Annotated in this window: 73 protein-coding genes, 1 tRNA gene and 1 CRISPR repeat array (1 of these 75 running past the window's edge); of the genes, 69 read left to right on the top strand and 5 right to left on the bottom strand. The window is 45.6% G+C overall.

What is annotated here, in order from left to right; genetic code table 11:
* The 5 genes in view from glcD to murQ are tightly spaced (at most 17 nt apart) and all read left to right on the top strand, a layout consistent with a single transcriptional unit that may run on beyond the window.
* Positions 1 to 100: the 3' end of a glycolate oxidase subunit GlcD gene (gene glcD, locus FN782_RS15300; protein WP_142506679.1), read on the top strand. The gene continues 1,310 nt to the left of window position 1, outside the view; the window shows 100 of its 1,410 coding nt (coding positions 1,311–1,410); the start codon falls outside the window, past its left edge; its stop codon occupies positions 98 to 100.
* Positions 97 to 1,452, top strand: a complete 1,356-nt coding sequence (locus FN782_RS15295) for a (Fe-S)-binding protein (RefSeq protein WP_142506665.1) — start codon at positions 97 to 99, stop codon at positions 1,450 to 1,452. The genes glcD and FN782_RS15295 overlap by 4 nt, the downstream gene beginning before the upstream one ends.
* Positions 1,445 to 2,827, top strand: coding sequence for a PTS transporter subunit EIIC (locus tag FN782_RS15290; RefSeq protein WP_142506664.1), 1,383 nt, complete (start codon positions 1,445 to 1,447; stop codon positions 2,825 to 2,827). The genes FN782_RS15295 and FN782_RS15290 overlap by 8 nt, the downstream gene beginning before the upstream one ends.
* Positions 2,828 to 2,840: 13 nt before the next feature.
* On the top strand, positions 2,841 to 3,893 hold the full coding sequence (locus FN782_RS15285; RefSeq protein WP_142506663.1) for a MupG family TIM beta-alpha barrel fold protein: 1,053 nt from the start codon (positions 2,841 to 2,843) through the stop codon (positions 3,891 to 3,893).
* Positions 3,894 to 3,910: 17 nt separating this feature from the next.
* The gene (gene murQ, locus FN782_RS15280) at positions 3,911 to 4,816 is read left to right on the top strand and encodes an N-acetylmuramic acid 6-phosphate etherase (RefSeq protein WP_142506662.1); all 906 of its coding nucleotides are present in this window, start codon (positions 3,911 to 3,913) and stop codon (positions 4,814 to 4,816) included.
* A 76-nt stretch (positions 4,817 to 4,892) separates the two neighbouring features.
* On the opposite strand, the gene FN782_RS15275 is transcribed toward murQ, so the two are convergent.
* Together FN782_RS15275 and FN782_RS15270 are read right to left on the bottom strand one after the other, a co-directional pair.
* A complete protein-coding gene (locus tag FN782_RS15275) occupies positions 4,893 to 5,330 on the bottom strand; it encodes a peptidylprolyl isomerase (protein ID WP_142506661.1) in 438 nt (145 codons plus the stop codon).
* Between the two features lie 118 nt (positions 5,331 to 5,448).
* A complete protein-coding gene (locus FN782_RS15270; protein WP_142506660.1) occupies positions 5,449 to 5,997 on the bottom strand; it encodes a GNAT family N-acetyltransferase in 549 nt (182 codons plus the stop codon).
* Between the two features lie 203 nt (positions 5,998 to 6,200).
* On the opposite strand from FN782_RS15270, the gene FN782_RS15265 reads away from it, so the two are divergent.
* The 14 genes from FN782_RS15265 to FN782_RS15200 all read left to right on the top strand — a co-directional run bounded on the left by FN782_RS15265 (position 6,201) and on the right by FN782_RS15200 (position 17,089).
* Entirely contained in the window at positions 6,201 to 6,956 is a 756-nt protein-coding gene (locus FN782_RS15265) for a sirohydrochlorin chelatase (RefSeq protein WP_185956361.1), read from the top strand.
* 81 nt (positions 6,957 to 7,037) lie between these two features.
* Positions 7,038 to 7,310 carry a hypothetical protein gene (locus FN782_RS15260; protein ID WP_246064985.1) on the top strand — a complete coding sequence of 91 codons (273 nt, stop codon included), beginning with the start codon at positions 7,038 to 7,040 and terminating at the stop codon, positions 7,308 to 7,310.
* Positions 7,311 to 7,466: 156 nt separating this feature from the next.
* On the top strand, positions 7,467 to 8,075 hold the full coding sequence (locus tag FN782_RS15255; protein WP_142506658.1) for a TetR/AcrR family transcriptional regulator: 609 nt from the start codon (positions 7,467 to 7,469) through the stop codon (positions 8,073 to 8,075).
* A gap of 7 nt (positions 8,076 to 8,082) precedes the next feature.
* Positions 8,083 to 8,991 carry a 1,2-phenylacetyl-CoA epoxidase subunit PaaA gene (gene paaA / locus FN782_RS15250; protein ID WP_246064988.1) on the top strand — a complete coding sequence of 303 codons (909 nt, stop codon included), beginning with the start codon at positions 8,083 to 8,085 and terminating at the stop codon, positions 8,989 to 8,991.
* A gap of 24 nt (positions 8,992 to 9,015) precedes the next feature.
* Positions 9,016 to 9,393 carry a phenylacetic acid degradation protein gene (locus FN782_RS15245; protein ID WP_142506657.1) on the top strand — a complete coding sequence of 126 codons (378 nt, stop codon included), beginning with the start codon at positions 9,016 to 9,018 and terminating at the stop codon, positions 9,391 to 9,393.
* Positions 9,390 to 10,181, top strand: coding sequence for a 1,2-phenylacetyl-CoA epoxidase subunit PaaC (gene paaC / locus FN782_RS15240; protein WP_142506656.1), 792 nt, complete (start codon positions 9,390 to 9,392; stop codon positions 10,179 to 10,181). The genes FN782_RS15245 and paaC overlap by 4 nt, the downstream gene beginning before the upstream one ends.
* Before the next feature lie 36 nt (positions 10,182 to 10,217).
* Positions 10,218 to 10,652, top strand: coding sequence for a 1,2-phenylacetyl-CoA epoxidase subunit PaaD (gene paaD / locus FN782_RS15235; RefSeq protein ID WP_142506676.1), 435 nt, complete (start codon positions 10,218 to 10,220; stop codon positions 10,650 to 10,652).
* A gap of 58 nt (positions 10,653 to 10,710) precedes the next feature.
* A complete protein-coding gene (locus FN782_RS15230; protein WP_142506675.1) occupies positions 10,711 to 12,000 on the top strand; it encodes a phenylacetate--CoA ligase family protein in 1,290 nt (429 codons plus the stop codon).
* A gap of 42 nt (positions 12,001 to 12,042) precedes the next feature.
* On the top strand, positions 12,043 to 12,354 hold the full coding sequence (locus FN782_RS15225; protein WP_142506655.1) for an EthD family reductase: 312 nt from the start codon (positions 12,043 to 12,045) through the stop codon (positions 12,352 to 12,354).
* A gap of 3 nt (positions 12,355 to 12,357) precedes the next feature.
* The gene (locus tag FN782_RS15220) at positions 12,358 to 13,215 is read left to right on the top strand and encodes a 3-hydroxyacyl-CoA dehydrogenase family protein (protein WP_142506654.1); all 858 of its coding nucleotides are present in this window, start codon (positions 12,358 to 12,360) and stop codon (positions 13,213 to 13,215) included.
* On the top strand, positions 13,205 to 13,954 hold the full coding sequence (locus tag FN782_RS15215) for a 3-hydroxyacyl-CoA dehydrogenase family protein (RefSeq protein WP_142506653.1): 750 nt from the start codon (positions 13,205 to 13,207) through the stop codon (positions 13,952 to 13,954). Before FN782_RS15220 ends, FN782_RS15215 begins: the two co-directional genes overlap by 11 nt.
* Complete coding sequence (locus FN782_RS15210; protein WP_142506652.1) at positions 13,951 to 15,159, top strand: thiolase family protein; 1,209 nt, start codon at positions 13,951 to 13,953, stop codon at positions 15,157 to 15,159. The genes FN782_RS15215 and FN782_RS15210 overlap by 4 nt, the downstream gene beginning before the upstream one ends.
* A gap of 25 nt (positions 15,160 to 15,184) precedes the next feature.
* Positions 15,185 to 16,690, top strand: coding sequence for an aldehyde dehydrogenase family protein (locus FN782_RS15205; protein WP_142506651.1), 1,506 nt, complete (start codon positions 15,185 to 15,187; stop codon positions 16,688 to 16,690).
* Positions 16,691 to 16,693: 3 nt separating this feature from the next.
* Positions 16,694 to 17,089, top strand: a complete 396-nt coding sequence (locus FN782_RS15200; RefSeq protein ID WP_142506650.1) for a thioesterase family protein — start codon at positions 16,694 to 16,696, stop codon at positions 17,087 to 17,089.
* A 52-nt stretch (positions 17,090 to 17,141) separates the two neighbouring features.
* On the opposite strand, the gene FN782_RS15195 is transcribed toward FN782_RS15200, so the two are convergent.
* Entirely contained in the window at positions 17,142 to 17,501 is a 360-nt protein-coding gene (locus FN782_RS15195) for a hydrolase (RefSeq protein ID WP_142506649.1), read from the bottom strand.
* A 161-nt stretch (positions 17,502 to 17,662) separates the two neighbouring features.
* Here FN782_RS15195 and FN782_RS15190 point away from each other — a divergent pair.
* From FN782_RS15190 to FN782_RS15140, 11 genes are all read left to right on the top strand, one after another.
* A tRNA-Leu gene (locus FN782_RS15190) sits at positions 17,663 to 17,747 on the top strand.
* Positions 17,748 to 17,896: 149 nt separating this feature from the next.
* Entirely contained in the window at positions 17,897 to 18,865 is a 969-nt protein-coding gene (locus tag FN782_RS15185; protein WP_142506648.1) for a tyrosine-type recombinase/integrase, read from the top strand.
* 170 nt (positions 18,866 to 19,035) lie between these two features.
* A complete protein-coding gene (locus tag FN782_RS15180; protein WP_142506647.1) occupies positions 19,036 to 19,872 on the top strand; it encodes a helix-turn-helix domain-containing protein in 837 nt (278 codons plus the stop codon).
* The gene (locus FN782_RS15175) at positions 19,865 to 21,058 is read left to right on the top strand and encodes a hypothetical protein (RefSeq protein ID WP_142506646.1); all 1,194 of its coding nucleotides are present in this window, start codon (positions 19,865 to 19,867) and stop codon (positions 21,056 to 21,058) included. Before FN782_RS15180 ends, FN782_RS15175 begins: the two co-directional genes overlap by 8 nt.
* Positions 21,059 to 21,186: 128 nt before the next feature.
* Entirely contained in the window at positions 21,187 to 21,552 is a 366-nt protein-coding gene (locus tag FN782_RS15170; protein WP_142506645.1) for a helix-turn-helix domain-containing protein, read from the top strand.
* Positions 21,553 to 21,903: 351 nt separating this feature from the next.
* On the top strand, positions 21,904 to 22,299 hold the full coding sequence (locus FN782_RS15165) for a hypothetical protein (RefSeq protein WP_142506644.1): 396 nt from the start codon (positions 21,904 to 21,906) through the stop codon (positions 22,297 to 22,299).
* 22 nt (positions 22,300 to 22,321) lie between these two features.
* Positions 22,322 to 22,912, top strand: coding sequence for a hypothetical protein (locus FN782_RS15160; RefSeq protein ID WP_142506643.1), 591 nt, complete (start codon positions 22,322 to 22,324; stop codon positions 22,910 to 22,912).
* Entirely contained in the window at positions 22,909 to 23,727 is an 819-nt protein-coding gene (locus FN782_RS15155; RefSeq protein ID WP_142506642.1) for a P-loop NTPase family protein, read from the top strand. The genes FN782_RS15160 and FN782_RS15155 overlap by 4 nt, the downstream gene beginning before the upstream one ends.
* A gap of 13 nt (positions 23,728 to 23,740) precedes the next feature.
* Complete coding sequence (locus tag FN782_RS15150) at positions 23,741 to 24,448, top strand: hypothetical protein (RefSeq protein WP_142506641.1); 708 nt, start codon at positions 23,741 to 23,743, stop codon at positions 24,446 to 24,448.
* Between the two features lie 13 nt (positions 24,449 to 24,461).
* On the top strand, positions 24,462 to 25,844 hold the full coding sequence (locus FN782_RS15145; RefSeq protein ID WP_142506640.1) for an AAA family ATPase: 1,383 nt from the start codon (positions 24,462 to 24,464) through the stop codon (positions 25,842 to 25,844).
* 86 nt (positions 25,845 to 25,930) lie between these two features.
* Positions 25,931 to 26,992: a toprim domain-containing protein gene (locus FN782_RS15140; protein WP_142506639.1), complete on the top strand. Its 1,062-nt coding sequence runs from the start codon at positions 25,931 to 25,933 to the stop codon at positions 26,990 to 26,992.
* Between the two features lie 134 nt (positions 26,993 to 27,126).
* Here the strand turns inward: FN782_RS15140 and FN782_RS15135 are convergent, their stop codons facing one another.
* A complete protein-coding gene (locus tag FN782_RS15135) occupies positions 27,127 to 27,321 on the bottom strand; it encodes a helix-turn-helix domain-containing protein (protein ID WP_142506638.1) in 195 nt (64 codons plus the stop codon).
* A gap of 339 nt (positions 27,322 to 27,660) precedes the next feature.
* On the opposite strand from FN782_RS15135, the gene FN782_RS15130 reads away from it, so the two are divergent.
* The 38 genes from FN782_RS15130 (at position 27,661) to FN782_RS14980 (ending at position 53,310) form a co-directional block, all read left to right on the top strand.
* Positions 27,661 to 28,416 (top strand): hypothetical protein, encoded by a 756-nt coding sequence (locus FN782_RS15130; RefSeq protein WP_142506637.1) that lies wholly within the window; start codon positions 27,661 to 27,663, stop codon positions 28,414 to 28,416.
* A 220-nt stretch (positions 28,417 to 28,636) separates the two neighbouring features.
* Positions 28,637 to 29,194 (top strand): hypothetical protein, encoded by a 558-nt coding sequence (locus FN782_RS15125; RefSeq protein WP_142506636.1) that lies wholly within the window; start codon positions 28,637 to 28,639, stop codon positions 29,192 to 29,194.
* 154 nt (positions 29,195 to 29,348) lie between these two features.
* On the top strand, positions 29,349 to 30,137 hold the full coding sequence (locus FN782_RS15120; RefSeq protein WP_142506635.1) for a single-stranded DNA-binding protein: 789 nt from the start codon (positions 29,349 to 29,351) through the stop codon (positions 30,135 to 30,137).
* Between the two features lie 36 nt (positions 30,138 to 30,173).
* On the top strand, positions 30,174 to 30,323 hold the full coding sequence (locus tag FN782_RS17010; RefSeq protein ID WP_185956359.1) for a hypothetical protein: 150 nt from the start codon (positions 30,174 to 30,176) through the stop codon (positions 30,321 to 30,323).
* A gap of 36 nt (positions 30,324 to 30,359) precedes the next feature.
* Positions 30,360 to 32,510 (top strand): DNA polymerase, encoded by a 2,151-nt coding sequence (locus FN782_RS15115; RefSeq protein ID WP_142506634.1) that lies wholly within the window; start codon positions 30,360 to 30,362, stop codon positions 32,508 to 32,510.
* Entirely contained in the window at positions 32,503 to 32,838 is a 336-nt protein-coding gene (locus FN782_RS15110) for a hypothetical protein (RefSeq protein ID WP_142506633.1), read from the top strand. Before FN782_RS15115 ends, FN782_RS15110 begins: the two co-directional genes overlap by 8 nt.
* 28 nt (positions 32,839 to 32,866) lie before the next feature.
* Positions 32,867 to 33,337 carry a DNA methyltransferase gene (locus tag FN782_RS17560; protein ID WP_142506632.1) on the top strand — a complete coding sequence of 157 codons (471 nt, stop codon included), beginning with the start codon at positions 32,867 to 32,869 and terminating at the stop codon, positions 33,335 to 33,337.
* Positions 33,297 to 34,391: a hypothetical protein gene (locus FN782_RS15100; protein ID WP_246064984.1), complete on the top strand. Its 1,095-nt coding sequence runs from the start codon at positions 33,297 to 33,299 to the stop codon at positions 34,389 to 34,391. The genes FN782_RS17560 and FN782_RS15100 overlap by 41 nt, the downstream gene beginning before the upstream one ends.
* Positions 34,388 to 34,585, top strand: coding sequence for a hypothetical protein (locus FN782_RS17005; protein WP_185956358.1), 198 nt, complete (start codon positions 34,388 to 34,390; stop codon positions 34,583 to 34,585). The genes FN782_RS15100 and FN782_RS17005 overlap by 4 nt, the downstream gene beginning before the upstream one ends.
* Positions 34,578 to 35,069, top strand: coding sequence for a crossover junction endodeoxyribonuclease RuvC (locus FN782_RS15095; RefSeq protein ID WP_185956357.1), 492 nt, complete (start codon positions 34,578 to 34,580; stop codon positions 35,067 to 35,069). Before FN782_RS17005 ends, FN782_RS15095 begins: the two co-directional genes overlap by 8 nt.
* 51 nt (positions 35,070 to 35,120) lie before the next feature.
* Positions 35,121 to 35,507, top strand: a complete 387-nt coding sequence (locus FN782_RS17200; protein WP_246064983.1) for an adenine nucleotide alpha hydrolase family protein — start codon at positions 35,121 to 35,123, stop codon at positions 35,505 to 35,507.
* Positions 35,508 to 35,546: 39 nt separating this feature from the next.
* On the top strand, positions 35,547 to 35,942 hold the full coding sequence (locus FN782_RS17195; RefSeq protein ID WP_246064982.1) for a hypothetical protein: 396 nt from the start codon (positions 35,547 to 35,549) through the stop codon (positions 35,940 to 35,942).
* Positions 35,943 to 36,124: 182 nt separating this feature from the next.
* Entirely contained in the window at positions 36,125 to 36,502 is a 378-nt protein-coding gene (gene nrdI / locus FN782_RS15085; RefSeq protein ID WP_342778410.1) for a class Ib ribonucleoside-diphosphate reductase assembly flavoprotein NrdI, read from the top strand.
* Positions 36,480 to 38,558, top strand: coding sequence for a class 1b ribonucleoside-diphosphate reductase subunit alpha (gene nrdE / locus FN782_RS15080; RefSeq protein ID WP_142506630.1), 2,079 nt, complete (start codon positions 36,480 to 36,482; stop codon positions 38,556 to 38,558). Before nrdI ends, nrdE begins: the two co-directional genes overlap by 23 nt.
* Before the next feature lie 12 nt (positions 38,559 to 38,570).
* A complete protein-coding gene (gene nrdF, locus FN782_RS15075) occupies positions 38,571 to 39,536 on the top strand; it encodes a class 1b ribonucleoside-diphosphate reductase subunit beta (RefSeq protein WP_142506629.1) in 966 nt (321 codons plus the stop codon).
* Between the two features lie 13 nt (positions 39,537 to 39,549).
* Positions 39,550 to 39,852, top strand: coding sequence for a hypothetical protein (locus FN782_RS15070; RefSeq protein WP_142506628.1), 303 nt, complete (start codon positions 39,550 to 39,552; stop codon positions 39,850 to 39,852).
* Positions 39,853 to 39,906: 54 nt separating this feature from the next.
* Positions 39,907 to 40,359 (top strand): hypothetical protein, encoded by a 453-nt coding sequence (locus tag FN782_RS15065; protein WP_185956356.1) that lies wholly within the window; start codon positions 39,907 to 39,909, stop codon positions 40,357 to 40,359.
* Between the two features lie 402 nt (positions 40,360 to 40,761).
* Positions 40,762 to 41,373, top strand: a complete 612-nt coding sequence (locus FN782_RS15060) for a dUTP diphosphatase (RefSeq protein ID WP_246064981.1) — start codon at positions 40,762 to 40,764, stop codon at positions 41,371 to 41,373.
* Positions 41,374 to 41,476: 103 nt separating this feature from the next.
* Positions 41,477 to 41,779 (top strand): hypothetical protein, encoded by a 303-nt coding sequence (locus tag FN782_RS15055; RefSeq protein WP_142506626.1) that lies wholly within the window; start codon positions 41,477 to 41,479, stop codon positions 41,777 to 41,779.
* Between the two features lie 2 nt (positions 41,780 to 41,781).
* Positions 41,782 to 42,117 carry a hypothetical protein gene (locus FN782_RS15050; protein ID WP_142506625.1) on the top strand — a complete coding sequence of 112 codons (336 nt, stop codon included), beginning with the start codon at positions 41,782 to 41,784 and terminating at the stop codon, positions 42,115 to 42,117.
* A 77-nt stretch (positions 42,118 to 42,194) separates the two neighbouring features.
* On the top strand, positions 42,195 to 42,740 hold the full coding sequence (gene dut / locus FN782_RS15045) for a dUTP diphosphatase (RefSeq protein ID WP_246064987.1): 546 nt from the start codon (positions 42,195 to 42,197) through the stop codon (positions 42,738 to 42,740).
* A 4-nt stretch (positions 42,741 to 42,744) separates the two neighbouring features.
* Positions 42,745 to 42,951, top strand: coding sequence for a hypothetical protein (locus tag FN782_RS15040; RefSeq protein WP_142506624.1), 207 nt, complete (start codon positions 42,745 to 42,747; stop codon positions 42,949 to 42,951).
* Positions 42,952 to 43,240: 289 nt separating this feature from the next.
* A complete protein-coding gene (locus FN782_RS15035; protein ID WP_142506623.1) occupies positions 43,241 to 43,708 on the top strand; it encodes a hypothetical protein in 468 nt (155 codons plus the stop codon).
* A gap of 4 nt (positions 43,709 to 43,712) precedes the next feature.
* The gene (locus tag FN782_RS17330; protein WP_281285972.1) at positions 43,713 to 43,838 is read left to right on the top strand and encodes a hypothetical protein; all 126 of its coding nucleotides are present in this window, start codon (positions 43,713 to 43,715) and stop codon (positions 43,836 to 43,838) included.
* Positions 43,839 to 43,926: 88 nt separating this feature from the next.
* Positions 43,927 to 44,175, top strand: a complete 249-nt coding sequence (locus FN782_RS15030) for a hypothetical protein (protein WP_142506622.1) — start codon at positions 43,927 to 43,929, stop codon at positions 44,173 to 44,175.
* A gap of 98 nt (positions 44,176 to 44,273) precedes the next feature.
* Positions 44,274 to 44,432, top strand: a complete 159-nt coding sequence (locus tag FN782_RS17000) for a hypothetical protein (RefSeq protein WP_185956355.1) — start codon at positions 44,274 to 44,276, stop codon at positions 44,430 to 44,432.
* 107 nt (positions 44,433 to 44,539) lie between these two features.
* Entirely contained in the window at positions 44,540 to 45,307 is a 768-nt protein-coding gene (gene thyX, locus FN782_RS15025) for an FAD-dependent thymidylate synthase (protein WP_142506621.1), read from the top strand.
* A gap of 215 nt (positions 45,308 to 45,522) precedes the next feature.
* On the top strand, positions 45,523 to 46,065 hold the full coding sequence (locus tag FN782_RS15020) for an AAA family ATPase (protein ID WP_142506620.1): 543 nt from the start codon (positions 45,523 to 45,525) through the stop codon (positions 46,063 to 46,065).
* 3 nt (positions 46,066 to 46,068) lie between these two features.
* Positions 46,069 to 46,347: a hypothetical protein gene (locus FN782_RS15015; protein WP_142506619.1), complete on the top strand. Its 279-nt coding sequence runs from the start codon at positions 46,069 to 46,071 to the stop codon at positions 46,345 to 46,347.
* Between the two features lie 724 nt (positions 46,348 to 47,071).
* The gene (locus FN782_RS15010) at positions 47,072 to 47,365 is read left to right on the top strand and encodes a hypothetical protein (RefSeq protein WP_142506618.1); all 294 of its coding nucleotides are present in this window, start codon (positions 47,072 to 47,074) and stop codon (positions 47,363 to 47,365) included.
* 417 nt (positions 47,366 to 47,782) lie between these two features.
* Positions 47,783 to 47,947, top strand: coding sequence for a hypothetical protein (locus FN782_RS16995; RefSeq protein WP_185956354.1), 165 nt, complete (start codon positions 47,783 to 47,785; stop codon positions 47,945 to 47,947).
* Between the two features lie 103 nt (positions 47,948 to 48,050).
* Positions 48,051 to 48,464, top strand: coding sequence for a hypothetical protein (locus FN782_RS16990; RefSeq protein WP_221930194.1), 414 nt, complete (start codon positions 48,051 to 48,053; stop codon positions 48,462 to 48,464).
* 265 nt (positions 48,465 to 48,729) lie between these two features.
* A complete protein-coding gene (locus FN782_RS15005; protein WP_185956352.1) occupies positions 48,730 to 49,833 on the top strand; it encodes a DNA cytosine methyltransferase in 1,104 nt (367 codons plus the stop codon).
* Positions 49,830 to 50,015 carry a hypothetical protein gene (locus FN782_RS15000; RefSeq protein ID WP_142506616.1) on the top strand — a complete coding sequence of 62 codons (186 nt, stop codon included), beginning with the start codon at positions 49,830 to 49,832 and terminating at the stop codon, positions 50,013 to 50,015. Before FN782_RS15005 ends, FN782_RS15000 begins: the two co-directional genes overlap by 4 nt.
* Before the next feature lie 229 nt (positions 50,016 to 50,244).
* The gene (locus FN782_RS14995; protein ID WP_142506615.1) at positions 50,245 to 51,432 is read left to right on the top strand and encodes an HsdM family class I SAM-dependent methyltransferase; all 1,188 of its coding nucleotides are present in this window, start codon (positions 50,245 to 50,247) and stop codon (positions 51,430 to 51,432) included.
* 289 nt (positions 51,433 to 51,721) lie between these two features.
* Complete coding sequence (locus tag FN782_RS14990) at positions 51,722 to 52,123, top strand: ECF-type sigma factor (protein WP_142506614.1); 402 nt, start codon at positions 51,722 to 51,724, stop codon at positions 52,121 to 52,123.
* The gene (locus tag FN782_RS14985; protein ID WP_142506613.1) at positions 52,116 to 52,844 is read left to right on the top strand and encodes a DNA-methyltransferase; all 729 of its coding nucleotides are present in this window, start codon (positions 52,116 to 52,118) and stop codon (positions 52,842 to 52,844) included. Before FN782_RS14990 ends, FN782_RS14985 begins: the two co-directional genes overlap by 8 nt.
* The gene (locus FN782_RS14980; RefSeq protein WP_142506612.1) at positions 52,834 to 53,310 is read left to right on the top strand and encodes a hypothetical protein; all 477 of its coding nucleotides are present in this window, start codon (positions 52,834 to 52,836) and stop codon (positions 53,308 to 53,310) included. Before FN782_RS14985 ends, FN782_RS14980 begins: the two co-directional genes overlap by 11 nt.
* Positions 53,311 to 53,584: 274 nt before the next feature.
* Here the strand turns inward: FN782_RS14980 and FN782_RS16985 are convergent, their stop codons facing one another.
* On the bottom strand, positions 53,585 to 53,761 hold the full coding sequence (locus FN782_RS16985) for a hypothetical protein (protein ID WP_185956351.1): 177 nt from the start codon (positions 53,759 to 53,761) through the stop codon (positions 53,585 to 53,587).
* A 91-nt stretch (positions 53,762 to 53,852) separates the two neighbouring features.
* On the opposite strand from FN782_RS16985, the gene FN782_RS14975 reads away from it, so the two are divergent.
* Positions 53,853 to 54,971 (top strand): RNA-guided endonuclease InsQ/TnpB family protein, encoded by a 1,119-nt coding sequence (locus FN782_RS14975; RefSeq protein WP_142506670.1) that lies wholly within the window; start codon positions 53,853 to 53,855, stop codon positions 54,969 to 54,971.
* 810 nt (positions 54,972 to 55,781) lie between these two features.
* Positions 55,782 to 56,273: direct repeats of the CRISPR family, unit length 30 nt; unit sequence GTTTCAATTCCTCATAGGTACGATACAAAC.
* Between the last annotated feature and the right edge of the window lie 123 nt (positions 56,274 to 56,396).

The raw sequence follows: 56,396 nt of genomic DNA, 5'->3' as shown, positions 1-56,396 counted from the left end.
TGTGATGCAATCCATCAAACGGGCTTTAGATCCAAAGAATATTATGAATCCTGGGAAAATTTTTCAATCCAACCCTGATGGTGAGATGATTGCGGAATGATGAAGCAAACTGAAGAAGTGAAACAAGCATTTGAACAACGGATGGATCATACGGAGTTAATGAACTGCATGCGTTGCGGTTTTTGCTTGCCTTCCTGCCCGACGTATGTAGAGACCGGTGACAATGAAGCCGCATCACCACGTGGAAGGATTGCGCTGATGAAGGGGGTGGTGGACGGTCTTATTGAACCGGATGAAGAGGTGGAAAAACAGTTAAACCTTTGCCTTGGCTGTCGGGCTTGCGAACCAGTGTGTCCCTCCGGTGTACAATACGGTCATTTGCTGGAGGAAGCAAGGGATATCCTTGAACAGCACAAGCAACGGCCATTGCATGAACGTGCGTTGCGCCGGGTGGTGTTTCATTGGTTATTTCCGAATCATAAACGCATTCGTCAAACGGTCTCTCTGTTGTATCTGTATCAAAAAACGGGGTTAAAAACATGGGTGCAGAAGATGAAGATCAATCAATGGTTACCCAAACATTTGGATGAAATGCAATCGATTTTGCCCAATGTCCCATCTCCGGCAGAAATGAAGCATCGTCCGGCATTTTTGGGGGCCAAGCAACCTGTTCGGAAACGGGTGGCGTTTTTCTCCGGCTGTTTAATGGATACCCTGTTTATGTCCACAAACGATGCCACCTTAACGTTATTGCAGCTTGCTGGATGCGAGGTGGTGATCCCAAAAACACAAGGCTGTTGTGGAGCATTACACGGGCATAGCGGTGAAAAAGAAAAAGCCAAAGAACTGGCAAAACGGAATATTGCCGCCTTTGAATCATTGGATGTGGATGCGATTGTAACCAATGCCGGCGGGTGTGGTGCTTTTTTGACAGAGTATCAGAATCTGTTTCAGGATGAACCAAAATGGCGTAAACGAGCGGAGCAATTCACCGGGAAAATCAAGGACTTCAGTGAAATACTTGTGGAATGTGGCTTTCACAAAGCGGTTCCACTCTCCATGCCTGAACAGATGGTCACCTATCAGGAATCCTGTCACCTGAGAAATGTAATGCGGATCTCCCAGGCTCCGCGACTGTTGTTAGAGTCGATAGATCATGTGAATGTACAGGAGTTGCCGGAAAACCAGTACTGTTGTGGTTCGGCAGGAATCTATAACATTGTGCAGCCGGAGCTGTCGATGAAGATTCTGGACCGAAAGATGAAACAGGTCCAATCCCTTCAACCCAGTCTCATGGTTACTGCTAATCCTGGCTGTCTTCTTCAGATGCGTTTGGGTGTCAAACAAGCTGGGCTGGAATGTGATATAAGGGTGGAACATTTGGCGGATGTGTTGTTGGAAAGTGTTCCACAAGAAATGAAGAACCATGGAAGGGGCGGTGAAAATGGGTAATGAAAAACAATTGGCTGAGCATTTGATGAAACACTTGGGTGGAAGTCGCAATATTCAGAGCTTGACCCACTGTATGACCCGTTTGCGCATTCAAACGGCTGATGCCGATCAGGTCGAATTAAAAGCGATTAAGAATTTGGATGGCGTAATGGGGGTTGTGGAAGATGAAACCCTACAAATCATCCTCGGCCCCGGAACAGTTACAAAGGTTTGCAACCATCTATCGGAAATGATGGACAGGGAGATAGGGAAAAATGATACAGATGGCCAGGAAGATGATCCATTTGCCGGCTTGGCACAACAAACCAAACAGGACTTAAAACAAAAAAATTCCACCCCGTTTAAAATGTTTTTGCGACGGATTGCCAGCATTTTTATCCCGTTGATTCCAGCGATTGTCGCTTCCGGTTTGATAGCCGGAATAACGAATATCATTGTCCGGTTGGGGGTTGATGAAAAGGCAACGATCATCACCATTTTAAGTACGATTGGTTGGGGGCTATTCACTTATTTAGGTGTGTTTGTCGGGATTAACACAGCGAAAGAATTTGGGGGTACACCCGCCTTGGGAGGGGCTGCTGGAATCTTGATCATCAATCCATCCATTGAGAATATTTCATTGTTCGGAGAGCAACTATCACCGGGAACCGGTGGTCTGATCGGAGTGATGTTGGCCGCTGTATTTATTGCTTGGATGGAAAAGCAAGTGAGAAAAATCGTGCCCACTTCTTTGGATATCATTGTGACACCTACGATTTCTCTTTTAATCACAGGGTTTGTCACCTATTTGGTTTTACAGCCGATCGGTGGCTGGATTTCTCAATGGATTACGGATGGATTGACCAGTCTGTTGGACATGGGTGGAGCCGTTGCGGGTGCCGTTTTAGCCGGAACGTTCTTGCCATTAGTAGTGACGGGTTTGCATCAAGGGTTAACCCCGATCCATATGGAGTTGATCAACTCAACAGGGGTTGATGCATTGTTGCCCATTTTGGCTATGGGTGGTTGCGGTCAGGTGGGTGCAGCCTTTGCCATTTATCTGAAAACAAAAGATCAAAAGCTGAAAAAAGTAATCAAAGGCGGCTTACCTGTCGGAATATTAGGAATTGGCGAACCGCTGATCTATGGTGTGACTCTGCCATTGGGGCGACCGTTTTTAACGGCTTGTTTGGGTGCAGCAGTGGGGGGAGTTGTGCAGGCGATTTTCGATGTGGCGACGATTGCGATCGGGGTTTCCGGACTACCCCTGACATTTTTGGTGTTGGCGGATCAAATCGTTTATTATTTGTTTGGTTTGGCATTAGCATATTTGTTTGGATTTTTGTTTACTTATTGGTTTGGATTTAGGGAAGAGATGACAAAAGCATTTAAATAAAGGATGACGATCGATGTTGGGTCTTTCCGTTTATCTAAATGAACCCCTTCATTTGGATGATTTAAAACAGCGATTGAGTCAAACAAAAAACCCGTCCATTTTTACCTCCTTGCATCTGGGTGGTGAAGAACCGGAGGTTGAAATCCATCGTTTGCAACAATTGAATGAAGTTCTCCAGGAGTCCGGAGCAGAACTGATTGCTGATATTTCGGATGAAGGGTTGAAAAGGTTGAACATATCAGGAGATCCCGTGTCCTTTTTTGAAAAAAGCGGCGTCACCTGTTTACGTTTGGATTTTGGCTTTATGGATCAGGAAATCGTTCAACTGTCTCAACGTATCAAGCTTGCTGTCAATGCAAGTACCACGGATCAACATCAGTTGGAGAAATGGAAGAATCAGGGGGTTCATTTTGAGAATCTGATCGCGATGCATAACTTTTATCCGCGTCCGGAAACCGGATTACGGATGGATTTCCTTGAAAAAATCAATCAGGTCTTTCAAACGGCTGGTATCAGGACGGCTGCATTTATACCGGGAGATACACGACGGAGAGGTCCCGTTTATGCCGGGTTGCCTACCGTGGAAGAACATCGCGCCGTTTCTCCGGCCAAAGCCTATCTGGAATTGAAAACCTACGGTGGAGTGGATGATGTATATGTCGGCGATCCCGGCCTCTCCGATGCACAATGGATGACCATTCAAAGCATCAGCGATGGAATCATTCCATTGCGAGTGGACTGGGCGGATGAAGATTACCGAGAAGTGATCAAAGGTCGACCCTTCACCAACCGCTTTGATGATGCCAGAGATGTGATACGGGCGCAAGAATCGCGACAAGAGAAGGTATTTTCCGAAGATCTATTAACACAGCGGAAAATCGATGAACGACTGGTTGGAACGATTACGGTTGACAACATGGATTACGGGCGTTATGCGGGTGAGTTACAGATCGCCCGCAATGATTTGCCTGCTGATTCCAGGGTTAATGTCGCCGGACGTGTGTCTGCAGGGGATCGGTATCTCATTTCCCATATTGGACCGGGCCAAATATTTGTTTTGAATTGAGAAGGAGGGATGGTTGGTTGGACTTTCATCGAGTGGACACAGAAAAACGGAACCCGTTGTCTGAACATATTGATCAACTGTCAACAGCCGATATTGTAAAAATCATCAACCAAGAAGACCAACAGGTGGCCTTGGCTGTACAAAAAGAACTGCCACATATAACCAAAGCGGTCGATGCGATTGTGGAAGCATTTCAGAAAGGACGCAGATTGGTATATGTCGGTGCGGGAACGAGTGGACGGTTGGGTGTCCTGGATGCTTCTGAATGCCCGCCGACATATGGTGTTTCTTCGGAGCAGGTGGTTGGGTTGATTGCGGGTGGGGATCATGCTTTACGCTATGCGGTTGAGGGAGCCGAAGATCATGAAGAACAAGGGGTGTCGGATTTAAAAGCCATCGATTTCCATCCGGAGGACGTTTTGGTCGGGATTGCTGCCAGTGGGCACACACCATATGTGATCGGTGCGCTAAAGTATGCCGGAGGTCTGAAAGCCACCACGATCTCCCTTGTCTGCACCCGTCAATCCCGAATGGAGGGGATTTCGGATATCACCATAGCACCTCTTGTCGGTCCTGAAGTGGTAACGGGATCGACACGTATGAAAGCGGGAACCGCACAGAAAATGGTTTTAAATATGCTAACCACTGCTTCAATGATAAAAATCGGCAAAGTTTACGGGAATTTAATGGTGGATCTGCAACCGACCAATGTCAAATTAAAACATCGTGCCGTTCATATCATTCAACAGGCGACAGGTGTTGAAAAAGCACTGGCTGAACAGGCTTTAAGTGAGCAAAACGGTGATACCAAAGCGGCTATATTGCAAATATTAACCGGCATCAGAGGCAGGGATGCCCAGATATTGTTGGATGAACACAGGGGGCATCTCCGTTCAGCAATTGAAGCAGCTGGCAAGAGATAGCCCGCTCCAGTTCTTCTCCTTAAAATGAAAAAACCCGGAGGAAAACGTTCCTGCGGGTTTTTTCATACATCAATTCTTACTCTTCCCATACCCGGACTTCTTTCATCCGATCTCCGTTTTTCAACTTTCGGGCAACTTCCAACCCCTTGGTGACTTGCCCAAATACGGTGTGGACTCCATCCAAGTGGGGCTGGGACTCATGAACAATAAAAAATTGGCATGACCCGGTATCTTTGCCGGCATGTGCCATGGATAGGGTGCCTGGCTCGTGTTTGTGCGGATTGTTCTCCGTTTCACAGGGAATGGTGTATCCTGCATTTCCAGTACCGTTTCCGACAGGACAACCTCCTTGACTGACAAATCCGGGAATCACCCGGTGAAAGGTAAGTCCGTCATAGAAGCCCTCACTGGCCAATTTCCGGAAGTTGGCTACTGTGTTAGGTGCTGCTTCGGGAAAAAACTGAATGTGTATCGTTTCGCCATTCTCCATTTCAATGCTTCCTTTAATCGCCATCTAGCATGCCTCCTTCAGTCGATTTTCCCATTGTACCATAAGAAATGGGTCGTGATGATAGCGAAAATGGGAATACGTTTCTGAATAGGAAAACCCCCCATCCAAAGGGGGGTTGTATTTATGACAAAACCGGTTGTTTCAGTTCAAGCACTTCATCCGGATCCGCCTGAATGCGTCCATAGTGTTGCTCGGAACGAAAGTTGTGAATGTGATGACAAGCTTTTGACATCATATGATAAATTTTTGCCTGGGGAACGGGTTTGGGAGTCCAGTAGTGAATATTCAGGGAGAATGTCTCCCCATTGTCTGCTTCCCGTTCGTAGTGGATTTGATCCGCTACTTGAAAGCCGTTTTTCCTGTAAAAATGAATTCGTTTCTGTGTATCCGCCACTTGGGGGTCGGCGGGTTCCACCTCCAGCAGGATCGGCTTTCTTTTTTCTTTAAGATTCCGAATGACTTTGCTTCCCACCCCGCTTCCCCGTCTCTTCTGATTGACCAGCAGGTAATCCACAAAGACGAAGGAAGAGAACTCACCATACAAGAGCAAATAATCTTCCGTTTCCTCTTTGTGGTACATGTCCTGATCCTGGATGAGGTCACGCAGGTGACTGTACTTTTTCATTTCTTCCTTGGGAAAATAATCGTTCAAACGATTATACCAATCCACAAAATGTCCTCCTGTCCATTTTTTTGCGGTGATGATCACCGCGAAGAACACATTATTACTTTAACATACTTTGTGGGTTTTCCAGAATAAAGCGGATTCATCCTTTTAAAATAAAGGAATATTGGGGGTTGACAAATGTTTTGTTTCAAAAGGTTTGACTCCATTCAACAGGTGATGTACTGATGAGAGGAGGAGGTGGTCGGGTGGCATCCGGAAAAGAAGGGGTTTTGGTGTTGGCCCATGGCTCTCCAAACCCAGAGTGGAACCGATTGGTGGAAAATGCGGTCAGGCAGGTAAAGACGAAATTGCCGATTACCGTCGGCTATTTGGAGTCGGTCACAGGGCAAAGCATCTCTGACGGGATATATTTTTTGGAAAAAAAAGGGGTGGAAAGAATCTTAACTGTTCCTCTTTTTGTCTCTTCCGGCAGCACTCATTTGGAAGAAATCCAGTATGCATTGGGGATCAAACGATTCAGCCGAATCAGAACGAATCTTCAACGCATTCGCCCTCAGGCGGATATTGTCTGGTGTAAAGCGATGGACGCTCATCCGTTCATGGTTCGGATTTTGGAAGATCGTGTACGGGCACTTTTGCCAAATCCGGAGAAAGAGAATCTATTGTTGGTCGCTCATGGCAGTGAAAAACCCGGCTTCAGAGACGTATGGGAAAAAGGTTTGCAGCAGTTGGCGGACCATTTGCACCAGCGCTTTCCTTTTCAGGAGGTGGAGATCTCCATGTTGCAGGTTGGGGATGTTCGAGAGAAAGCAAAAACATTGAGCCACTTGGGTCGTTTGCTGGTTCTTCCCGTTTTTTTGGGACGGGGCTATTTTACAGATGTTCGGATTCGCCAGGAATTAGAGGGGGTCTCCGGTGTCTCTTATGGAGAGACCTATCTTCCCCACCCACTTGTGAGCCGTTGGGTGGAAGAAATGGTGGAACGGTGGAGGAACGTTTGATAATTTGGGCGGTTGGGTCAAGCTCAATCGGATAAGCTGGGCATAGGTATAGGGATAAGTGCAATATAAGGAGGGAAGAGAATGTTTCTTTCACAGATGCAAATGCCTTACCCATATCCCTATGACCGTTACCCGACGAGACCGGGGGTAGACCCTCAAATGATGAAAGAGACCACATTGCGGACAGTGGAGCCATTTGTGAAGTATGGACTGGAAGAAGCCAAAAAAACGTCCTATGAACACGCAATGAGAGAAATTGCGGCAATGAGCTTTTTGGTCGGGCGGGGATATGATCCTCAAAACGCCTATCGGACGGTGGAATCATGGGAAGTGGAAGAAGGCAGGTTTTATTAAACCCTTCAAATGTAACGACAAAAGCGGACACCGAGAGTGTCCGCTTTTGTCGTTATGCAGGTTGAAATAATCTGATCATTGACAACATTCATCGTTTTGGTTATCATAAAACCAAGCAAGCGCTTGTTTTTCAATTGGTAAAAGGAGACGCGAACGATGTCGGATGGACGAAGAGAACAAATTCTAAAAAAAGCAAGTGAGCTGTTTCGAACAAAAGGCTACCATGGGACGACAATCCGAGATATATCTGAAGCGAGCGGCATTCTTTCCGGGAGTTTATACACCCATATTAAAACCAAAGAAGACCTTCTATTTGAAATTACGGACCGGGGGGCGGAATTGTTTCTGCGTTCCCTTCGTCCGGTGGTGGAAAGTGATGAAGATCCGGTCATGAAGCTGCGCCAGGCAATCGTGGCTCACATTCTGGTTATTACCGACAATCTGGAGGCCGCGACAGTCTTTTTTCACGAATGGAAAGCGCTTACAAAAAAACGTCGATCGATCATTCAAGAAAAACGGGATGCGTATGAGGGCATGTGGGAGCGCATTCTCGCTGAGGGGGAGGAAACGGGTTCGTTCCATCCGATCGATTTGAAGTTTGCCCGTCTCTTTCTGTTGTCTGCGATCAATGGAGTCTATCAATGGTATGACCCGAAAGGGGAGTTATCACCGGAAGAGATTGGGGATCGGTTTACTGCCATTTTGCTGTCGGGTTTTGCTGGAGGGAAAGGAGAGAAGTCGAGTGATCACCGATCAACGACATGAACAGTTTATGGAACGGATTCAGCGTGGCGAAAAAATTGAAGCGACAGACTGGATGCCGGATGAGTACCGCAAGCTGCTCCTGAAGTTGATTCACATGCATGCTGTAAGTGAAATTATGGGAGCGTTTCCGGAGAAGGAATGGGTTCCGAAAGCGCCTACACTCAAACGAAAACTGGCCATTATGGCGAAGGTACAGGATGAGGTGGGACATGGACAGCTTTTGTTGAGAGTGGCGGAGGATCTAGCAGCACCCCTAGGCAAAACGAGAGAAGATTTAATGGAAGATTTGATTGAGGGGCGAGTCAAATTTCATAATGTCTTTCATATGGAATCGCCCACTTGGGCGGATGCCGGAGTGATCGGTTGGTTGGTGGACGGAGCGGCCATTATTAATCAGGCTGCACTGTTAAGCACCTCTTACGGTCCCTATGCCAGGGTGTTGAAGCGAATCTGCGCTGAAGAGAGCTTTCATATGCAACATGGAGAAAATATTATTTTGGCTCTTGCCGGGGGGTCAAAAGAGCAACGCCGGATGTTGCAAGAGGCGGTCAATCGTTGGTGGGAATCTCTTATCTTTTTTTTCGGACCGGTGGAAGTTACGGATGCAGCCCGACGGATGATCGATTACAGGATTCGAACAAAAACCAATGAAGAACTTCGGCAGCAGTTTTTAAAGAAATACGTGCCGAGGATTCATTCACTGGGGTTGACCATTCCAGACCCAAACCTCCGTTATGATGAAGAGTCAGAAAAGTGGATCTTTACGGAGCCGGATTGGAAGAAGTTTGGAGAAATTGTTCGCTACAATCAAGGACCCAAATCTCAGGAGCGACTCAAACTGCGTCGGTTTGCACATGAGGATCAACGGTGGGTGCGGGAGGCCATGGTGCGCTCCCAAAAGATGCAAGTGGTTTAAAGAAATGAAGGAGTGGAGTGAAACATGGAACGGGATCACCGCGTGGAATATGACGTCTTTGAAGTTTTTATTCAAAAAACCCAGGCAGATCACCATGTTCATGTGGGGAGTGTGGTGGCTCCCTCGCCTGATGTGGCGTTGACCACTGCCAGAGAAAATTTTCTGCGGCGGGAGAAAGCGGTTAACCTCTGGGTCGTTCCCAAGGAGGCGATTGTTGCCACATCTTATGATATCCCAGGCTGGTTTGCCAGGGAAATGGATCGAAAATACCGGGAAGTGGGGGGATATTCGGAAAATGCACGACTGTGGAAGATGTACCGGGAAAAGGCGATGAAGTTGGAGGATATTGTTCGGGATCTGAATCGAAAGCCTGGATATGCGGATGGAGTGAATCGCCGATGATGCAGACTGCGGAACAGATCGTTCAGGAACCCCGCTTGCGCCATGCTTTGACAGAGCTGTTGTATCAATTGGCCGATGATGAGCTGTGTCTGGGCCACCGGGACTCTGAGTGGCTTGGGCTGGCACCGGATATCGAAGGGGATGTTGCCTTTAGTTCCATTGCCCAGGATGAAGTGGGTCATGCTGTTTTTTATTTGGAACGCTTGCATGAACTGGGGGAAGCAAAGCCGGATCAGCTTGCGTTTTTCCGGGGGCCTGGAGAACGAAGGAATGCAATTCTTCTTGAGCAGCCGAATGGGGATTGGGCCCGCACTATTGTACGTCATTTTTTATATGACATTTTTGATGACATTCGTATGGAAGCGCTTTTACAATCCTCATTTCACTCCCTTGCCCAAGGCGTGGTCAAAATTCGGAGGGAAGAGCATTATCACCTTCTCCATCACAAGATGTGGTTTACCCGATTGGCCCAGGCTGGCGGAGAAGCCCGACAACGAATGGAACAGGCGGTTTCAGAAGTATGGATGGAGGTGGGAGGTCTCTTTTCACTCGGCGAGGTGGAAGAGGAAATGCTCCACTACGGTTTGATCGCTTGCGGGTCGGAGGGATTGGCCCAACGGTGGGCAGAGCGAATGAGGCCCTTGTTTGATGAAGCCGGATTGAACTGGCCGGGGATGCCTGTAAAGCCGAAACGGGACGGGCGAAAGGGAGAGCATACCAAAGATTTGGAACGGTTGATCCAAACGATGTCCGAAGTGGTAGGCAGTGATCCTGACGCTCAGTGGTAAGGGGGGACCAACGTGAAAACAATTCGTGATCCAGTGATGGAGGCTCTTCAAACGGTGATGGATCCGGAAATTCCTGATGTCAGTATTGTTGAACTGGGTATGGTGAATCGGGTAACAATGAATGAAGGGCATGTTCGGGTGGAGTTGACGCCAACCTTTGTCGGTTGCCCGGCTTTGGATATGATCGCCCAGAATGTGAAAGACCGATTGATTCAAGAGGAGAGAGTGAATCGGGTGGAAGTGGCATTCGTCATGTCTCCTCCCTGGACCAGTGATCGGATCACTCCAGAAGGGAGGGAAAAGCTGAAGAATTTTGGAATTGCGCCACCGAGCGAAGACCGGGTTTCCGATTGCCCATACTGTGGAGCGAAAGAAGGGGAGGTGGTAAATTTATTCGGTCCCACGGCTTGTCGGTCAGTCTTTTATTGTCGCAATTGTCGCCAACCTTTTGAAGGAATGAAAACCGTATAGTTCCACTTATTATTCAATCAGAGGAGGCGCTCTCTTGTTTCAACCAGATTTAGAAAAGATGCCTCGTCCGGAACTGGAAGCACTTCAGACAAAACGACTGAAACGGATGGTGGAACGGATATACAGTTTGGTGCCATTTTATCGGCGAAAATTGGATGCGGCAGGAATCAAACCCCAGGATATTCTGGGGATGGAGGACCTTTTAAAGCTTCCGTTTACCCGGAAGAGCGATCTTCGGGAGCAATATCCATTTCGGATGTTTGCCGTGGAACAGGAAGAAGTCGCCCGGATTCATGGTTCTTCCGGTACCAGTGGAAAGCCGACAGTGGTGGGTTATACCCGGAAAGACATTCAACGCTGGGCGGAGCTTTGCGCCCGATCCATTGTGATGGCCGGAGGCCGACCGGGCGATGTGTTTCACAATGCATACGGTTATGGATTGTTTACGGGTGGTCTTGGATTACACTATGGAGCGGAGCGATTAGGGGCAACCGTTGTTCCGGTCTCCGGTGGCAACCGTTCCCGTCAAGTCACTTTAATCCAGGATTTCCTGCCGAGAGGAATCGGTGGAACCCCGTCGTTTATCCTCAGTTTGGCAGAAATGATGGAAGATATGGGATTGAAACCTTGGACCACTTCATTGGAGTACGGAATATTTGGTGCAGAGCCGTGGTCTGAGGAGATGAGGCAGACGTTGGAGGAAAAGTGGGGCATCGATGCCTTGGATATCTACGGTTTGTCTGAGGTGATCGGTCCGGGTGTTGCCATGGAGTGTCGGGAAGCCAAGGATGGGCTTCACATTGCGGAAGATCATTTTCTCCCTGAAGTGATCCATCCCCAGACAGGGGAACCTTTACCGGATGGCGAGTATGGGGAGTTGGTCTTTACCTCGCTCACCAAAGAAGCGTTGCCGATTCTTCGCTACCGAACGGGAGATATCACTGCACTTCACCGGGAAGTCTGCCGTTGTGGTCGTACACATACCCGGATGTCCCGAATCAAGGGACGGATTGATGATATGTTGATTATTCGAGGTGTAAATGTGTTCCCCTCGGAGTTGGAAGCGGTGCTGTTAAATTTTGAGGAGTTGGCTCCTCATTATCAATTGGTTGTGACACGTGAAAAGTCGATTGATCAATTGACCCTGGAGGTGGAGGTTTCCGAAGCATGGTTTCGGTCGATTGAGAGCTCCTTTGGTCAAGGTAATGAACGGGTTGTGCAATTATGTAAACGTTTGCAATCCGTTGTAAAGGACACATTGTATGTGACCACAAAAGTGATTTTAAAGGAGCCCAAATCCCTCCCGCGAAGTGAAGGCAAGGCCGTTCGTGTGATAGATCAACGGTAATTTGTATCCATATGATCAATTAAACGAAAAGGGGAATGAATCATGGTGAAATTGATTGCATTATACCGTCATCCGGAAAATCGGGAATCTTTTGATGAACATTATCAGAATGTACATACACCGCTGGTGGAAAAAATGCCAGGGTTGAAGAAGCTGGAAGTAACCCGGATTGTGGGTGCCCCCATGGGAGGAGAGGCCAAATTTTATTTGGAGGCAGCCATGTATTTTGAAGACAGGAAGGCTTTGGATGATGCGATGAACTCCCCGGAAGGGCGTGCTTCGGCCAAGGATCTAATGGGCTTTGCCGGTCCGCTGGTTACGATGATGATCGGTGAAGTGACACGGGAGGAATAAAAAATGGACCGAAACCTTCCGGCAGGTGTGTTGGGGGCCGGGACGATGGGAAGCGGGATTGCCCAGGTTCTGGCTTACAGCGGTTATGATGTACAGCTATGGGATCTGTCGAAAGAACAGCTTGACCAAGGAATGGAGCGGATTCAGAAACGGTTGGATCGGTTAAGAGAAAAAGGGCGCTTGTCTCAGGCAGAAATGGATCAAATCCGTTCCCGAATCCATCTGACCCCTCAACTGGAAGATCTGGCTCCCTGTGAGTGGGTGATTGAAGCGGTAGTGGAGCGACTGGATATTAAGAGAGATCTCTTGTTCCAATTGGAGAAAATCGTGGGGAAACAGACCGTGTTGGCAACCAACACCTCTTCGTTGTCTGTTACATCCATCGCTTCATCAACCAATCATCCAGAACGTGTACTGGGTCTTCACTTTTTTAATCCTGCCCCAGTGATGCCTTTGGTGGAAGTGGTTTCCGGAATGCGGACGGACGTGGAAACGGTCCAGTGTGCGGTTCAATTTGTTCGCACCCTGGGGAAAGATCCCGTGAAAGTGGCTGATTTTCCGGGATTTCTTGTCAATCGGATCGCTCGCCCCTTCCATTTGGAAGGGTATCGATTGGTCGGGGAACACGTGGCAGATCGAGCACAAGTGGATCGTATCCTGCGTTCGGCGGGATTTAAGATGGGTCCATTTGAATTACAGGATATGATTGGGATTGATGTGAACTATGCCGCTTCTGTATCCGTTTATGAGGGTTTTTTCCACGAACCTCGTTACCGCCCGCATATCAAACAGCGACTGATGGTGGAAAGCGGTTCTTTGGGGCAGAAGACGGGAAGGGGGCATTATTCCCGTGAAGAATAAGGTACTGCTTGTGGGTGAGGGTCCTATCGTTTCGGATACGATGACCTTCTTTCAGGAAAAGGGTGTAGAGGTTGTCACACTGGAACAGGCAGATAATGCGGAATCGGACATTACCGCTGTTGTTGATGTGATTACCGGTTCTGTCGATCACAAGCGGGAGGGTTTGATTCAGGCAGTCAAAATGGTACCTGTCGATTGCCCGGTATTTACCTCTGCCCTGTATGCGGGAGCTACACGGGTTGCTTCTTGGTTGGAGAACCCGGAACGGGTGGCCGGATTTTCCCCGCTTCTCCTTTCCTCGATGGACCGCGTGGAAATCTCCCGTCCTCTCCAGGCTGAAGAGAGTTTGCTATGGGAGCAGCGCGTTTGTTGGTGGAAACAGTGGGGAAAGCAGGTGGAAATTTTGGGAGATGAACCAGGGCTGGTTTTCCCCCGTACCATCGCCTTGATGGTGAATGAAGCAGCCTATGCACTCAGGGAACAGATTGCAACCGCAGAAGATATCGATCTGGCGATGAAAAAAGGAACCAACCACCCTCATGGCCCCTTGGAATGGGCGGATCGGATCGGAGTGGATCAGGTGGTTTGGATTTTGAAAGGGCTTCTGGAGGAAACGGGAGATCCTCGCTATCGTCCGGCACCGCTTCTGCGACAGATGGTTTATGCCGGACGGTTGGGTCGAAGTGTTGGACAGGGTTTTTACCGGTATCAAAGAGAGGAAAAGGAGCCGAAACCGTGAGAGAAGCAGTCATTGTGGATGCGATTCGAACCCCGATCGGTCGGTATCGGGGCGGGTTAAGCAAGATTCGCCCCGACGATTTGGCAGCCCATGTCATCCGTTCGCTGTTGAAACGGAATCCTGAAGTGGATGCCGCTTCGGTGGAGGATGTCATCATGGGGTGTGCCAACCAAGCCGGAGAGGATAATCGGAATGTGGCCCGAATGGCTCTCCTGTTGGCCGGTTTGCCCCAGGAAGTGGCCGGAAGCACCGTCAACCGTCTTTGCGGTTCGGGGTTGGAGGCAGTAAATCAAGCGGTTGCCTCTCTGATGATGGGGGCTGGGGATCTATTTATCGCAGGTGGAGTGGAAAGCATGTCCAGGGCACCGCTTGTCATGTTAAAGCCGGAAGAAGGGTTGCCACGAGGCAATCAAACGATGGTGGATACGACGTTGGGATGGCGTTTTGTCAACCCGGAGATGGCGAAGCGGCACTCCCCGATTTCCATGGGGGAGACTGCAGAGAATGTAGCCGAACAGTATCAAATCTCCCGGAAGGAACAGGACCGTTTTGCCTTGGAGAGCCAACAAAAAGCTAGTGCAGCATGGGAGAATGGGACGTTTCATGATGAAGTGATTCCCGTTACTGTCCCTCCCCAACGAAGGGAACCGTCAAAGATCGTGAATAAGGATGAACACTTTCGTCCGGACACCACACTGGAAAAACTGGCCACACTCTCTCCAGTTTTTCGAAAAGGGGGAACGGTGACTGCGGGGAATGCCGCGGGAATCAATGATGGTGCAGCAGCCCTGTTGCTGATGGAACATCGAAAGGCAAAAGCGTTGGGGATTCAGCCAATGGCGCGTGTAGTATCCTTTGCTATCGCCGGATGTAACCCCGATACCATGGGGTTGGGTCCTATTTTTGCCACGCGAAAACTTCTGAACAGGACGGGTTTTTCGATTGATGCGATGGACCGGGTGGAGTTAAATGAGGCGTTTGCTGCACAATCACTGGCCTGTATTCAGGAGCTGGGGTTAGACCCTGAACGGGTGAATGTAAATGGTGGTGCCATTGCTCTCGGTCATCCACTGGGAGCAAGTGGTGCCCGGATCTTGACCACACTGGTCCATGAACTGAAACGGTGTGGAGGACGGTATGGACTGGCCACCATGTGTATCGGGGTAGGACAGGGAATTGCCACTATGGTGGAGCGATTGGATTAAATCATTTCTTAAAAGGGGAATCGGTATGTTAAAAGAACAGATGGACATCGCTTTGTTAAAAGAGGAATATCATTTGCTGATCAATGGGGAGTATGTAAAAGGCTCCACAAACGAATGGTTTGATACCTACAATCCGGCGACAGGAGAGCCGATTTCTCAAGTGGCCAAAGCAACCAAAGCGGATGTGGACCGGGCGGTGGCCGCGGCCAGAGAGGCGCTGGAGAAAAGTAAATGGGCCAAATGGCCTGCCGCCCGCAGAGGACAAATTTTACACCGGGTGGCCTCATTGATGCGGGAACGAATGAAAGAGCTCGTCAAGCTGGAAGTGTTAAACAGCGGAAAGACGCTCTCTGCTGCTCAAGGACAGGTTCACCAGGCGATCGAGGATTTTGAACTGTATGCCGGGGCGGTTCATACCTTAGCAGGGGAAACAAAACCCGTTCCCAACGGATTTCTTAATTACACGCGGGAGGAACCCGTCGGAGTCTGTGCCCAGATTGTTCCCTGGAACTATCCTTTGATGATGGCCGCCTGGAAAATTGCCCCTGCTTTGGCTGCCGGTTGTACAGTGGTGTTAAAGCCTGCTTCTCTGACACCCTTAACCGCTTATGCTCTGGCGGATCTTTGCCACGAAGCAGGAGTGCCCGCCGGGGTCCTCAATGTGGTCACAGGAAGTGGCTCCGAAGTGGGATCATATCTGGTGAAACATGCCGGAGTGGATAAAGTCGCCTTCACCGGTGAGACAGGTACCGGAAAAGATATTATGAAGAGAGCCTCGGAAACCCTGAAACGAGTCACCTTGGAACTGGGTGGGAAATCTCCCGCATTGGTATTGGAGGATGCGGATCTGGAAGCCGCAGTGGATGGGTCCATCTTTGGGATTTACTACAATACGGGAATGTCTTGTGAAGCCCGTTCCCGCCTGTTTGTTCATGAATCCATCTATGATAAATTTGTCCATCAATTTGTGGAAAAAACAAAAAAGCTGAAACTGGGTGAACCCTTTAGTAAAGAGAGCCATGTAGGAGCGGTGGTTTCAGCTGACCAGTGGGAGACGATTGATTCCTATGTCAAACTGGCTCAGGAAGAAGGGGCCCGTGTTCTATACGGTGGTGGAAGGCCGGAAGGAGAAGCATTTCAACGAGGATATTGGTATCAACCCACGGTATTGGTGGATGTAACCAATGAGATGAGAGTGGCTCAGGAGGAAATTTTTGGGCCGGTAGTTGTGATCATTAAATTTCGGGATGAAAAAGAAGCCATCCAACAAGCCAATGACAGCATTTATGGCTTGGCGGCTGCTGTTTGGAGCCGGGATTTCGGCCGGGCACACCGTATTGCCGCCCAGTTGAAAGCGGGAACCGTTTTAATCAACAATCCGTTCTCTGCGATGCCGGGACTTCCCTTTGGTGGATACAAACAATCCGGATTTGGCCGGGAATTGGCAGTGGAGACGCTGCGTCTGTATACAGAAACAAAGAGTGTAAATGCCTATATCGGCTCAAAACCCCTGAATCCTTTTGGAGTGTAGCGTATGAAGCCGGGGTTGGTACCAGGTCTTCAGGAAACCATGCGAGTAACTGTGACGGAAGAGATGACAGCTTCTTTTGGTGGACAGGAAATCCATCCGACGCTGTCCACCGTTACGATGGTCTATTATATGGAATGGGTAGGCCGAAAGGTGATCCTTCCCTTTTTCGAAGAGGAAGAGGAAGGGGTGGGGGGCGAGATTTCTGTTAAACATCGAGCTCCGGCTCCTGTGGGGAAAGACGTTCTCTTTACAGCCGAAGTGACCAAGGTACAAGTCCCTCACGTTGTGTGCCGGGTTGAAGCCCGGCACAATCGGGCAGTGGTTGGGGAAGGCAGATTTGTTCAAGCCATTTTGCCCAAAAAGAACATCCGGAATCGTATCGAGGAGATGAAAGGATAGAAACCGGGGATTCACCCCGGTTTTTTTCGTCCAGTTCACTTGGATGACAATCTCAATAGATGGGGCCTTCAGGATCTTGACTGTCATATCCCATTTCCAAAATGCCCATTTGTTCCATTTGCCGTTTGGTGGCTGGGGTTCCCAAACGATAGATCTCTTCATAAATCTGTCGAAAGGTGCGGTCGTATCCTTCATTTTCCCTTGACTGGTTGTAATACAGATAAGGGATATGGGAGTCCCAAAACGTTTCCATATCTTCCACTGCATTATTCCCCAATAAATTGTTTAGCCTTTGTGCTTCTTCATCTGTTGCTTCAATTTCAAATTCATACGAGGAATCTGTGGGGTTTTGCAGAAGCTCTCCCATGATTTCACCGGAATGAAGGGAAACATAATACCTGCGCTTGTCCAAAAGTGATCGCTCCCTACAGGATTTATCCGTTATCATGGGTTACAGACGGCGCGTTTATGCGTCTGATAATTTTTTTTGAGATTATTATTGACAAAGCATCCAGAAGTGCATATAATAATAATTGTCGTCGCGATAAACGGCGTTGCAAAAATCAAGGATATGCCGAAGTGGCGGAATTGGCAGACGCGCACGACTCAAAATCGTGTTCCTTCGGGAGTGTGGGTTCGAGTCCCACCTTCGGTACCAAATCGTAAGAGTCATACGGGTTTCAGGGTGTTAAGAGTCCTTCCGTATGACTCTTTTTGCGTCTAAAAATAGTACGTAAAAAACATTACGCGGGATTACGGGGGTAACGCGTACGATTTGTGAATCAAATTTACGTGGAGGTGTACGTGATGCCACGCCGACGTAATAAACTCGATCCTGAACAGTTGGCCGCGCCTGCTATAACGAATAAGACAGTAGATTCCTTCGAAATGTCACTCGATTCTTTCCTCCGAGATTGCCGCGTAAGAAACCTTTCCGAGTCGACCGTTAGGTTTTATCGTAATGAATTAAATACCTTCCAAAAGATGCTCGAAGAACAGCGGATCGATACAAACCCAAATAAAATCACTTCAAAAATTATTAAAGAGAACGTAATACTTGCTATGATGGATGATAATCGTAAAGAGTCCGCAATTAATGCCAGACTGCGCGCTGTCCGGTCGTTATTCAATTTTTTGGAGCGCGAGAGAATGGTAGTTCATAATCCGATGGACTCTGTTAAGTTGGTCCGTCAAAAACAAACGGTCATTGAGACGTTTTCTCGTGAACAGATTCATGCGTTACTCCGTCAGCCGAATCAACAGACGTTTACGGGATTGCGAGATTATACAATGATACTCCTTTTGCTTGAAACAGGGCTACGAATCAAAGAGCTCGTAAATATTTGCGTAGATGACGTGAAATTTGACGACAACATGATACGAGTAAGAAGCCCGAAAGGGTCACAGGAACGACTCGTTCCTTTTCAATCGACGATGAAGCGTCAGCTTCGGAAATACCTCGCGGTTCGAGGCGAAGTGGAACACGATTTTCTATTTGTATCCATTGATAACAAACCTGTTGCGATCCGGACGTTTCAAGAGCGATTTGCATCATACGGAAAACAGGCGAGGATTAAAAACGTCCGATGCTCACCACATACCTGCCGCCATACATTCGCGAAAATGTTTGTACAGAACGGTGGACATGCTTTCACATTACAAAACATCCTCGGACATAATTCGCTTGAAATGACTCGTCGTTATGTGAAGCTATTCTCTCAAGATATAAGCCAAGAACATAAAAAATACAGCCCGATTGAAAGACTGATGATCTAAGCTGGCAATTAAAAATAGCGCGGATAAAAAGAAAGGCCCGGTGTTGGCGCACCGAGCAACTGAATACGAACATAATAAACTGATACCTATATTATAACGTAAAATAAGCACGTATACAATCTCAATGTGTATTCAGTTCGCCTTTCTTTCCGCTTAATGGAGGAAAGACAATGGATAGGCGTATACAAGATAAATTGCGTGAATGTCAGAACTTCGTCAATCCTGTGGAAATGTCGCAGGCGGTCGAATCTCATATACGAAATAACGATCTTAGCGAAACACAATTACGCGTATTACGCGTCTTAGAGTTTCGCTCGAAAATTATTCCAGGGGCGTCATGGGTAAAGGTTTCTACGATCTGTGGCGTAGTTAAAAAAAGCGACGCAACGGTACGCCGGGCACTTCGCAAACTCACTGAACTAGGCATAATCGAAAAAGTTACCACAATTCGAGAGAAAACCGGAGGCAAAGGCGCAAATGTATACGTCATTAACGCAAGGGAAACCGCCTGTGATAGGTCGAATGACCAGTCGGAAATGACCAGTCGCAATAACGATGATAACGAAGAAATAACGACAGATAAGGGACTGTTTGCGACAACTAAAGAAGACTTCTCCAATGATGCTCAAAGTAAAATACTTAGTAATAACGTACAGACGGCAGACAAAACGGGCAGGCTTGATAAATCATTTACGCCTGGTTCTGTCCCAACCGAGTTTCGCGATTTAGTCGGCAGGTATTTCAATGACGCGGAAAGGATTTACCATCTTTATAACCGTTGTGTAATTGCTTCCAAGGCTGCGGGGTTGGACTACGTATGTGATGAATTGGCGGAACATGCGTTTAAGGGGACTGTATTTCAATGCAAGCGGGGGAATATTCGCGGATCATTTGACGGCTATTTTTACGGCGTTTGCTTCAACATGGCTGTCGCGGAAGTACGAAGGCAAACGATGGGGGACAAGATTCCTAAGTGGTACTTGAAAGGGGATGTAGCAAATGGGTAAATGGTCGATTGGCTTCGCGCTGCTTCTGACACTTATGATTCTGGGAGTTTCGTATAGCCATACGGTGAGCCTGTATACAGACATCGGATACGGCCAAAGTGAAGCCTTCACGATTACTGCTTTTATCGAGGGAATATTCCTCCTATCGACCGTGACACTCGCTCGTAATCGCCTTGCAGGACAACATTCGAGTTGGACTTTGAAGTGCGGGTTTGCTTACGGTGCCTTCCACGTTCTTTTCTCGAATCTCCATCATTCCGCGGATCTGTCGTATCTGTTCGATTCTGGGATCGCGGGTTGGGTCTTGGGAATAAGCATTCTCGTAGGACTTATTATCATCGAATTAATCGTATCATACGGAGTGTCCGAAAATAAACGGACGGAAGACGGACAGGATACTAAACAGACGGACAATAAACCGTCCATCAACGCGGACAGTGTCCGGAAACTGAACGAAAATAAATTGTCCGAATCAAAACGGACGGATGTTGTGTTTGATTCTGATACGGACAGGACAGGCATTCAAGGGAACGGTAAACGGACAGATGAAGCGTACAATGTCCGTCCGGAAGCAGTCCAAACTGAAGTGTCCGTACAAGAAGAGACGGACAGTGCCATACAACGTAGCGGCAGTACGCCTGTGAAGGTACTGTATACGGACGAGCGGACCGTAACGAACACTAAATCGTCAGGACAAGGCGATATTAACGAAATTATTGACGAAGAAATGTCCGTGCACTTAGATGAAGATGCGGATCTGCCCGATAAACTTCCGGACAGTGTGCGAACGGAAACCTACGAAGAATGTAACGAACGGACAGTGGACGGACAGGGCGAGCTGGACATTCGTCCGGACAATACGAACGGACAACAGTCGGACAATCAAGCGGAGAAGCGGACGGACAGTGAAAGGGTTCCGGACAGCGAACGAACAAATGGCGGACGCGAGACGGACAAAACAGAACGGACAAACGGCGGACAGCATACGGCGGGACGAGCGTCCGAAAAGACGAAGAAGCATAAAAGGAATACGGTACCTGAAGAGGTTGTCGAAGAGGTTTACCTGAGTATTGTAAAGGATACTGGGAAAGTACCTTCCTTCCGCGGATTGATGCGTGAGGCAGGGTGTTCAAAACATATGGCCGGAAAAGTTATTAACCGCTACAAAAAAGAAAAGGCAGGATGAGTCTACGGCGGGGAACCACTCCCCGTCTTTTTGTCTGGTACATAAAAAAATAATTTCGCCATTTTTGCGCGAAACCTATTTGTCCTCCCCTATAAAGACAGTGAAGGCATTAAAAAGGAGGTTAGAAGTTGAGCGAACACAATGATAGGCTATTCGTTCGGTTTTACATTGATGCATCTCGATCCGGACTAATGGCGGACTTAGGTGCTGAACGGTGGCATACGCTTTGTACCCTCGCAACATTCATGGATGAAAAAGGCGAGTGTTATCCATCACAGGAGTTGCTTGCCCATCGAATGGGAGTATCGATTGTTTCAGCGAATCGACGTCTAAAGAAACTTTGTGAGTATCAACGAAATAATATACCTGTAGTTAAACGTAAAATTATTCGTGATCCGAAAACAAAACGTTGTATAAGGACAATTTACCGCCTCACTGGAATAGCTCCGTTTTCTATCTTTAGTAAAGACCTATTTAAAGTAGAGTTAAATTAGCTAGAGCTAATGTAGGTAGAGTTTAAAGTAACAAGAACCATACGTTAACAAGAAACATACGTAACAAGATAAAATATAGCGCACTCAAACCCTTGCGGGTTTTCCTGCGCGATCAAAAAGGATGTGAGATAGTGGTCCAAGGAACTCTTTTACTCGCGGATCAGCCAGAAAGGGAAAATATAAAGATAGTTAGTATATACCAATGTCGTTGTAAGGAATGTATTGGTGCAGTTGCTGCGTATGTTCCTGTAAAAGATATCGAATGTGGGCGGGGAAGAAAGATGAGGAAGGTTGCGGAATTAGACCGGAAAAATTCTAGATTGATCCAGAAGTATATTGAGGAGGGCTATCATGTCTGACAATAAACTGAAATCTTATGAGTGGCAGTGGTTAGAAATTTCGAAGTGGAACACACGATCATTCCAGGCGTATCTAAAAGACCGGCACAAGGAAGTGTATGGCATCGATTATGTCCCTCGATCCTGGCGCATGGAAGCCGGGATGATAAAAAATTTCATCAACGAACACGGAACGGAGGTACTGAGGGAGTTTATCGACGAATGCTTATCGAGCCATAAACCTACGAAACAGTACCCTGGTCTTAATTTTTGGTTTATTTACACGTATTTACGTTCACAATACCTTCCGCGAGTTCTTAGCCGAAGGCGGGCGGAGAAGGAGAAACGGAGGAAGAAACGACCGCAACCGTTAGAGATGTCGCGGGAGGACTTGCGGTCATTACTCTAAAAATACGAGGAGGTTATTCTATATGGTAAAGTATAAACACCGCGAAAGGGCAATTAAGGTTGCGCGAGGGGAGATGCAGGATTTATTTTATACGCTATACGATCGCACTGGGTTAGATGTTCACGAAGATACTTTCGATAACGATGTATTTACCTTGCGCCCGTTTTACTGGGGAGATTGCAATTGCGGTTATGAAGATCGCGAATGGGATTTTTTCGAGGAAGAGTTACCCTCGCATACAGAAGAGTGTTTTCATACGCGATTTACTGTGTTCGAAAAAGAATTAGAAAGAAAACAGATTTCACCACCTGAACGAGATAGATTACTGACGGAATGGGCGATCAAGAATGGGTACCCTAAAGGGAGGTACGGGATTGCCTTCCACTGTGATTGTGGACGAAAAGAGGTAGAGGATAAGTGGATCGCGGAGAACGATCATTTAGATATCTGTTCTGTAGTTCTTCCTAACTTCGTCTACAAACCAGATGGACTAGAAATAGAATGGTATAAGTATCCTTTGCGTGGAGCAAAGTCAAATAAGGACATTTGTTTTGAGGAGATGCGTGCCATTATTGACCATTGCGTGCGAAGCTTTAAGGAGGCGAACGAATGATACACGATAAAAACTGTATCCTCCGTGGTCCTTGCCGAACAGCAGGCGATCCGCAAACGTGTAATGCAAAGTGTCCATTATACATTAATGTCCATGGATCGGAAGGAACAGGAGGAATTGTCCATCGCGCCAACATTCCGCAAGATTATCGCTTAATGACGCTGAACGAGTCGCCCATCAAGCAGATCGAAAGGGTTGTACGTCGGTACGAAAACGAAGAAGGAGAAACGGAAGTCGAAGCCGAGCCAATGTACGGGGTGATTTCCGATTACGTATCAACATTTCGCAGACAGTTTGACGAAGAGGTTACGCAGATTAAAAGTGTTTATCTGTACAGTGTATCACCGGGGACTGGAAAGACGACTACAGCCGCGGTGATTGCAAACGAATATCTCTTGCGTCATTACATTGGCAGCCGTATACGTGGGTTGAACACGTTAGATCGACCCGTATTTTTTCTTTCGATGAATAGATGGCACTCTGAGTACTACGCATTTAACAGACGGAATGTACCTGAACACATAGCGAAACCTGCCGCGGCCTCATATTACGAAGCGCATCGAATCGCAAAGTCGGTGCCTTTTTTAGTTATTGACGATATAGGGGTCCGCGAAGGATCAGATGCATTTAACATGGATCTGCTCGATCTTGTTGATCATCGTGTGAGCAACTTGTTACCAACGGTCTATACGTCCAACGTACCAATTGAAGACTTGCGGGACATGTACGACGAGAAAGGACGTATATTTGACCGGGTCCGCGACATGTGTATTCCAGTCGAATTTAATGGGGATTCAAAACGAGGGATCAGATAAGGGAGGCGGAGATGTGGAACCGAAATTCAATGTAGGCGACCGCGTAAATCTTATAACGAAAAATGGAACGAAAGAAAAAACGCAAATAACGAATGTATTCAAAGCAGATGAAGGATTCGTCTATCAAGTTAAATCGCGGAAGAACCCAGTAATGGAGGATCGGTTGGAACTTGTAGATTTTGCGTCTGATCCACTTAACTTCGACATCGAAATGGGTGTAGCGATGTTGTTTAAGACGGGCGACATTGTAGAAGTAAAAGATTATGAAGGACGTAGGTTCATTGTTGATTCCTATACGGTATTAATGAGAGGTAAAACAACCGATAATATTCCCGAAATTGATATTGAATGGCTGTTACTGGACGAGAAGTTCCCACATGACGATAACAGAGCAATCATCGCATATGAAGATGAAATGAGAAAAGTAGGCGAAGGAGGAAGAAAGATGATAAATGCGTTTGGTGCTCCGATTGACGATGGAGATGGGGATGGTCGGAAAAGAATAACTAATAAAGTAGAAGATCCACGTAATAATACAGATGAAAAACGGAGACTTTCGCAAATGGATAGCTTTCGCGTATTGGCTGAGCGCACAGACAGGGAAATTACGGATAACATGGAGTTGTTTGTGGTATTTGGTGACGAGAAATACAAGCGTAAAGCTGACCGTCTGAAGTCGTTCAGGGATCGGATTCCTACGCGTGGATACCAGTTTGAGTGAGGGAGGACGAAATATGACAACCGCGGGTATGAGGTTCATATCAAAGGTGGCGGATTTTGGGGATGTGGACGCCTTCAAACGTTTCGACCTCCGTCCAGATCACTTTCCGACAGAAGACGAACAGAAGATGGTGAAGTATATTTTGAGTTATGCAGCGCGGAATAAAGGACGTGGACCATCCCCGGAGGAGCTGTCAACGGAGTTTAACACCTTTGCTGACGAGTATTACACTGAGGTACGGGCGTCCTTTGACGAGATGGCAAGCGAGATTAAAAACGATTGGGCTGAGCGGGCATTTCTTCGCGGAATGCAAGGGGAAGGCGTTTTTAATTACCGGGAGTTGAACGAAAAGTATAACGGATTAGATTTCGTCCGTAAGATGCGGGAAGCACTGGAACGGATCGAGGCACAGGCTAATACGTCGAAGTCGATCGGCAGGACTCTCGGACAGTTAGGCGTGGATCTGCGGGAAGAATACCACAAACGTAAGGAGGGTGTGAATTTCAAACGGTGGAATACTCCGTTCCCTACTCTTTCGAAGGAAATTGGTGGATTACACAGTGGAGACGTTTACGGGATCATCGCGGAGTCCGGACGTGGGAAGTCATATTTAACAATTGCAATAATCGACGAACTACTGCGTCAGGGAGCGAAAGTTCTTGCGAAATCATTCGAATTGAAATGGTTCTTGTTCATGTCGCGCTTGGTTTCGATTGCTACGGCACGCGACGAAATGTTTACGGATGTACGGACGAAAAGGAAGATCGGGATTAAAAACCGAGCAATCCTAACGGGGGAACTGGACGAAACTTCAGAGGAAGTTATGGAAGCGTTCTTGACGCGTATTAACGATTATTACAAAGGAGAGCTAATTTTACAGGCGAAGAGTGATCCGGAACTTACACGGAGTCTGGACGATCTTGATCGTGAGTTACGGATGAATAAAGATATTGATGTGGTTGTTCTTGATCCGTTCAACAATATTTCGGACGTATACGGAAGAAACACGAATAAAACTACCGGGGGAGCTGCGGAGCAAGCAGCACGAAAATTTGAACGGATTGTTGGAGAACACGACGTTTTAGGGTTATTTACGGTTCAAGCTACGATGGAATACACTCAAGCAGAGAAGGAGAAGATGCGTGAAGGTGTACGTGAATTGAAGTTGCCGACCCGCGACCAGGTGAAAACAACGAAAGCGGCACTCGAAATCGTAACCAACCTTTTCTCATTCGACAACGTAGACGGAAATGCTCGGATCGGAACGGAGAAGGGACGGAACGGGGGCGAAGGATTTTACGTTGACCTTATCGCTATGTTGGACTATGGGGTATTACGAGAGGTTCCGAGCGGGGAGTCAGTAGTAGACCAATTCGCCGATACAAGTATTTTCTAAAAAAGACTTTACAAAATTTATTTTTATGCTAGAATGAGAACATGAATACGAACAAAAGTTCGTATTAAGAGAAAGGAGGTAGGCTGTTGCAGGAAATATGTATACAAAAATATAGTTTGAACGTAGATATCCGTAAAGAACTTTCATTGTACGATTGGAAAGAAGCAAATTGGCAACGAGATAAACTCCAAGCGTGTAGCCCTTTTCGCAATGACTCCCGGCCATCCTTTTATGTGTGGCTTGAAGACAATCCTGAGTCTAATGCTCGCCCTGGATATTGGGGGGACAGTGGTGGAGACGAATACCGTTCTGGAACGTTCGTAACTCTTCTATCATATCTCAGACAGGAAACAGAAGAAGAAACGGAAGACTATCTCATTTCGAAGTATTCCCCATATTGGGAAGGCGATATGAACAGCGCTCACAAGTCAGTAGAGGCGATGTTTGCATCTATAAAAACAAACGATCGACGGAAACAACGGCGGCAACCGTTAAATCCGTCGATTCTCAAACGGTATAACTTCCGACATCCGTATCTTACGCGCAGGGGGATAAACGAAGGTGTACAGCGCGTAATGCGAGTTGGGTACGATCCGAAACGACGTATGGTAACCATTCCATGGTTCAACGGACGCGGCGACCTGGTGAACATCAAATACCGTAGTGTTAACTCGAAGTTTTTCCATTACTTACCGTTAAAGGAAGGCACGCACCCAGTACGTGAACACCTATTCGGGATCGATGTGATCCGGCGGAAGGGGTGTCGTGAGGCAGTTATCTGCGAGGCTGAAATCGATGCGATGTACGCAATGACTGCAGGATTCCCTGCGCTGGCAGTTGGCGGTGCTTCGTTTTCCAAAAATCAGGCAGATATAATTAAGCGAAGTCCGATCCGGCATTTGTTTATCGCGAATGATAACGATCAAGCAGGACGAAAGTTGAAAGACGAAATCATTAAACGGTTGTATGGATACGTTCGGCTGTCCGAAGTGAAGATCCCGTCCGAATGTAAGGATTTAAACGATATTCAAGACATAGAAAAAACCGGTACCATTATCGCCGAAGCTACGCCGATAGACTATAGACATAGAAATGGACCGCACGGCGGCAACCGTAACGGTCCTGTCATTTTTCCCGTGAACGCATAAGGCATCGCTCGGAAGTGCTCGGCAAAGCACTGTCCGGTGTTTTTAGACGTCCCTGTCGGCAAACAGGGAGTACTGTGCCTTTTTTGCGTATACCTACATGATAGGTATAAACGGGCGATATGTCAACGAATTGTTTACTCAATCCGAACGACTTTTTCGATTGGACAGTCGAGGTATTTACAGATTTTCTCTATTGTCGTTAGTTGTACGGACGCATGTTTCCGGAATTTAGATCCCGTTGTCTTCGAAAATTTAAGGTCGGTAATCAGGTCGATGAGTTTGACATTTTTCTCTTCAAGAGTGACGAAAAGCGGGTCGTAAGAGATCATTATCATACACCTCGATGAATTAGTAATTTTGAGAAATAAAGAGCAAAAATCACCCTAAGTACGAAAATATGTACGTAAAAGACAAAAACAAAGAAAATGAAGCGTACACATTTTCAGACCTAAAACGTATAATGTCTGTATGGATTACGAACAAATTATCGCATACAACGATAAAGTGATGAACTAAACGAAAAATTCTCCGAATAAATCTCGAAAAAAATGCGCGAAAACCTTGTGACCTCCCCTATAAAGATAATGAAGGGATAATTTACATCTAAGGGGTTAGGTACACAAACAAAAACCCTGGGCTAACTATGCCCAAAAGAGGAGAGATCGTTAATGGAGAATTTTAAAGTGGTCAGTGAAAGCAAGACTGGTCGGAAGTTGAACGAACTGTACAACGAATATAAGGCTGGCGATCCATATGCATTTACCGATGCAATGGAAGTTGTGCAACCTAGGATCGAAAGTTACGCTTGCTATGCGGCTAGACGAACTGACATTAACGACCCATCCGTGTACTTCAGTTTTATGCTGGAAGCCGCCTGGAAGGCGTTTGATACCTTTGAGGATCACCGCGAAACAATGTTTACAACATACTTTTCAAATGTTGTAAACAAGGCAGCTGTCGATGTGAAAACTGGGAGAACGAGTGGCTCCCACAAAAAATACTCAGATCATTTTACGCTTGTCTGCGACGAGGATTCCTCAAATGAAGATTGGACACATGCTATTAAGGGTGAAGAATATTGCGCTGGATTTGTTCTAGTGTCTAATCAGTCAATAAATTACAATCACTTTGAGGAAATCCCTGACCGATGTAACGTAGAAAATACCGTTGTCGATAAACTTATGGTTAACGAACAACGCGATCTTATCGATGATCTTTGCGTAGACATTCCGTCTAGCGTCCACGAAACAGTTCAAGCAGTTGTAGATTACCCACGTAAATCGTTTAATTCTATCGCTGAGATTCTTGGTGTTCATCATTCGAAAATAATCCGTAACCTTAGAAAGATATCTGGAAAATACAATACAAAATTATACGGAGATTTGAACGACTATCTTTATCGATCAGGCGAATATATGTACTAAAATGTCGAAGTTAGTCGTTAATACCAAAGTGAATTATATCATGATTAATAATCATTATCAATATAAAACACACGTTCGAAGGAGGTGACTAAAGTGCATGTTCGCTTTGTTGACATAGTGTATTCTGGTGGATTCGAAGAGTACGAAGACCCTGCGGACTACAAGCGAATAGTAAGTACGCTCGCATATAGCGATACGTACGACGAGGAGTGAATGTGCGGTGATTTCCATCATAAATGGGTTGGACGTGGATCGAATGAGAGTTAGTAGGCATGCGATCCGCCGGGCGAGGGAGCGGTATAACCGAGCGAATGATAAAGATGCAGAGGGTTATATTCGAGGCATTCTCCGCAGAGCAGAGTTTGTCGGGGAAACATTAGATGATGAAGGAAACCATGCCTATATGTTTGCACATGGTCGACATGCATTTATTGTCTCACTCGACCATAAGACCATATTGTCTATTCAACGTTTTGAGTCCATTACGTATGGTCCGCTAAAGGAAAAAGTAAGGGATTTACATGCGAAAGAATACCGGAAGCTGGATCGTCGTGAGCGGGCGATGAGACGGCGTTTTGAACTGATTAAAGCGGAGGCAGATGTAGAAATAGCTCAGTTAAGGTTGACAGCACTAAAAACGCGCTCAGAAGCGCGTAGGCTTGCATGCCAGGCACGGATTAACGCTATTAACGAATATATAAACGATTTAAAAACCGAAATAAAGACAGTCGCGGATGAGAAACGACATGTAGCCAGGTCGCAGGTTTCTGTAATGTGAGTATGGTTTCGTCAGTGACTGTCCGTGCCGGCGACGACGTATGGCTGTGATACTAGTAATCTATACACGAATCTTGGTCCGGCTGTACGTCGTCGCGGGCGCAGACCGAACTGCGGGCTGTTGCTTCGATAACAATTAAATGGAGGATGATATAGTGGGTATTCGGGACGCACTGAAGAAACGAGAAGAAGCGAGAGAACAATTAGCGAAAGGGAACTTCGAAAATGATCTACCGGAGGGTGTACTTCGGTACATCAAAAATCAGGAGTTGAACGGTGAGGGGCGCATGTTTCTAATCTTAGACGATCCAGACGACTGGTACACCTATTTTGTACATGACGAGAGACAATACAAACCGTACGAAGTATTCGTCAAGAAACATACGTGTCTCCATTCCCCACAAGGGCTTGGTGAGGACTTTACGAAGTATGACAACAAAAAGGAAGCCGCGAAACACTGTCCTTCCTGTAAGGCTGGAGTACGGCGTCGCCTGTATGCTATGATCCGTCTGTTTGACGTGGAGTATGGGACATGGCGCGTATATGATGCGAAAGAGTTCCACGCACAGAACCTCATCAATGCTTACGATCAGATCGAAGAGACTGCGAAGGAGTTCCAGCCGGACTATTCCCTCGTTGGTCAGGCCGTTATTATGAAGAAAACCAGCGACGGGAAAAGCTTTACCTTCGCGAAGGCTCCAAAGTCGAAAGTACCAGAGGAATCATTTGAAAAGGCGAAAGAGTTTATCGACGATAAGCCGAGCTACGCTGACCTTGCGAATTTCCGCGGATATGCTGAAGTCGTTGAGATTGTAGCAGAAGCTCACCCGGATTCCTGTCCAAACAAATCCGCTGTTATAGGGGCGAATGGCGGTGCGGAGAATCAGGCAGGAACTGGCGATGATACATCACAAAAAATTACCGATAGGGATCTACCTTTTTGATAGAATAGAGAATAATTATAATTAAAGGGGAATCGTATGTCCGAACAGATTAAAGTTATTCATTATTTTAAGTCATTTGAGAATGAATTAGAGTATTTAGTCGTGGAAATCGATGGAGAAAAACGAATGTTTGAATCAACGCAAGATAAGAAAGACGAAGGCACCCGGAACAATTCCGGGTGCTAATTCGTTTTGCGTAAGACATAAGAAAGGAGGACGGTGATGACCGTTGAAGAGCGTCGCGAAAAATTGAAGGTAGTGAAAGAGAAAAAGAAATCTGCAAACGAAACCATGTCGGAAGCTTGGGAACGGATTTACTCGTCCAAACTCACGGACAAAGACCGCGAGAAGATGGACGAAGTGAAGGCGGCGATGGAGGCCGGAGAGATTGAACGAGATCCAGCGGACATGTATACGAAGAAGGGAACGTACAAAAAATTCTCAAAGGCTGAAGCGTTAAGGATGTGGCGTGTTGTTAAGCGAACGAACACGGAAAAGAAACTACGTAATATGGTTGAGAATACACCGAATAATTATCATCTAGTTACGAATATCAACAAATTACGAGAGATGAAGAAATTTATAAAATCCGCAGACGTAATCGCTGTTGATTGTGAAACTTTTGTTCCAGAAGGCATTGAGGGGAGTGCACTTGATCCCTGGACAAATAAAATGGCTGGCTTCAGCGTCTCTACAGATGAGAATCATTTCTACATCCCTCTAAACCATAATGAAAAAACTAATCTAGACGAAAGTACTGTTGTTTCTGAACTTAAAAGTACTTTGGAGTCTTCAAAGATTGTTATGCACAATGCTCCGTTTGACTGTAAGTGTTTTTGGTTGCAGTACAAAATAGATTTGATTAGCCCCTTGCACGCTGACACACAGGTTATGGCAATGTCCTTAAACGAGAACCGGAAACACAAGTTAAAGGGTTTATGCGAAGATTGGTTACAAATGGAAGGAGACAACTTCAACGAATTGTTTGAAGAAGGTGTTTTTAATACTGTACCATTAAAAGTTGCAACAGTGTATGCTGCGGGCGATACTGAGAAAACGTTGAAATTATATCGGTGGATGCTGCATCAAATGTCTTTACGTGAAGACTTGATGCGTATTAAAAAACTGTTGTTTGAAATAGAAATGCCAGTAATGAAAACATTTATTTGTTCGGATATTAGAGGTCTTCACTTTGATGTTGAAGAGGCGCGTACTCTCGACAAACAGTTTGAATGTGAGATTAAAGAAATATCCGAAGATATTTATAATTTATTAGGTGAAAAAATTAATCTTAACTCAAATCAACAGTTAAGCAATGTTTTATTTAATAAACTGAAATTACCTAATCCAGAAAATGGATCAACGTCAACTAAAAAGGTTCTTGCGAAGATTAGCAATAAACACCCTGTTATTCGTAAGTTAATTGAGTACCGACAAGTACATCAATTACGAAAAGCATTTACGAATAAACTACCAAACAACATCAAACCTGATGGGAAAATTCATCAATCACATAACTCGTGGGGTACCGTGACTGGGCGATTTACTTGCTCAAACCCAAACACACAACAAATGCCATCTAAACGGCCGGAAATCAGGCGTCTGTTTAAGCCTGATCCAGGTCGTATTTTTGTTTCGATTGACTACTCTCAAATTGAACTACGTGTGCTTGCTCACCTTGCTAATGATCCGGTTCTTATTGAATCATTTCATAAGGGACGAGATATCCACTCAGCTACAGCAGCACAAATATCAGGCATCCCTTATGAACAAGTTGAAGAACGAAAAGATGTTGATGGTTCGATCGAACAGAAATTACGTAAACAAGCGAAATCAGTTAACTTCGGGATCGTCTATGGTATGACTCCGGTTGGTTTATCTACCGAATTAGACATTTCTCAAAAAGAAGCAGAGAAGCTAATCGATAGCTATTTTGCTAGTTACCCATCAATTAAAGAATATATGGATAAGCAGGTTGAGCTAGTACGTAAAATGGGCTATGTCGTTGATCTGTTTGGGCGTAAACGTAGACTCGGAGATCGTAGACGTAAATTCCTTACGAATGGTGAAAAGCGACAAGCGGGTAATTCTCCAGTACAAGCAAGCGCGGCTACTATTCTTAAAAAATCAGTCGTTGATCTACAACCTATTCTTCCAACGATGGACGTAAACATTCGCCTTCAGGTTCATGACGAATTATTATTTGATTGCCCGCGAGACATCAGCCAGGATAATCTTCTTGTAATTCGGGACACAATGGCGAACGCTGTAAAACTAAAAGTACCGATCTTTTGTGATATTGAAATTTACCCAGATCGATGGGCAGAGAAAGTCGAATTTGACAATTGGTTTGGGAGGGATTTACGTGTCTGAAGACAGTAAAAAAGCTACACAGATAACTAATCATGTGTCTGTTCAACTTAAAAGCCCCATCGAAATACCTAATTTTATAGGAGGTAAGGATTCTTTTCATACTAAGACTTTAAGTAACCGACAGAATATACCTATGTCTAATCGGATGTTGGTATTTAAGTTAGATGATATTATACCAAAAACAGAGTATGGAATACCTGAAACATTGAATGTTGAAACTTTATTTTGTCATCCTGTTTCTGGTGAGGTACTGGAGAAGGGAGAAATCAGGATTCCCAAAGAAAATATCAAAGCGGTAATACAATCCCCACAAAGCGATGCGTTTTAAAAAGAATAAAACAAATAGGGGTGACGAAATGTTATTCGAAACCAATCGCATATATAATTGTGACGTACTTGAAGCCCTGCGGGAAATGCCTGCAGGTTTTTTTCATACTTGTGTTACTTCTCCTCCGTATTGGGGGTTGCGTGATTATGGGCAGCCAGGACAGATAGGTTTGGAGGATACCCCAGAAGAATATATTGAAAAGATAGTCGAGGTTTTTCGTGAAGTTCGTAGAGTGTTACGTGATGACGGTACGTTATGGCTGAACTTAGGGGATAGTTATGCGCAAAATGGACGATCTACGAACAACAAAGGATTTAACGAGCGGAGCGGAAACGCGTCAGGCCAACGAAAGCAGGAAGTACAGAAACCGAAGAGGGTTGTTCCTGATTATATTAAGATTGCCAACAAGCGAATTAATAGAGTGCGCCAACTTTCGCTAGATTTTAAGGAGGTAACCAATGACAAATCCGTTACGCCAACGAGCGCGAAAACAATATAGTGAACCTTTTAGGGAAGCCTTCGGGGATCAGGTAGAACGCGAGTTTATCGAACAACTTGACGCGTATTACTCCGATCCTCGTTCTTCTTTGTATATTCACCAGTTGGAGGAATCATTTTATAAACAGCGCTTGGATCACGTCGGGTGGAAACCGTATCCGAAAGATGGTCTGGTAACGTTCGGTGCGTCAGGTACCGATAAATGCGACCTTGAAGTATATTACCGTAACCAAAAGATCAAACCGGAGAAACGTCACGATTTTCCTTTTCGTGGTCGGCAACGCCGGCAAGGAACGGCCATTATCGAAATGGTTCAACTCGATTTAATTCATATGCCCGTGAGACTAGGAGATCGTGCTAAGTTTCGCTTAAAGAAAACGAAGTCCGGCGAATATGCAATTGAAGATGCAGCGCAGCATCGGGCTGTATATGAGGTAGAAATGGAAGACGGATATAAATGTCGATTTGCCATCACCGCAAAGCCGGACGGAATCCTTGAATATGAAGGGCGCGACCTGCTTTTCGAGTATAAAACGAAAGCAACCGGACTACGTACGATGAATGGGAAACTCGATTTCAAGGGACCGGACGCTGGACATATGCGCCAGGTTACCGCGGAATCACTCGTATTCAGAATCAACGAAGGAATCTTACTTTACGAATCAACTCAGAAACCGTCGTGGTTCAGCGATGAGGAACGGAAATCAGTGACGAAAGGTCAAAAAACGTGGAGGGAAGGCGCGCCACTGGCTGATGTCAGGGCGTTTTATTTTTCGATCAGTGCGGAAGAGCAGCATGCATTGTTACATCACCTCGCGAAGCAGGCGCGGAACGTTTACGAAAATACAAAGCCGACTGTTACGCCTGAAATGACGAACAAATGCGCATTCTGTGATTTTTTCTATTCGCATTGTCAAGCCGATCAGCCTACGAAGGTAATCGAAAACCTGCGCCAGGTTGAGCGACAGATGGCTAAATCGCACATGGCAGGGAAGTTTGAGCACCGTAATTTAGTCGAATATTTGAGTGCAGTCCCAGAGGAGGCGGGGAAATGAAAAACATTATCAAGTTGACGCTTTTGGGTTTGTTGAATGTAATCGGCGTTATCGTTGTAACCTGCACGCTTGTTGCCTTTTGTGCCTACTTAGGATATTTAATTGCGGGGCCTTACGGCGGGTATTTCGGTGCAGGGGTTCCCGGAGTATTATTTCTCGCTTATAAAATTGGGGAGATTCGATATAGTGACTAAACGCTATTTAGGACTCGACCTATCCATCTCACGACCGGGCTTCGCGGTACTGGAAATTAAACGCCGTAAGCCCGTTCTTATTTTTTGCAGGCATATCAAGACGAACGCCAAACTATCGCACGGTGATCGTCTGGCACACATCAAAGCGCATGTCGACGCGCTCCGTTACGATTACGGTCCGTTCGATGCTGTGATCCGTGAGAAAGCGTTCCATAACGCTAGGGTCAACGCAACGGCAGGCGGTTACAAAGTCGCGGGGATCATTGACTACACTCTGCGTGGGTACGACATCGTAGAGATCGCGAACAGTACGGTCAAAAAATCATTGACCGATAACGGCCGGGCAGACAAATGGGAAGTAGAACGGGAGGTTAAACGGTGGTTTCCTTCTCAGGATTTTAAGACGGATGACGAATCAGATGCGGTCGCTGTATGTCTGACGTATTTACTTCGAGAAAATTTGATCAATGATGCGCGAGGTTAGCTCTATCTCCCCTATAAAGACAGTGAAGACACTAAACTGGGAGGCGAGGGTGTGAACGAAAAACCTACGAAAATTATTAGTCTGGGTGCAGGTGTACAGTCGTCTGCGTTGGTCATGATGGCTGCAAATGGTGTATTCGGAGAAGATTATCCGAAAGTAGCTATATTCGCGGACACAGGGTGGGAACCGAAAGAGGTTTACGCTTACCTAGAATGGCTAGAAACCGAGGCGGGCAAGTATGGAATCAAAATCGTCAGGGCGTCGAAAGGGAATCTGCGTGATGACTTCTATCGCTCGGTTAAAACCGGGGAGAGGGTCGCGTCGATTCCTTTCTTTGTGCGTAACGAAGACGGTTCGAAAGGTATGTTATGGCGGCAATGCACAAGCGAATACAAAATCGGCGTGGTACGTAAAGAGATCCGAAGGCTTCTCGGCTGATAGCCGAGAAGCCGCGTAAAGGATCACGTTGACCTGTGGATGGGTATTTCTACGGACGAAATACAACGAGTAAAACCGTCGCAGGTAAAATTTATTACGAACAAGTACCCGCTGATTGACGGCGGGTTTTCTCGTATGGACTGCATTCGCTGGATGGTCGATCACGGATACCCGGAACCTCCTAAATCGTCGTGCATTGGGTGCCCATATCACAATGACGCACACTGGCTCGATATGAAAGAGAACGATCCAGAATCGTGGAAAGAGGCGGTCGAGTTTGATCGGTTCGTCCGTAATGGTCTACCGAAGGTTAAGGGCGAGGTTTACCTGCATCGTTCGTGCAATCCGCTTGATGAGGTCGAATTTGACCATAAACCGGAGCATGAACAGCTCGACTTGTTCGGGAATGAATGCGAGGGAATGTGCGGTATTTAAAGGAGGTTAATCTATGGGGGAGTTGTCTCAAGATGAGGAACGGTGGTTGTCACTAGGAAGGGAGATAGACCAGAAACGAAAGCTTGAAAATTGGAAGGCATACCGGAATGAGAGATAAACGACAAAGTGATGGATGTCGCTGACGAGTACGAGGAAGTACTAATTTACAACAGACAAAGGGGATGGTCGTGATTCTTGTTGTGTACACGTCGCGCACGGGAAACGTTCGGCGCTTTGTACAACGATTGGGGATGCCATCAGTTGAAATCAGGGGTGGTGTATGGGTTAACTCACCTTTTTTACTCATTACACCTACGATAGGATTTGGTCAGGTTCCGGGTATAGTGGATGGATTTCTGACGAGAAACAAACGTTTCTTAGTCGGGGTTGCTTCGAGTGGAAATAAAAACTGGGGCAGTAACTTCGCGAAGGCGGGGGAACTAGTGGCAAAGAAATATGAGGTTCCGCTGCTTCACAAGTTTGAGCTTTCAGGAACACGTGCGGACGTAGAAATACTTCTAAAGAGGGTGGGACCGCTTGAAACACATCGAGTTAAATAGCGAAATTATGACGAAGGTAGGCGGGTTTTATCAATTAGAAAAGGATAGTGTTGCTGTAACTGAATTTATGAGAGAAGTTGACGGGCGATCAATGAAGTTTAGCTCTCCAATATCACGTATGGAATGGCTTATTGAAAATGAATTTTACGAAAACTTTTTCGAAAAATATTCGAGGAATCAAATCCGATCCTTGCTTGATCTTGCGTACCGATATGACTTCAAGTTTCAATCATACATGGCTGTTTCAAAGTTTTATCGGGACTATGCATTGAAGACAGACGACAAGGAACAGTATCTCGAACACTACGAAGATCGTGTTGTTGCCTGTGCGTTGTTTTTAGGTGGGGGTGATTACTTAAAAGCTGAACGCTTCGTGAAGGTGATGATGGAACAACGATACCAACCTGCAACACCTACTTTTATGAACGCAGGAAGAAAACGTCGCGGGGAAATGGTTTCTTGTTTTCTCTTAGAAATGGATGATAGTTTAAACTCGATTAACTACAATATCAACACTGCAATGCAGCTATCGAAAATCGGTGGTGGAGTTGCAGTTAACCTTTCAAAAATCAGAGGGCGTGGTGAGGCGATTAAGGGAGTTGAAGGAGTTGCCAAAGGTGTAGTACCAGTAATGAAGTTGCTGGAAGACGGTTTTTCTTATGCAGATCAATTAGGGCAACGACCGGGGGCGGGCGCAGCATACCTGAATGTTTTCCACTGGGATGTTTTGGAATTTCTTGAGACAAAAAAGATCAACGCAGATGAAAAGATTCGAATCAAAACAATGTCGATTGGACTTGTTATTCCGGATAAGTTTTTCGAGTTAGCAGAAAAGAATGAGCCGTACTATATTTTGGCACCTCTCACTGTATACAAAGAATATGGAAAACACATGGACGACATGGACATGGATGAAATGTACGACAAACTTATCACGAACCCACGTATTAAAAAACGAAAGATGGACGCGCGGGAATTACTAAACAAAATTGCGGCAACACAGCTACAGTCTGGTTACCCGTACATCATGTACAAAGATAATGCGAATAGGTTGCATACACTAAGTGCTGTCGGTGATATCAAAATCACAAATTTATGTACTGAAATCTTTCAGTTACAAGAAACGTCGCAAATCAATGAATATGACGAGGATAACATCATCAAGCGAGATATTTCCTGCAACCTTGGGTCGTTGAATATTGTTAACGTAATGGAAAGCAGAAAGATCAGGGAAAGCGTTCACGCAGGGATTGATGCCTTGACTTCAGTATCCGATATTGTATCAATCGGAAATGCTCCTGGAGTACGCAAAGCGAATGAAGAATTACACAGCGTCGGACTAGGCGCAATGAACTTGCACGGGTTTTTTGCGAAAAATAAAATTCAGTACGAATCGGAGGAGGCGCGAGATTTTGTGCGTACCTTCTTTATGTTGATGAATTATTATTCTCTTGAAAAATCTATGCTCATTGCGAAAGAGCGTGGTGTAACTTTCAAAGACTTTGACAAATCGGATTATGCTAACGGTAAGTATTTTGACAAGTATCTGGAGAAGGATTTTTTGCCTCGAACGGAAAAAGTGCGTGAGCTATTTGACCTAGAAGACATTCCGACGCAGGAAGCGTGGGCAGAGTTACGGGATCAAGTGCGTAGATGTGGTCTATACCATGCTTATCGACTTGCGATTGCACCAACGCAGTCGATTAGTTACGTACAGAATGCGACATCCAGCGTTATGCCGATCGTTGATCATGTAGAAACAAGAGTCTACGGAAATGCAACAACGTACTACCCTATGCCGTTTATGTCTCCTGAAACCTACTGGTATTACAAGTCGGCATATAATATTGATCAATTTAAAATGATCGATTTAATTGCAGAAATCCAGCAGCATGTTGATCAAGGGATTAGTACGATTCTGTATGTTAATAGTGACATATCGACGAATGAACTCGCGCGCTACTACATCTACGCACACAAAAAAGGGTTGAAGTCGTTGTATTACACGCGTAATAGAATGCTGGATGTTTCTGAGTGTACGAGTTGCTCTGTATAAAGGAGGTATGACATGAAGGCAGTCAACTGGAATCGAATGTATGACGAATACACAGAAGTTTTTTGGAAACAGAATATTTCGCAGTTTTGGACGGAGGATGAAATATCTGTGTCTCGTGACCTTGAAGCATGGAGGACTCTTACAGAGGAAGAGAAGGCAACGTATGTTGAAGCGTTATCAGGGCTTACTGGCTTGGATACGTTACAGGGAGACAGCGGTATGCCGCTTATAGCGCTGCACGTCGACGACATGAAGAAAAAGGCGGTACTTTCATGGATGGGGACAATGGAACACATTCATGCGAAAAGTTATTCACATATTTTTACGACACTCCTTCCCTCTCATTTAACTGATTACTATCTAGATAAATGGGTCGAAAATCAACCGCAATTGAAAAAGAAAGCGGAATTGATTGGTGACTATTATCATGCACTTCAGAAGAAAAGCGCATCTCCGTATGAGTTATACATGGCGATGGTCGCGTCTGTATTTCTCGAAAGCTTCTTGTTTTACAGTGGGTTTTATTACCCACTCTATATGTCAGGTCAAGGCAAATTAGTAGCAAGTGGAGAGATTATTTCACTTATTATTCGTGACGAATCAATTCACGGTCTATATGTCGGAACACTTGCTCAAGAGGTTTACCAATCCATGTCTAACGAAGATAAAGAGAAGTCAGACAAAGAAACAACGGAATTACTTTCCAAACTTTACGAAAATGAAATCGAATATACACGTGAAGTATATGAAAAAGTTGGGCTTTATGAGGACGTATGTCGGTTTGCACGCTATAACGCAAACAAGGCGCTGATGAACCTAGGGCGTGAACCTCACTTTCCAGAAGAAACTGTCAATCCGATTGTCATGAACGGGATTCGGACGGATACAAAAAATCACGATTTCTTTTCAACTAAGGGAAACGGTTATGTTCTTTCGTTGAATGTAAAGCCGATTACAGACGATGATTTTGTATTTTGAAGGGGGTGAACCCATGGCCAAGATCGTAAAGAAACCGATCCGAACCAAGCGCGGAATGTACAAAATGAAAATTATTGACGATGATGTATCATTCCGCATGATTTTGTACGAAAGGAAACGACGTTTCGGTATACCGTTTTGGGAGCAGGTTGAGGGGGAAAGAACAGTCCACCTGGATGAAGCTTCGGAGATGAAGGAAATTATACGAGAATTAATATCTGAGTACGAAGGTGTGAAGGAAGAAACGAAAAGCCACGAAGGATTGGTCGATGAAGTGCGTCGTCGCTTGAAGGATTGGGATGGTGAGGTTAAGTAAAAGGAGGGGAGGATATGATTTACGCCGTGATAGTACTTCGAGACGCTAAACGAATTGATGAAAGAGTTTGACGAAGTACTTAACTTTGACCCAACCACTACACGATCCATGGGTTGTATCGAAAGGATTTTAGATTTTGAAATATCACGAGGAGAAACAAAAGGAGGAATGATGATGAAAAAGTTTCCGGTTGTGTCGAGCATCACCGGAAAAGAGTATCTAGTAAAAATTAAAGACCTTGAAAGTGGTTTTCGCTTGGTTTCATGTGGAGCAGGGGAAATTTCTTTACTTGAACCGAAAAAGGTGATAGGGATTCCCGTTTTCGTCGAAGTAGCGGGTAGGTGGTTCGAAAAATACGGAGACGACGCATTTGACGGCGGATTTGTACGGGAAGCGGAATACCTGGTCAGAGATTATGAAGATGACTTACGAAAGGAAGAGGATCGGAAGCATAACGAAGAGTTAGGACAAAAAGAATTTGATGAGTGGGATGGTGTTGTACGTTGAGGATTCCACATAAAGTTAAAGTCGGAGCAATTACTTATACTGTCGAGGATGTAGCGAGACAGTTTTCACGAGAATCTCTTTTTGGTCAAATATTTTATGGGGATCATCGTATTGAACTCGCGGAAGATATCAGCGAACAACGACGATTTCAGACATTTATACATGAACTAGTCCACGCAATCTTATTCGAAATGGGTATGGAGGATTATAACGACGAAGAGTTTGTACGTAGATTAGCGAATATGCTAACGCAAGTAATAGTTGCTAACGAATGGGAAATTACTACAGAGGAGGACGAACAATAAAAGGATCTGATGAAACATAATAAGACGGGTATTTTTAGGGTGATCTGTGCTGGTGTGCGAGATTTTTCCGACTATAGTCTACAAATAGGTGGGAGGGATGGCTATAGTGTTCAGCGATATGTATGATACGGGCGGGCGATCGCATAAATACAAAAACGGCCAACTAGTGCCATTTGGATATGACTTGAACGTAAAGGTTAAACGTGTTCATCCTGACGCAGTAATCCCGGAATATGCGACGTATGGTGCGGCAGGCTTCGATCTAGTTGCGGTGGAAGACGTTATTATCGAGCCGGGAGAGACGAAATTAATTCCGACAGGGATTGCGTTTGAGATTCCGCAGGGATTTGAAATGCAGATACGGATGCGGAGCGGGATTTCCAAACGAACACCGCTACGGTTACCGAATAGCGTAGGAACAATCGATAGTGATTATAGGGCGGAAGTGTTCTTGATGTTCGAGAATGCCCAAGTGATGCATGACGAAGTATATACGGATGGACGTCAGGTGAGGTGGGTACGTACACTTGAAGATAATTGTGTTAAAGTCAACGAATATGTAGACGATGGGTCATACATCGTTCGTAAAGGAGATCGAGTTGCGCAGGCTGTTATCGCTCCTGTCCTTCGCGCAAACTTCGAAGAGGTTGACGAACTGAGCGAGACGGAAAGAGGGTGCGGTGCGTTCGGAAGTACCGGGACGCGGTGATAAGGAAAGCGGGAGCCGACGGAAGCTCCCTTCTTTTATTTCTTACGGTTTAAGGAGGGCGCTGGATGACTGGGACGGCAAAGTAAAATAAGGAGGGGAAATGATGGCGAAAGACTTCGATTACTATATCGAATTATTTGAGGTCGGAGAAATCGACAATCATGAGTTCATCGAGAAAACAACCGATAACTTGTTTGGTGAAAAGAGGCGACAGGTCAGGGAAAGGATGCGGAGGTATAACCTACCGGAACCTTCATTCAAGGAAATGAAGCGGATACGAGAGTTGCATCGCCGAGGGAAAATAACGACGGGGGAACTACTCGAAATGGTTCGTGCCAGTCGTTTCGACAATGTACAGCGAAAGATAAACGAGTTGTTTATCGGTAAAAATGGCGAGGAGGAATAACGATGGGCAACCACGCAGTTTCGCTACTTCGACGCGAACTTCGAAAGAACCACAACGAAATAATCGAGCTTAGGAAAGATTTCGACGATGCACTTAACTTCGACCCTGACGGTTTGCGGAAATCCGAAAGGATTCAACATGAAATAGAAAAACGCAGAAAAATAATCCGAGACTGCGATAAAGCAATCAATTTAATCATACGTGAGACTGACGCAGCGGTTCAGATGGAATTATTCGGGGAGGACGGTGAAGTGGTTAATTCGTTTGTACCTGACGCGAAAATACTAGGGGTTGTTGACGGACTATATAACGAACTCAACCCGGAGGAGGACGAATAATGTTCAGCGACATGTATGACGACCTGGGGCGTACTCACGAATACAAGAACGGTCAACGAGTTCCTATCGGCTATGACATAAACGTAAAGGTTAAACGGCTTCACCCTGACGCAGTGCTTCCGCAGTACGCTACGAATGGTGCTGCGGGTTTTGATTTAGTCGCAGTGGAGGACGTAATTATTGAGCCGGGACAGGCGAAATTGATTCCGACCGGGCTTGCGTTTGAAATCCCGGAAGGATTCGAAATGCAGATTCGGATGCGGAGCGGGATTGCCAAACGAACTCCGCTTCGGTTACCGAACTCGATTGGTACGATTGATGCGGATTATCGCGGCGAAGTGTTTATGATGTTTGGGAATACTGCAAGTCCCAGTGAGCAACACGGTGACACACTGTTTGCGCATATGATTGAAGGTACTCATGGTAACGGCATTACCGCGGGTGGTTTCGTAGTTATCGACGGGTATTCGGACAATGCGCATGATCCTTCGTACATCATCCGCAAAGGTGACCGCGTAGCACAGGCCGTTATCGCCCCCGTCATGCACGCAAACTTCGAAGAGGTTAACGAACTGAGCGACACGGAAAGAGGGGGCGGAGGTTTCGGGTCAACGGGGGTGTGAGTGAATGATTACGGAACAAGAAGCACTGAAAAAAGTACGAGAAGCTGATCGGAGAGTAACGGAAGCAAAGGCTCGTTTGCGCGCTCATTTCGATGAAGAGGAGATACGGAAATTGGAATTGAGTTTTTACTGTCGAAGCGTTTACGCATTAGGCGTTGCTTGGGGTGTATATGAAACAGTTAAAAACGTCAAAACGAAAAGAGACGACTGAGGTTTTGGGAGTACCGGGACGCGGTGATTAATCGTTAAATCATGCGTTGACATAATCGTTAATTGATCGTAATATGGAGCTGACAACATGAAAACAATATTTATTTACCGAGAGGAGAAGGGGATTGCACAGGTTGAGGCTCCGTAGTATGCACATCAATCCATTCTGGCTTAATCGAGTTTCAGGAGGAGACTGCAAGGCAACGGCGATCAGTCCGCGCACGGTCGAACTAGAAGGGGAATTATTAGACATCCATCCATCTGACGATATTCACTTACATCCGGGTGAATTGGTACACATAACGGCATTAGACTTCATCTACTTCAGTACAGAAAAAGAAATAGAAGAAGAACAAAAGAAAATAAAAGAGATGCGAGAGAAAGAGGAACGGGAACGGAGGGATATTCTAAACCGCAGACGGGATGAAGCAGAAAAATTCAACGCTTCAATCAAGGTTCCCGTTAAATGGACAGCCGCAATTAAACTTGTTAAAGGCGGGTTACTTGAAAACTCATGGGGTGACGGGAGAAACAAGAGAACAGTGCAGCACATCCTGATTCAGGAAGACCTGAAGGAAGGAAGGTTAAAACGGAGTGCGGGAGAGTTTCTCTGCAAAGCTGGATCAGGGAGGCTGTGGGATGATGAGGAGAAATGGTGGGACGGAGAAGGGCAGACGTATACCCCGAAGATTACCTGTAAGACGTGTTTGAAGATCGCGAAGAGGTGGGAAAGCGCACCAAAGGTCAGGAGGGCATGAAACGGTGAAGCATACGGAATACAGGTACCCGCTTCCGCAGATAAAGACGGATTCGGAACCGCAAGAAGAAGAAGAGGCCGAACGGCGGCAACCGATCGACCCTCTGTTTAAGAAATTTATTGGCTCATGATTCATTATAGCACAAAGGCACGCCTAGGTAACTAGGCTAGACGTAACTTCAACCAATGTGTATAACAAACCGTAAGGGAGAGATTACGATGACGACGATTGAAATCAATAGGGTTTCCGGGAACGAAACTGAGTTTGTCGTAGGGTGCGAGTTTGACTCAAAGGAGGACGCTGAGCGAGTTTTTGAGCAGATCGGTAAAGAGTATCAGACCAAACCCAAAATCGGAGATGGCGACTTTTTGGTCGACCTGTACCGCGGACATGACCTGATAGACACGGTTGTGACCGACGGGGTGGGCGCGGTGCAGATCGACGAACGTTTTTTCCGGGAGGAATAACGTTTTGCAAACTGTATACCTAATCGCATCGTTCGCACTTGCGGGAGCCATCGTCGGCTCCCTTTTTTTATTTCTCACGATTTAAGGAGGCGTTCTATTTGCCGACACTCATCGAACGTTATTACGCTGGGGAAATCACGGCAGAGGAATACGTGCAGGCGATCCGAGGGGAACTCGAAAACTCCTCGCAGATAAAGAAGGCGCGGGAGAGGGACGAATGGCTTATTGACGTTAGAAAACAATGTGAGGAGGAGTAGGTATGCGACGTAAATGGACGTTCGGTAATAGAGTTCTGGAGTTTGAACACGAAGAGGAGACGCAGCAAAAGGCGCAAGCATGGCTAGTTAAAGGGGAGGACGAATAAATGAGCGAAGTAAACCTGAACGTCATGCTGATCGGTAAAACCCAAATCTCGCAGAAGTTCGCGGAGAAGCTAGCGGCGGAGGCTAAACGTGAAGTGGTAGAGGATATAGCGGAGGAAAAGGAAGCGCAAGCCATCGCATTAACAGCAATCCGTACATGCTACTCCGCAAATAAGCCGACGGAAATCGTCGTAAAGGAAGGCGACAAGTATTTCGGTCGCAGTGCAACGGACGGAGAGGTAGGGACGGAAGCTGACCGTCTGATTCGTCATATTATGCGGTCAAAGCATACGTCAACGATTGAACATTTGACGTATAATTTCGCAGTCGAAGGTCTCTCCCGGTCAGCGTTGTCGCAATTAACCCGTCATCGCTTTTTTAGTTTCAGCGTTCAGAGTCAACGGTATGTCAAATTCGGGAGTGACGATAGAACGGGCGGGTTTGATTATGTGATGCCTCCGTCTGTGCTTGGGACTCCTAACAGTTTTTTATCCAAGCAACTTTTTAAACGCGCGATGAAAAATGCGCAGGAGTCGTACGACAAGTTAAGAGAGAGAGGAGTTCCCGCGGAGGACGCACGTTTCGTCCTTCCGAATGCTGCCGCATGTAATATCGTTATGACCGGAAACCTGCGTGCGATCCTCGACTTTTACTCCAAGCGTAAGAAAGGGCGCGGGGCACAGTGGGAAATCGCTGACCTAGCCGATCAGATCCGAGCGGAAGTAATCGAAGCCGACCCCTGGACGGAACAATTTTTCGAGGAGGTTTGACGAATGATCCCCACGGTCGCATGCATTTTAATATTGTCGGTGTTTCTATTCGTGATATTCTCGTATGTCCGCGCGCTAAATGAAGTGCGACAAATTCTGAAGGACACAATAGACGGGCCTGTACAGCGATTGATTGATTCGTATGCGGACGATTCGTGGTATCAAAAAGCATCTAAAGAGTTGGACGAATGGAGAGAAAAAAGGAGGTTTAACAGATGATTAAAATCGCATTGACCGGACGCATGCGATCCGGAAAATCAACGGTTGCCGCGTACCTTTGCGAAAATTACCGATTCTCAGAGTTCGCCTTTGCTGACGCGTTAAAGGACATCGCTCATATTATTTTCGGAAAGCCCTCGGAAAAAGACCGGGGGCTTTATCAATTCGTAGGGCAAAAAATGCGTGAATACGATCCTGACGTGTGGGTTAAAAAGCTGGATCATTCGATTAAAGACTGGTTGCTACGTGATCATCAGCGGGGAAACATCGTGATTACCGACTTAAGACAACCTAATGAATACGAATACTGCCGTAATTACGGATACGTTATCATTCGCGTTAACTGCCCGGATACTGTACGGCTGGATCGAATCCGGGAGTCGGGCGATAAGTTTGACGAAGATATGCTGAATCACGAAACGGAAAAATACGTGGATGCCTTCGAGGTTGATTACGAGACTGATAACGGTGGAACCTGGCGGGGAATGGCGGAGCAGGTAGATTATATTATTCGTGATATTAAGCTGAAGGAGAGATGATGTATGGGGAAATCCTATGTATTTGCTTTGGTTACAGATACCTGCCCAAACGAGACTTACGAAGAGGGCGATATTATTTTTGTCATTAGATATTTTGATGACGCCATTTCGGGTGTTTCTATGATTAAGGAAAAAGGAGAGAAAATCTATGTGAAGGAGAGTTGCTACAGAATTATAACTGACCAGGAAGCTAAGGAATTAGGAGCAAATGTAGAATTTATGAGAAAAGGTCACCCGAACTCAAAAACAATGTTTAAAATCCCCCGAAGATGCTTTCGATGATGATACCGTAACTTTCTTCATAAATAATGCATATACGGGGGATTTTGTATTATATAGTTGTATTATTCTTCTGTGGTACGAACTATATGGCGCGTGTCGGGTGCAGTATAACCAAATAACCGAAATGTCAGCCACCCGTCCTCACGGCCATCAAATATATAATGATACGTTTTATCGTGAGGAAGTTTGTGTTTGTCAATAAACCCACGTGCTGAAGCGTATCCGCGGGCATCGAATCGTATAGGTGACTTGTCTGTTATACGTACGACATCTGGTTTCGCTATCCCGATACGCTTATTTACCTTGTCGTAACCTACGTAAAGATTCACGGGTATTTTCACACACCCTAATTCCATCTGTAGTGGTTTATTAATGTACAGCCTTTTGTTTTTATCGATTGAGACTATTTTGTTCGTTGACGGTCGTCCCTTTTTGCTACTGGATGCATCGAACACGTCAAAGGGCATTCGATCACCTCCCTATAATTTGTTCACGATCATTTTCGACGGTGTTACGTTCTATTATACGTTCAGCGAAAAGCTATGTGCAAGACAGCAGGGAATCTAGTCGGAAAATAGCGAAAATATTATCGTTTATAACGGGATAATCTCGCGTAAGCTTATCCCTTTATTTTTATGCTAAAAATGCGCGAAACCTCTTTGATCTCCCCTATAAAGATAATGAAGGCACTTTATGTTCCATATGTATATGGAGGTTGTTAACGATGATAAAAACTATAAAATACTACGATGTTGAGTCAGTCTCTGGTGTCATTCGGTTTATTCGAGACTGGAGACATCATAGAATCGATGCGAAATACGCTGTTATCGATTTCCACTCCGCAGTCAAACAAGCAAACCTAACTCCAGAAGAAGCTTCGGCTGTGGAACTCGTGATGGATTACGGTGTAGAGCTTTCGCTAAGTGCTCGGTATGTTTTTGTTCGCGCTTGCCAAAAGATTGCGAAAGTATTCCGGAAGAAGAATTATGGACGAATGAAGATTACGAAATTTTGCTAAATGGGAGGGTGGACGGAGGTGATGTGATTAATCGACGTGATCCTTACGTTTAATGACGGTTTATTCTACGGGTTGTTAATCGGTTTTATTCTGGGATGTATGTTCACCGTGATCTATTACGATAATCATGATGATTTTGATTAAGATTTGATTAAGAACGGTTGGTCGTCACGATGATGACTGACGATTGGGAAAGACGAAGAAGACAGACGGCTGACCTCTCGAAAATTAACTGGGAGGTCGGTTTTTATTGGAGCACGCAACAGACGAAGTATTTGTGCCGAAAGGACGAAGCGCTGCACACTTACGCAATAAATCGGGGGATATAACGGTTAAGCAATGCGGGGACTGCCGCCGAATGCTCCCGTTAGACGATTACGCGAGGCTGTCAAAAGGATTAGGTGGGAGGCAATCAGTTTGCAGATCGTGTATGGCAAAGCGGAAGAAAAAGGGGCACGAAGGCAAGCGAAAAAGGGAGACCGACCGCCTGTGGTTGGGAGGTACCTGTATAAGGAAACGGTGTCCTTGTTGTGGTATTTGGAAATCAAGAAGGGAATACCGTTTCGTCGAATCAACCCGTGATCAATTGGATACACACTGTACCGAATGTAGCAGCGCAAGACAGTCGAGTTGGAAACGATTGAATCCGGATCGATTACAGGCGTATAGGAACAGACGGCGTGCAATGAAAATGGCGCTATCGTATGATCTTACTGCTGCGGACTGGTACGGTATCCGTTACGAAAAATTTAACGATTGTTGCGCCCTGTCTGGCGTGAATAACATATCCCTTGACCATTTTATAGCGCTGAAGACGGGTCACGGAGGTACAGTCATCGGAAATGTTTATCCGCTTTGTCGTCTTCTTAATTCATCGAAAGGGGATATGAATCCTTTCGAGTGGGTTAAGCGAAATGGCGTACGGGAACGGATCGACATAAAACGGTTTAATACGCTGGTAGAATATCTCGCGGAACAAAACGGTTTAACAGTCGATGAGTTCCGCGATTTTGTTTATTGGGCGTATGAGAACCCGCGAAGTTTGGAGGAGGTGCAACGAGATCATAGGGTTAACTCGATTGAGTTATGGAGGCAGTAAAATGATACCAAACCATTACGGATATTCACTTCGAAAAGACGAGGAACCTTTCGCTTATAAAATCCCGCCTGGGGGTAATTGGCGGACCTTAAGTGAGGAAGGACAGTTGAAATGTTGGAATGGGAAAATTCCACAAGGTGGTGGGTGTACAAACCGACTGAGACGACGATCTTGGGACGAACCAGCGGGGACAATTACTTCTACTCCACTACAGAAGCTTTCTTGTCAGTTACACCCTGGTCAATTAGACGGGGAGGTTGATACGATGAACTATAACGTAACACCAACACAACCGAGTAACGGTTTTGCCGCCGCAGAATTATTCTGCGGCGGCGGTCTTATGGCGGTCGGACTAAAAGAGTCCGGCTTTAATATTGTTTGGGCAAACGACTTTGACAAGCGCGCAATCCAAGCGTATCGCTACAACTTGGGCGGAAATGTTATACATGCGGACATTAAAATGATTGATCCTAACGAGATACCAGACGTGGACATTATCGCAGGCGGTCCGCCTTGCCAGGATTATTCTGTTGGGGGCAAAGGCGCAGGGGAAAAGGGAAAGAATGGACGGTTAGTTTATGTCTATCTAAATATTATTGAGAAAAAGCAGCCGAAAGCATTCATTTTCGAGAACGTAAAGGGACTAATCGGGAAACGACATCGACATACATTCGATGCACTGATCGATAAGTTTAACGAAATAGGCTATACGGTTAGCTGGGAATTGATAAACGCTTGGGATTACGGCGTCGCACAAAAACGAGAGCGGGTATTCATCGTCGGGATTCGAAAGGATCTCGGCTTTTCTTTTGTCTTTCCGAAGCCAAAACCGGAGGATTATCGGACGCAGGTATTAAGAGATGTTATTGGGGATCTACCGGAACCAGGCGTGCCACTTAATGAAAAACAAATCTCCTTTCTTGAGCGGAATCCTACAAGCGTAAGGAAAAACCGCCCCGTAACGATGGAAGAGCCGTCACGGACACTACCTGCAGTGTTGCATAAGGGAGTTCCATACGGTCTCTATTATCCGAATCATAATAAGAAACACTATTGGACGCCTCCGAAACCGTACATTAGGTATAAATATGACCAATCAAATCGTATTCAAAAATGGTCGCAGACGGCTGCGACCATTACAGCGCACCATAACAGCGGTAAACCGATTCATCCGTCGCAATCTCCTAGAAGGTTTACTGTCCGGGAATGTTTGCGTATCCAATCCGTGCCAGACTGGTACGTATTGCCTGATGATCTTAGTCTTTCTGCTCAATATCGGATCGTAGGGAATGGCGTTGCATCTCGTGTGGCGTGGTACTTGGGTAGGTCGTTGGGCGAACAATTAACGAATAGGGGGACGATTGTATGAACGCAAATAAAAAGACACGCCAGACGGCGAAAATGACGGGGTTTGCTAGTGGATTTTTATTTCTTTTTGGAATTGTTAGCGCCGTCGACCAAGATATTAAATACGCGCTTTTATACCTTTTGTCAGCATTGATTCTTTTTGGGTTGGACGTTGAATTTAAAGAAAAAGAGGGAGATGATTAATGTTTATTTTGAAAAGTGAAACAGGGAATAATCGAGGGCTAAATAAGCGAATTTATGACGTTTTGTCAAACGAAATATCTGACGATGAAATAATTCGCTCTTTCTGGGAATCGTCTGAGCACATTTTCAGTTTTCCATACGGGACGTACAAGTACGATCCAACCGCAAAAACTCTTATACACGAATGGGATTCTAGCGATTAAGGAGATGAATTAAAGGAGGATGAATAATGGGTCGAGTTAAACGCAGTCGCTGGCAGGCGAACGTAAAATCACTGGAGATCATTAACAAGGCGCGCGAAAACATTACATCGGAAGATATCGAATTTCTAAAAGAAAACTACACGTCGCAAGGTGGGCTCCTTCCGAAGGGTTTTAACGGGGGGTCCTTTTTTACGCCTACACACGTAGCGAAATTCATTGTTGACGCACTACAGATTCCGAAAGGTTCCCGCGTGTTGGAGCCGTCTTGCGGTAGCGGGGTTTTCTTCGAACACATCCCGGACGATTGCAAAATTACCGGATTGGAACTTGATACGACATCTGCGAAGGTTGCTTCGATGATCTATCCGGACGCGGAAGTCATCACAGGGAACGCACTCGAACACAAACGTCGGGACTACTACGATTTTGTTATCGGAAATCCTCCATTTGGCGAAACAATTGAAGTCGAAGGAAGGACTGATTTCGAGACTCTGAAGTATACGAAAAAGACCAACATGTCAAAGGGAAAATCGGAATTTGCATTCGTTGAATTTGCGGTAAAGGCGGCGAAACCAGGTGGGTACATTGCGTTCATCCTTCCGATGAATTTTAGTTTCGCGGAACCAGCTAAGAAAGTGCGACAGGTTATGTACGATACGTGTTGGCACGTCGCGACAGTCAAACTCCCACCTACGACGTTTCAGTATGTTGGCACTGGCGTAGCTACACAGATTTTGATCCTACGAAAGGTTACTCCGAATGCACAGAAAATTCGGGCGCACCCGGAGTTTTTACGTCCGTATAATTTTAACGGCAAGAGAAAAATAAAATATATTGCGAAGTTCTTCGAAGGCCAAACGCCAGCATATATGGCGGAGGTTACAGACATCGGTTACGGCAAGGACGGGAAATCAACATACGACGCGAAATATGGTACTCAGTTAGACGCGTTGCTAGACGATTTTACAGACGGGAATTTAGTTCGCTCAAGTCTTTACCCACATGTTCCTTCGTGGATGAATCGAGGAAGTATTAACGGTTATATGTTTTTTAACGAGGATTGCGAAGGGTACCGCGATGCTAAGCGTTCATATGCGGACGGACCTTATCGATGGAACGAAATAACGCTTGGAAACGGGGAAGGCCGCTCGTGGGACTTTACATGGCAGGATGAGATTGTCACGGAGTATTACGAAAAGGAAGTCGCAAGCTAATCGACGACATTTCACGTTAGATAAAAGAATAACCGTCAAACTCTAACGAGTTTGACGGTTATTCTTACGTCTTCCCGATCGTGGAGGACGCGAGATCCTTCAGCATGAGGAAGCTGTCACGCCAGGGTCCGGATTCGATCTTTACGTACACTCGTTTCGTCGGTGAAGACTTACGACTTTACCCATGCGAATCACTCTCCTGAGTTTTGTTGTCTTTATTATACGATGAATTGGCGAATTAAATCAACGATTAATTTAACGATTATAACGGAAGGAGCGAAATATTTAAATGGGCGCGCCAAGACATGACAAGGAAGCCGCACATAGACGATACGGAAATAAATATACTCTATCATCTGCGGAAGGCGTCGCAAAGATACTTAGAGATTTACACAATCTAAGGGAACGACGTTTCCATGCGGGAGATTACGCAGCATGCGATATACTACTCGATTTAGACAATGCGCTAGAAAAAGCGAATCTGACAAACCGCCAAAAACGGGTGGTTTTTTATGTTTACGAGCAGGGGTACTCGCATGTGGAAGCCGCGGAATTAATGGGGGTAGGAAAGGCAGCTGTCACAAATCTGTTGAATGGGACGCCACATTACGATGGTGCATTAGAGAGAATTGCGGAGATTTATCGTAGATGGGGTTGCGAAAAAACAAACGGGGTGATAACAAATGAATAACGTTATCTTACAGGGTGATTGCATCAAAAAGCTGAAAGAGTTGAACGATAACAGTATAGACAGCGTTGTCACTGATCCGCCCTATTGTTCGGGTGGATTTAATGAAACACAGAAAAGAATGGCGAAAGGTCAGGGGATAACCTATAAACAGTTCAAAAAAACTGGATGGTTTATAAACGATAATATGACTACAGGAGGACTTGTGTGGCTTTTGCGGTCGGTGGCCGTAGAGTCTTTCAGGCTGTTAAAAGATGGCGGGAGTTTTTGTGTATTTACAGATTGGCGGATGTATCCTCACCTAGCGCCTGCTTTGGAATCAAGTGGATTCCGCTTACAAAATATGATTGTCTGGAACAAGAGTCAAATGGGATTAGGGAGAGGTTTTAGACCACAACATGAGATCATTATCCACTTGGTGAAGGGAAAACCTAAGTTTTATGACAACAAGACAGGGAACGTTATAACAGAAAAAAGGGTGTCACCGACTAGACGACTACATCAAACAGAAAAACCTGTCCAGTTGCTAGCAAAATTGATAAGAGTGATTACACCACCTGGCGGGGTAGTCCTAGACCCGTTTGCAGGTTCCGGCTCAACTCTCGTAGCCGCAAAGCGCGAGGGTTTTTCGTTTGTTGGGATTGAACGGGACCCGGAATACGTGGAGATTGCGCATATAAGAGTCGGAGAAGCACCGAAAGGAGGGGCGGAGGATGCGATTTAATCCTACGGAGGATTACAAAGCGCAATTTGAGACTATTGTTAACGAAATAATTAACGAATGTATAGAAGACCGTACAGACAGGATGCGCGCAATCCAGGCGTTAGCGGACGAATATGTACTTTCGATTGGGGAGCGGCCAGACCCCATACAGCTTGAAAGGTTGACGAACTACATTTTGCGGGAGGAAATTACATCTCAATTGAGTAATAAAACATCAACTGAGTACCCGTTTTTAAGCGAACGACAGTTGATGACGCGTAGAAATGGAGAGAGGTCAATTAAGTGCGCGGAAGAATACGGATCGGATGGACGTAATTACAAAACGCCGAAGCGACGGAAGTGGAATACGTATGAGAGCATCGTTATTGACCGGAACGCAAAGATTCGTAATAAGGAACGGAGGAAAAAGTACCGAAAAGCAACAAAACCTGGGTTGGTTGAGACATATAATTTGCACGAAGAGTAAAACCGGGTGTAATCAACTTTCCGTTTTTTGTAAACGTATAGGAGATGGTTATTATGTCAATTAAAAAAAAATTGGTACTGATCTTGGTTCTTTTGTAAAGGGCGTTTGGTTATGGAAAACGGACCGGATTGAGTCAGATACTGCGTATATTTTGGAAATTTGTTCAAACAACTATATCAACAATATTTATGAGTGACGAGCGAGAAGACTCCCCATTTCAATGGGGTAGATGAAAGCGACGTACCACCGACACGTACCGATGATCGACGGGGTTTTAGCCCTCTCGTGAGTCCGACAACTTCCCGTATTTTTTAAGTACTAACCGCATTCCTTCCTCAATGAACTGGCCATATTTTGTGGTTCCCTGATCCAAGGCCAACTTTTTAATGCTATGCAATAGATCCGCGTCTACGGTCGTGTGCAGTTCGGCACGACCTTTTTTAGTTGCCATTCAAATCACCTCGAAAAGATTATACCATGTCGTTGACGACATACGCAAGGAATGATACAATGTCGTTGACGACATAAAGGGGGTGAACACGATGCTCAAGACCTATAAATTCAAGCTGGAACCAACGAAAGGGCAAGCCGATAAGATTACATGGACGCTTTCCATGTGCCGATGGTTGTACAACTCGATGTTGGAACAGCGTAAATTTGCCTATGGGAAACGTGGTATCTCGCTAAACTACAACAAACAAGCCAATGAACTTCCTGCACTCAAGAAGGAAATACCAGAGTTCAAACAGATTCAATCTCAGGTATTGCAACATGTTGCCAAGCGATTGGACTTCGCTTTTCAATCCTTTTTCAGGCGATTAAAGAAAGGCGAAAATCCGGGTTATCCACGATTTCAAGGCAAGAACCGTTATGATAGCTTCACTTATCCTCAAAGCGGTTTCAAACTGGAAGGAAAATTCCTCAAGCTATCTAAGATCGGGAATGTTCGTATCAAGCTACATAGACAGATGGAAGGCAACATTAAAACATGTACCATTAAGCGGAAAAACGGTAAATACTATGCTTGCTTTTCTTGTGAGATGGAAGCTTTGAAACAAGCAACTACCGGAAAACAAGTGGGCATTGATTTAGGGGTGAAACACCTTGCGATCACGTCAGATGGTGAATTTTTTGAACACCCCAAGTATCTTAGAAAGTCGGAGCGAAAGATTAAGTACCTCCAACGCATGGTAAGCCGCAGAAAGAAAGGTTCTAACCGCAGACAAAAGGCAGTTGCTCTCCTTGCAAAGGCATGGGAACAGATTTCGAACAGGCGGAGAGATACCGCCCACAAGATCAGCCGTTTTCTGGTCAACGAGTATGATCTGATTGTTTTTGAGGACTTGAAGATCACAAACATGGTCAAGAATCATAGTCTCGCTAAAAGCATCCATGACGCAAGCTGGGGGATGCTCATCCAATTCACGACTTACAAGGCAGAATGGGCTGGTAAATCGGTAGAATTGGTTGACCCTCGCAACACGTCACAGGCTTGCTCAAAGTGTGGGCAGATCGTAAAGAAAACCTTAAAAGAACGTACCCATCGCTGTTCCTGCGGATACGTGGCAGACAGAGATGTAAACGCCGCCAAGAATATCCTGCAAAAAGCAGATGGATACGTTCCTGAAGTCTGCGGACAACTTGAATTACAACTATTCTAGGCATGGAACGTGCCTTCGTGGATGGATGTGGGTTTCCACGCCAGATGAAGCGAGAAGCTCGCCATTTCAATGGCGATGTAGTTCACTTACATTGGGATTCCGGTTTATCAATTGATTCATACCGGTATTTTATAAAAAAAGCACAGGGTCAAGGGATTAAAGTACATGCTCTTTTAGGGGACCCACATTGGGCGCTTGTGGAATACAAAAATTCATGTATCTCGAAAATTAAAGAGATAACAGCTTATAACGATCAGGTTTCTCCGAATGAACGATTTTTAGGGATACAGTTAGATAGTGAGCCATATCTACTCAGATACCCCTTGGATTGGAATAATGTAACGGATAGAGAGGAAGTTTTGAAGCAATGGCTTCGAACAAGTCGAGAGTATATCTCGACTATAAATAAGTACAACCTGGAATCTGGGGCGGCGATCCCTTTTTGGTTTGATACTTCTCAAGAAGTTGAAGAAGCTATTTCATTAGATATTGCGAATTTGTCAGATTACTACAAACGTATTATTGATTTGTACAATTATATTGTAGTCATGGCATACAGAGATACTGCTGATGATATTATCGATATTTCAACAAATGAAATAGACTACCTATCTCACCCTAAAATTGTCATAGGTATCGAAACAACTGAACAAATACCGACATACGTTACTTTTTACGAAAAAGGATTTCACGCAGCGGAAGAAGATATTTCGATCATTCACGCGCAGAAAAAAGCATGCAAGTCTTTCAAGGGGATCGCTATCCACAACTATAGTCAATGGGAAAAGTTCCTATCCGGCTTTTTGTTTGGTTTCAATTCCTCGTAGGTACGACACAAACGGACGTTGAAACATTGGAGCCGGTTCATAGAGATGGGTTTCAATTCCTCATAGGTACGATACAAACGAACTTCAGGATATGATTGTTTCAACCGTTCAGAGGTTTCAATTCCTCATAGGTACGATACAAACTCTTCCTCCCACTTTAAAGGGAGGGGTTTATTTTATCTGTTTCAATTCCTCATAGGTACGATACAAACGCTGTGGGGATGACAAGTCTGAAAAGGGTGATGATCGTTTCAATTCCTCATAGGTACGATACAAACACAATACCGGTTCAATTCCACCCCTTTGAAACACGGTTTCAATTCCTCATAGGTACGATACAAACTGACCTTCTTTCGCCGCTGCAACCACTCCTGTGACAGTTTCAATTCCTCATAGGTACGATACAAACATGGGATAGGATACTTTTTAGGTGACTTTATTCCTTGTTTCAATTCCTCATAGGTACGATACAAACCCATTTTAAGCCCAAAATAAAAGGTTTCCCTGACACCTATATCATATAGAAAAAAATCGGTGGAAACAATAGAGTGTTCGTTTTCCCTGTTATACCGTGTGATTTCTTTATTTTGTGGTTGTC

Source organism: Melghirimyces algeriensis (assembly GCF_900182565.1).
Classification (GTDB): Bacteria; Bacillota; Bacilli; order Thermoactinomycetales; family DSM-45169; genus Melghirimyces; species Melghirimyces algeriensis.
This window is presented reverse-complemented; position numbering and strand designations above follow the sequence as displayed.

Coding starts and splice junctions, on each gene's coding strand:
- FN782_RS15295 (WP_142506665.1), top strand. CDS start 97: ATGATGAAGCAAACTGAAGAAGTGAAACAAGCATTTGAACAACGGATG.
- FN782_RS15290 (WP_142506664.1), top strand. CDS start 1,445: ATGGGTAATGAAAAACAATTGGCTGAGCATTTGATGAAACACTTGGGT.
- FN782_RS15285 (WP_142506663.1), top strand. CDS start 2,841: ATGTTGGGTCTTTCCGTTTATCTAAATGAACCCCTTCATTTGGATGAT.
- FN782_RS15275 (WP_142506661.1), bottom strand. CDS start 5,330: ATGGCGATTAAAGGAAGCATTGAAATGGAGAATGGCGAAACGATACAC.
- FN782_RS15260 (WP_246064985.1), top strand. CDS start 7,038: ATGTTTCTTTCACAGATGCAAATGCCTTACCCATATCCCTATGACCGT.
- FN782_RS15255 (WP_142506658.1), top strand. CDS start 7,467: ATGTCGGATGGACGAAGAGAACAAATTCTAAAAAAAGCAAGTGAGCTG.
- paaA (WP_246064988.1), top strand. CDS start 8,083: ATGGAACGGATTCAGCGTGGCGAAAAAATTGAAGCGACAGACTGGATG.
- FN782_RS15245 (WP_142506657.1), top strand. CDS start 9,016: ATGGAACGGGATCACCGCGTGGAATATGACGTCTTTGAAGTTTTTATT.
- paaC (WP_142506656.1), top strand. CDS start 9,390: ATGATGCAGACTGCGGAACAGATCGTTCAGGAACCCCGCTTGCGCCAT.
- paaD (WP_142506676.1), top strand. CDS start 10,218: ATGGAGGCTCTTCAAACGGTGATGGATCCGGAAATTCCTGATGTCAGT.
- FN782_RS15230 (WP_142506675.1), top strand. CDS start 10,711: ATGCCTCGTCCGGAACTGGAAGCACTTCAGACAAAACGACTGAAACGG.
- FN782_RS15225 (WP_142506655.1), top strand. CDS start 12,043: ATGGTGAAATTGATTGCATTATACCGTCATCCGGAAAATCGGGAATCT.
- FN782_RS15220 (WP_142506654.1), top strand. CDS start 12,358: ATGGACCGAAACCTTCCGGCAGGTGTGTTGGGGGCCGGGACGATGGGA.
- FN782_RS15205 (WP_142506651.1), top strand. CDS start 15,185: ATGTTAAAAGAACAGATGGACATCGCTTTGTTAAAAGAGGAATATCAT.
- FN782_RS15200 (WP_142506650.1), top strand. CDS start 16,694: ATGAAGCCGGGGTTGGTACCAGGTCTTCAGGAAACCATGCGAGTAACT.
- FN782_RS15185 (WP_142506648.1), top strand. CDS start 17,897: ATGCCACGCCGACGTAATAAACTCGATCCTGAACAGTTGGCCGCGCCT.
- FN782_RS15180 (WP_142506647.1), top strand. CDS start 19,036: ATGGATAGGCGTATACAAGATAAATTGCGTGAATGTCAGAACTTCGTC.
- FN782_RS15175 (WP_142506646.1), top strand. CDS start 19,865: ATGGGTAAATGGTCGATTGGCTTCGCGCTGCTTCTGACACTTATGATT.
- FN782_RS15165 (WP_142506644.1), top strand. CDS start 21,904: ATGTCTGACAATAAACTGAAATCTTATGAGTGGCAGTGGTTAGAAATT.
- FN782_RS15160 (WP_142506643.1), top strand. CDS start 22,322: ATGGTAAAGTATAAACACCGCGAAAGGGCAATTAAGGTTGCGCGAGGG.
- FN782_RS15155 (WP_142506642.1), top strand. CDS start 22,909: ATGATACACGATAAAAACTGTATCCTCCGTGGTCCTTGCCGAACAGCA.
- FN782_RS15145 (WP_142506640.1), top strand. CDS start 24,462: ATGACAACCGCGGGTATGAGGTTCATATCAAAGGTGGCGGATTTTGGG.
- FN782_RS15135 (WP_142506638.1), bottom strand. CDS start 27,321: ATGATCTCTTACGACCCGCTTTTCGTCACTCTTGAAGAGAAAAATGTC.
- FN782_RS15130 (WP_142506637.1), top strand. CDS start 27,661: ATGGAGAATTTTAAAGTGGTCAGTGAAAGCAAGACTGGTCGGAAGTTG.
- FN782_RS17010 (WP_185956359.1), top strand. CDS start 30,174: ATGTCCGAACAGATTAAAGTTATTCATTATTTTAAGTCATTTGAGAAT.
- FN782_RS15115 (WP_142506634.1), top strand. CDS start 30,360: ATGACCGTTGAAGAGCGTCGCGAAAAATTGAAGGTAGTGAAAGAGAAA.
- FN782_RS17560 (WP_142506632.1), top strand. CDS start 32,867: ATGTTATTCGAAACCAATCGCATATATAATTGTGACGTACTTGAAGCC.
- FN782_RS15100 (WP_246064984.1), top strand. CDS start 33,297: ATGACAAATCCGTTACGCCAACGAGCGCGAAAACAATATAGTGAACCT.
- FN782_RS17005 (WP_185956358.1), top strand. CDS start 34,388: ATGAAAAACATTATCAAGTTGACGCTTTTGGGTTTGTTGAATGTAATC.
- FN782_RS17195 (WP_246064982.1), top strand. CDS start 35,547: ATGGGTATTTCTACGGACGAAATACAACGAGTAAAACCGTCGCAGGTA.
- nrdI (WP_342778410.1), top strand. CDS start 36,125: ATGGTCGTGATTCTTGTTGTGTACACGTCGCGCACGGGAAACGTTCGG.
- nrdF (WP_142506629.1), top strand. CDS start 38,571: ATGAAGGCAGTCAACTGGAATCGAATGTATGACGAATACACAGAAGTT.
- FN782_RS15070 (WP_142506628.1), top strand. CDS start 39,550: ATGGCCAAGATCGTAAAGAAACCGATCCGAACCAAGCGCGGAATGTAC.
- FN782_RS15060 (WP_246064981.1), top strand. CDS start 40,762: ATGGCTATAGTGTTCAGCGATATGTATGATACGGGCGGGCGATCGCAT.
- FN782_RS15055 (WP_142506626.1), top strand. CDS start 41,477: ATGGCGAAAGACTTCGATTACTATATCGAATTATTTGAGGTCGGAGAA.
- FN782_RS15050 (WP_142506625.1), top strand. CDS start 41,782: ATGGGCAACCACGCAGTTTCGCTACTTCGACGCGAACTTCGAAAGAAC.
- FN782_RS15040 (WP_142506624.1), top strand. CDS start 42,745: ATGATTACGGAACAAGAAGCACTGAAAAAAGTACGAGAAGCTGATCGG.
- FN782_RS15030 (WP_142506622.1), top strand. CDS start 43,927: ATGACGACGATTGAAATCAATAGGGTTTCCGGGAACGAAACTGAGTTT.
- thyX (WP_142506621.1), top strand. CDS start 44,540: ATGAGCGAAGTAAACCTGAACGTCATGCTGATCGGTAAAACCCAAATC.
- FN782_RS15020 (WP_142506620.1), top strand. CDS start 45,523: ATGATTAAAATCGCATTGACCGGACGCATGCGATCCGGAAAATCAACG.
- FN782_RS15015 (WP_142506619.1), top strand. CDS start 46,069: ATGGGGAAATCCTATGTATTTGCTTTGGTTACAGATACCTGCCCAAAC.
- FN782_RS15010 (WP_142506618.1), top strand. CDS start 47,072: ATGATAAAAACTATAAAATACTACGATGTTGAGTCAGTCTCTGGTGTC.
- FN782_RS16990 (WP_221930194.1), top strand. CDS start 48,051: ATGAAAATGGCGCTATCGTATGATCTTACTGCTGCGGACTGGTACGGT.
- FN782_RS15005 (WP_185956352.1), top strand. CDS start 48,730: ATGAACTATAACGTAACACCAACACAACCGAGTAACGGTTTTGCCGCC.
- FN782_RS15000 (WP_142506616.1), top strand. CDS start 49,830: ATGAACGCAAATAAAAAGACACGCCAGACGGCGAAAATGACGGGGTTT.
- FN782_RS14995 (WP_142506615.1), top strand. CDS start 50,245: ATGGGTCGAGTTAAACGCAGTCGCTGGCAGGCGAACGTAAAATCACTG.
- FN782_RS14990 (WP_142506614.1), top strand. CDS start 51,722: ATGGGCGCGCCAAGACATGACAAGGAAGCCGCACATAGACGATACGGA.
- FN782_RS14985 (WP_142506613.1), top strand. CDS start 52,116: ATGAATAACGTTATCTTACAGGGTGATTGCATCAAAAAGCTGAAAGAG.
- FN782_RS14980 (WP_142506612.1), top strand. CDS start 52,834: ATGCGATTTAATCCTACGGAGGATTACAAAGCGCAATTTGAGACTATT.
- FN782_RS16985 (WP_185956351.1), bottom strand. CDS start 53,761: ATGGCAACTAAAAAAGGTCGTGCCGAACTGCACACGACCGTAGACGCG.
- FN782_RS14975 (WP_142506670.1), top strand. CDS start 53,853: ATGCTCAAGACCTATAAATTCAAGCTGGAACCAACGAAAGGGCAAGCC.